The 57,671-nt window shown below is 62.5% G+C and carries 47 protein-coding genes and 1 pseudogene (1 of these 48 running past the window's edge); 21 read left to right on the forward strand and 27 right to left on the reverse strand.

The features are described from left to right. Window positions 1–114: 114 nt before the first annotated feature. The 6 genes from PQR40_RS33180 to purT form a co-directional block, all read right to left on the reverse strand. Window positions 115–1,602, reverse strand: a complete 1,488-nt coding sequence (locus PQR40_RS33180; RefSeq protein WP_408240032.1) for a DEAD/DEAH box helicase — start codon at window positions 1,600–1,602, stop codon at window positions 115–117. Between the two features lie 343 nt (window positions 1,603–1,945). Continuing rightward, on the reverse strand, window positions 1,946–3,382 hold the full coding sequence (locus PQR40_RS33185) for an aldehyde dehydrogenase family protein (RefSeq protein ID WP_408389999.1): 1,437 nt from the start codon (window positions 3,380–3,382) through the stop codon (window positions 1,946–1,948). Window positions 3,383–3,559: 177 nt separating this feature from the next. Beyond that, on the reverse strand, window positions 3,560–5,212 hold the full coding sequence (locus PQR40_RS33190) for an acetolactate synthase large subunit (protein WP_408240026.1): 1,653 nt from the start codon (window positions 5,210–5,212) through the stop codon (window positions 3,560–3,562). A gap of 277 nt (window positions 5,213–5,489) precedes the next feature. After that, window positions 5,490–5,858, reverse strand: coding sequence for an MliC family protein (locus PQR40_RS33195; protein WP_408240023.1), 369 nt, complete (start codon window positions 5,856–5,858; stop codon window positions 5,490–5,492). Window positions 5,859–6,006: 148 nt separating this feature from the next. Beyond that, window positions 6,007–6,219 carry a DUF6726 family protein gene (locus PQR40_RS33200; RefSeq protein ID WP_408240035.1) on the reverse strand — a complete coding sequence of 71 codons (213 nt, stop codon included), beginning with the start codon at window positions 6,217–6,219 and terminating at the stop codon, window positions 6,007–6,009. A 127-nt stretch (window positions 6,220–6,346) separates the two neighbouring features. Continuing rightward, complete coding sequence (purT, locus tag PQR40_RS33205) at window positions 6,347–7,561, reverse strand: formate-dependent phosphoribosylglycinamide formyltransferase (protein ID WP_408389997.1); 1,215 nt, start codon at window positions 7,559–7,561, stop codon at window positions 6,347–6,349. A gap of 182 nt (window positions 7,562–7,743) precedes the next feature. Here purT and PQR40_RS33210 point away from each other — a divergent pair, with 182 nt between their 5' ends. After that, entirely contained in the window at window positions 7,744–8,283 is a 540-nt protein-coding gene (locus PQR40_RS33210; RefSeq protein ID WP_408240017.1) for an META domain-containing protein, read from the forward strand. Between the two features lie 239 nt (window positions 8,284–8,522). Beyond that, window positions 8,523–12,398, forward strand: coding sequence for an FtsK/SpoIIIE family DNA translocase (locus PQR40_RS33215; protein ID WP_408510723.1), 3,876 nt, complete (start codon window positions 8,523–8,525; stop codon window positions 12,396–12,398). A gap of 258 nt (window positions 12,399–12,656) precedes the next feature. Here PQR40_RS33215 and PQR40_RS33220 read toward each other — a convergent pair whose 3' ends face one another. After that, window positions 12,657–13,952, reverse strand: a complete 1,296-nt coding sequence (locus PQR40_RS33220; protein WP_408510724.1) for a lactonase family protein — start codon at window positions 13,950–13,952, stop codon at window positions 12,657–12,659. Between the two features lie 236 nt (window positions 13,953–14,188). Here PQR40_RS33220 and PQR40_RS33225 point away from each other — a divergent pair, with 236 nt between their 5' ends. Then, window positions 14,189–14,341: a DUF3096 domain-containing protein gene (locus PQR40_RS33225; RefSeq protein WP_007175701.1), complete on the forward strand. Its 153-nt coding sequence runs from the start codon at window positions 14,189–14,191 to the stop codon at window positions 14,339–14,341. Between the two features lie 301 nt (window positions 14,342–14,642). Here PQR40_RS33225 and PQR40_RS33230 read toward each other — a convergent pair whose 3' ends face one another. Further along, window positions 14,643–14,888 (reverse strand): hypothetical protein, encoded by a 246-nt coding sequence (locus PQR40_RS33230; RefSeq protein WP_408240008.1) that lies wholly within the window; start codon window positions 14,886–14,888, stop codon window positions 14,643–14,645. A 231-nt stretch (window positions 14,889–15,119) separates the two neighbouring features. On the opposite strand from PQR40_RS33230, the gene PQR40_RS33235 reads away from it, so the two are divergent. Both PQR40_RS33235 and PQR40_RS33240 read left to right on the forward strand, forming a co-directional pair. Continuing rightward, window positions 15,120–17,000 carry a glycoside hydrolase family 15 protein gene (locus PQR40_RS33235; RefSeq protein WP_408510725.1) on the forward strand — a complete coding sequence of 627 codons (1,881 nt, stop codon included), beginning with the start codon at window positions 15,120–15,122 and terminating at the stop codon, window positions 16,998–17,000. 179 nt (window positions 17,001–17,179) lie between these two features. Beyond that, entirely contained in the window at window positions 17,180–18,457 is a 1,278-nt protein-coding gene (locus PQR40_RS33240) for a polyhydroxyalkanoate depolymerase (protein ID WP_408240003.1), read from the forward strand. A 108-nt stretch (window positions 18,458–18,565) separates the two neighbouring features. On the opposite strand, the gene PQR40_RS33245 is transcribed toward PQR40_RS33240, so the two are convergent. Further along, window positions 18,566–19,198, reverse strand: coding sequence for a TetR/AcrR family transcriptional regulator (locus tag PQR40_RS33245; protein WP_408240000.1), 633 nt, complete (start codon window positions 19,196–19,198; stop codon window positions 18,566–18,568). 230 nt (window positions 19,199–19,428) lie between these two features. Between PQR40_RS33245 and rsxB the strand changes: the two genes are divergently transcribed. The 3 genes from rsxB to PQR40_RS33260 all read left to right on the forward strand — a co-directional run bounded on the left by rsxB (window position 19,429) and on the right by PQR40_RS33260 (window position 21,552). Beyond that, window positions 19,429–20,253 carry an electron transport complex subunit RsxB gene (rsxB, locus tag PQR40_RS33250; protein ID WP_408239997.1) on the forward strand — a complete coding sequence of 275 codons (825 nt, stop codon included), beginning with the start codon at window positions 19,429–19,431 and terminating at the stop codon, window positions 20,251–20,253. 20 nt (window positions 20,254–20,273) lie between these two features. Further along, the gene (gene nth, locus PQR40_RS33255) at window positions 20,274–20,918 is read left to right on the forward strand and encodes an endonuclease III (RefSeq protein ID WP_408239994.1); all 645 of its coding nucleotides are present in this window, start codon (window positions 20,274–20,276) and stop codon (window positions 20,916–20,918) included. Window positions 20,919–21,117: 199 nt separating this feature from the next. Beyond that, window positions 21,118–21,552, forward strand: coding sequence for a DUF1841 family protein (locus PQR40_RS33260; protein WP_408213732.1), 435 nt, complete (start codon window positions 21,118–21,120; stop codon window positions 21,550–21,552). A 74-nt stretch (window positions 21,553–21,626) separates the two neighbouring features. Here PQR40_RS33260 and PQR40_RS33265 read toward each other — a convergent pair whose 3' ends face one another. Continuing rightward, the gene (locus PQR40_RS33265) at window positions 21,627–22,010 is read right to left on the reverse strand and encodes a c-type cytochrome (protein WP_408213735.1); all 384 of its coding nucleotides are present in this window, start codon (window positions 22,008–22,010) and stop codon (window positions 21,627–21,629) included. A 59-nt stretch (window positions 22,011–22,069) separates the two neighbouring features. Further along, entirely contained in the window at window positions 22,070–22,438 is a 369-nt protein-coding gene (locus PQR40_RS33270; protein WP_408213738.1) for a c-type cytochrome, read from the reverse strand. A 427-nt stretch (window positions 22,439–22,865) separates the two neighbouring features. On the opposite strand from PQR40_RS33270, the gene PQR40_RS33275 reads away from it, so the two are divergent. The 5 genes from PQR40_RS33275 to PQR40_RS33295 all read left to right on the forward strand — a co-directional run bounded on the left by PQR40_RS33275 (window position 22,866) and on the right by PQR40_RS33295 (window position 28,186). Continuing rightward, window positions 22,866–23,708: an AAA family ATPase gene (locus tag PQR40_RS33275; RefSeq protein ID WP_370710504.1), complete on the forward strand. Its 843-nt coding sequence runs from the start codon at window positions 22,866–22,868 to the stop codon at window positions 23,706–23,708. A gap of 72 nt (window positions 23,709–23,780) precedes the next feature. Further along, window positions 23,781–24,956, forward strand: a complete 1,176-nt coding sequence (locus PQR40_RS33280) for a vWA domain-containing protein (RefSeq protein WP_408239991.1) — start codon at window positions 23,781–23,783, stop codon at window positions 24,954–24,956. A 39-nt stretch (window positions 24,957–24,995) separates the two neighbouring features. Continuing rightward, window positions 24,996–26,216 (forward strand): benzoate/H(+) symporter BenE family transporter, encoded by a 1,221-nt coding sequence (locus PQR40_RS33285; RefSeq protein ID WP_408239988.1) that lies wholly within the window; start codon window positions 24,996–24,998, stop codon window positions 26,214–26,216. A 330-nt stretch (window positions 26,217–26,546) separates the two neighbouring features. After that, window positions 26,547–27,500 carry a transaldolase gene (gene tal, locus PQR40_RS33290; protein WP_408213746.1) on the forward strand — a complete coding sequence of 318 codons (954 nt, stop codon included), beginning with the start codon at window positions 26,547–26,549 and terminating at the stop codon, window positions 27,498–27,500. A 266-nt stretch (window positions 27,501–27,766) separates the two neighbouring features. Then, a complete protein-coding gene (locus tag PQR40_RS33295) occupies window positions 27,767–28,186 on the forward strand; it encodes a VOC family protein (protein WP_408239982.1) in 420 nt (139 codons plus the stop codon). A 142-nt stretch (window positions 28,187–28,328) separates the two neighbouring features. Here the strand turns inward: PQR40_RS33295 and PQR40_RS33300 are convergent, their stop codons facing one another. From PQR40_RS33300 to PQR40_RS33325, 6 genes are all read right to left on the reverse strand, one after another. Continuing rightward, window positions 28,329–29,453, reverse strand: a complete 1,125-nt coding sequence (locus tag PQR40_RS33300) for an FUSC family protein (protein WP_408239979.1) — start codon at window positions 29,451–29,453, stop codon at window positions 28,329–28,331. Window positions 29,454–29,577: 124 nt separating this feature from the next. Beyond that, window positions 29,578–31,128 (reverse strand): monocarboxylate uptake permease MctP, encoded by a 1,551-nt coding sequence (mctP, locus tag PQR40_RS33305; protein ID WP_408389985.1) that lies wholly within the window; start codon window positions 31,126–31,128, stop codon window positions 29,578–29,580. Continuing rightward, complete coding sequence (locus tag PQR40_RS33310) at window positions 31,128–31,367, reverse strand: DUF3311 domain-containing protein (RefSeq protein ID WP_408239973.1); 240 nt, start codon at window positions 31,365–31,367, stop codon at window positions 31,128–31,130. Before PQR40_RS33310 ends, mctP begins: the two co-directional genes overlap by 1 nt. Before the next feature lie 510 nt (window positions 31,368–31,877). After that, window positions 31,878–32,798: a class I SAM-dependent methyltransferase gene (locus PQR40_RS33315; protein WP_408510726.1), complete on the reverse strand. Its 921-nt coding sequence runs from the start codon at window positions 32,796–32,798 to the stop codon at window positions 31,878–31,880. Next, window positions 32,795–33,268 carry a DNA-deoxyinosine glycosylase gene (locus PQR40_RS33320; RefSeq protein ID WP_408510727.1) on the reverse strand — a complete coding sequence of 158 codons (474 nt, stop codon included), beginning with the start codon at window positions 33,266–33,268 and terminating at the stop codon, window positions 32,795–32,797. Before PQR40_RS33320 ends, PQR40_RS33315 begins: the two co-directional genes overlap by 4 nt. Beyond that, complete coding sequence (locus tag PQR40_RS33325; RefSeq protein ID WP_408510728.1) at window positions 33,268–34,026, reverse strand: chorismate--pyruvate lyase family protein; 759 nt, start codon at window positions 34,024–34,026, stop codon at window positions 33,268–33,270. Before PQR40_RS33325 ends, PQR40_RS33320 begins: the two co-directional genes overlap by 1 nt. A gap of 245 nt (window positions 34,027–34,271) precedes the next feature. Here PQR40_RS33325 and PQR40_RS33330 point away from each other — a divergent pair, with 245 nt between their 5' ends. After that, entirely contained in the window at window positions 34,272–34,778 is a 507-nt protein-coding gene (locus PQR40_RS33330; protein ID WP_408239961.1) for an OmpA family protein, read from the forward strand. A gap of 61 nt (window positions 34,779–34,839) precedes the next feature. Here the strand turns inward: PQR40_RS33330 and PQR40_RS33335 are convergent. The 3 genes and pseudogenes from PQR40_RS33335 to PQR40_RS33345 all read right to left on the reverse strand — a co-directional run. Beyond that, a pseudogene (locus tag PQR40_RS33335) lies at window positions 34,840–35,166 on the reverse strand (hypothetical protein); the annotation flags it as partial. Then, the gene (locus PQR40_RS33340; RefSeq protein ID WP_408239958.1) at window positions 35,166–35,594 is read right to left on the reverse strand and encodes a tetratricopeptide repeat protein; all 429 of its coding nucleotides are present in this window, start codon (window positions 35,592–35,594) and stop codon (window positions 35,166–35,168) included. The gene PQR40_RS33340 and the pseudogene PQR40_RS33335, both read right to left, overlap by 1 nt. Before the next feature lie 53 nt (window positions 35,595–35,647). Continuing rightward, entirely contained in the window at window positions 35,648–37,456 is a 1,809-nt protein-coding gene (locus PQR40_RS33345) for a hypothetical protein (protein WP_408510729.1), read from the reverse strand. Between the two features lie 270 nt (window positions 37,457–37,726). Between PQR40_RS33345 and PQR40_RS33350 the strand changes: the two genes are divergently transcribed. Beyond that, complete coding sequence (locus PQR40_RS33350) at window positions 37,727–38,002, forward strand: hypothetical protein (RefSeq protein ID WP_408239952.1); 276 nt, start codon at window positions 37,727–37,729, stop codon at window positions 38,000–38,002. Window positions 38,003–38,158: 156 nt separating this feature from the next. Here the strand turns inward: PQR40_RS33350 and htpG are convergent, their stop codons facing one another. Continuing rightward, window positions 38,159–40,057 (reverse strand): molecular chaperone HtpG, encoded by a 1,899-nt coding sequence (gene htpG, locus PQR40_RS33355; RefSeq protein ID WP_408239949.1) that lies wholly within the window; start codon window positions 40,055–40,057, stop codon window positions 38,159–38,161. A 77-nt stretch (window positions 40,058–40,134) separates the two neighbouring features. Continuing rightward, complete coding sequence (locus PQR40_RS33360) at window positions 40,135–41,589, reverse strand: aminotransferase-like domain-containing protein (protein WP_408239946.1); 1,455 nt, start codon at window positions 41,587–41,589, stop codon at window positions 40,135–40,137. A gap of 278 nt (window positions 41,590–41,867) precedes the next feature. On the opposite strand from PQR40_RS33360, the gene PQR40_RS33365 reads away from it, so the two are divergent. From PQR40_RS33365 to PQR40_RS33390, 6 genes are all read left to right on the forward strand, one after another. Further along, window positions 41,868–42,557 (forward strand): VOC family protein, encoded by a 690-nt coding sequence (locus tag PQR40_RS33365; RefSeq protein WP_408510730.1) that lies wholly within the window; start codon window positions 41,868–41,870, stop codon window positions 42,555–42,557. Window positions 42,558–42,631: 74 nt separating this feature from the next. Then, entirely contained in the window at window positions 42,632–43,828 is a 1,197-nt protein-coding gene (locus PQR40_RS33370) for an aminotransferase-like domain-containing protein (protein WP_408510731.1), read from the forward strand. Between the two features lie 54 nt (window positions 43,829–43,882). Next, on the forward strand, window positions 43,883–44,347 hold the full coding sequence (locus PQR40_RS33375) for a RidA family protein (protein ID WP_408510732.1): 465 nt from the start codon (window positions 43,883–43,885) through the stop codon (window positions 44,345–44,347). Window positions 44,348–44,528: 181 nt separating this feature from the next. Beyond that, complete coding sequence (locus PQR40_RS33380) at window positions 44,529–45,437, forward strand: PhzF family protein (protein WP_408389977.1); 909 nt, start codon at window positions 44,529–44,531, stop codon at window positions 45,435–45,437. Window positions 45,438–45,905: 468 nt separating this feature from the next. After that, on the forward strand, window positions 45,906–48,260 hold the full coding sequence (locus PQR40_RS33385; RefSeq protein ID WP_408239931.1) for a bifunctional diguanylate cyclase/phosphodiesterase: 2,355 nt from the start codon (window positions 45,906–45,908) through the stop codon (window positions 48,258–48,260). A gap of 218 nt (window positions 48,261–48,478) precedes the next feature. Beyond that, complete coding sequence (locus tag PQR40_RS33390; RefSeq protein ID WP_408239928.1) at window positions 48,479–49,687, forward strand: chromate transporter; 1,209 nt, start codon at window positions 48,479–48,481, stop codon at window positions 49,685–49,687. A gap of 101 nt (window positions 49,688–49,788) precedes the next feature. Here PQR40_RS33390 and PQR40_RS33395 read toward each other — a convergent pair whose 3' ends face one another. From PQR40_RS33395 to PQR40_RS33415, 5 genes are all read right to left on the reverse strand, one after another. Continuing rightward, a complete protein-coding gene (locus PQR40_RS33395; protein WP_120347719.1) occupies window positions 49,789–50,247 on the reverse strand; it encodes a CopD family protein in 459 nt (152 codons plus the stop codon). Window positions 50,248–50,535: 288 nt separating this feature from the next. Next, window positions 50,536–52,860, reverse strand: a complete 2,325-nt coding sequence (parC, locus tag PQR40_RS33400) for a DNA topoisomerase IV subunit A (protein WP_408389971.1) — start codon at window positions 52,858–52,860, stop codon at window positions 50,536–50,538. 62 nt (window positions 52,861–52,922) lie between these two features. Further along, window positions 52,923–54,908, reverse strand: coding sequence for a DNA topoisomerase IV subunit B (locus tag PQR40_RS33405; protein WP_408239923.1), 1,986 nt, complete (start codon window positions 54,906–54,908; stop codon window positions 52,923–52,925). Between the two features lie 416 nt (window positions 54,909–55,324). Continuing rightward, window positions 55,325–57,253 (reverse strand): ATP-binding cassette domain-containing protein, encoded by a 1,929-nt coding sequence (locus PQR40_RS33410; RefSeq protein WP_408239920.1) that lies wholly within the window; start codon window positions 57,251–57,253, stop codon window positions 55,325–55,327. A gap of 173 nt (window positions 57,254–57,426) precedes the next feature. Then, on the reverse strand, window positions 57,427–57,671 hold the 3' portion of the coding sequence (locus PQR40_RS33415; RefSeq protein WP_408239917.1) for a DUF4399 domain-containing protein. The gene runs 157 nt beyond the window's last position; 245 of the gene's 402 nt are visible here — the last part of the coding sequence; its start codon lies beyond the right edge, outside the window; the stop codon is at window positions 57,427–57,429.

The raw sequence follows: 57,671 nt of genomic DNA on the forward strand, positions 1-57,671 counted from the left end.
AGTAGGTGCTGCCCCGCACAGGGGCAAACGCTAATAAACCACTAAGAAATCAAGAAAAGGCCAACGCGACAGGCGTACAACCCAAAAACCAAAAACTGAAAACCCAAACAACAATCAGGAAGACGAAGGCAACTTCCTGGGCATCCCAAACCCACCCAGCAGCGCAGCTAAAGGCTGCTTGGAAGCCGACTTCTGCGGAGCAGCAGCAGACGAGGCAGCCGCCTCCTCACCCTTCCGAACAGAAGCCGCCGACGGCTCATAAGGCTTGAGGAAGAAATCATCCACAGGCTGCGCGCGATGATGATGCGGCCGATCGAACGAACCCGAAGACGAAGCCCCCGGACGCCGGCGACCGCCCCGCTCGTCACGGCCCTCTGCACGGCCATCAACGCGCTCACGCCGCGGCGGACGCTCTTCGTGATGATGCCGCACCGGCGTATCCACGGTCAGGTGTTGCACTTCCAAAGGCCGCTTGATCAGTTTCTCGATATCGGCAAGCTGCTTACGCTCATTCGGGCTGCACAGCGACAACGCATCGCCCGACGCGCCAGCGCGCCCAGTGCGCCCGATCCGGTGCACATAGTCTTCCGCATTGAACGGCAGATCGAAATTGATCACAGCGGGCAGTTCGACGATATCCAGACCACGCGCAGCGACGTCAGTCGCCACCAAAGCCTCGATCTCGCCACGTTTGAACGCATCCAGAGCCTGCATCCGTTCATTCTGCGTCCGGTCGCCGTGAATCGCGGTGGCGATCACGCCGTCGCGTTCCAGGCTGCGCGCCAGCCGGCTCGCGCCGATCTTGCTGTTACAGAACACGATCACCTGCTTAAGGCCGCGATCGCGAATCAATTTAACAACAGCGCCGGTCTTGTCGCCCTCGGCAACCTCATAAACGATCTGCGTCACATTGGTCGCAGTCGAATTGCTGCGCGCGACTTCGATCGTCTGCGGGTCGCGCAGATACGTGGCGGCAAGTTTCTTGATTTCGCCCGAGAACGTCGCTGAAAACAGCAGCGTCTGACGTTCCTTCGGCAGCAGGTTCAGGATGCGCTGCAAATCCGGCAGGAAGCCCATGTCGAGCATCCGGTCGGCTTCGTCGAGCACGAGGATCTGCACCTGGCCGAGATTGGCGGTTTTCTGTTGCACGTGATCGAGCAGACGGCCCGGCGTGGCGATCAGAATTTCGACGCCGCGGCGCAACTGCTCAGACTGCGGATTCATATCGACGCCGCCGAACACCACGGCGCTGCGCAGCGCCGTGTGCTTCGCGTACGACTGCACGTTCGCGGCCACCTGGTCGGCCAGTTCGCGGGTCGGCGTAAGGATCAGCGCGCGCACCGGATGACGGGCGGGCGATGCGCTCGTGCTGGCCTGCGGCAGCAAGCGCTGGATGATCGGCAGCGAAAAGCTCGCGGTCTTGCCGGTGCCGGTTTGCGCGGCGCCCATCATGTCCCGGCCGGCCAGCACGACGGGAATCGCCTGCTCCTGGATCGGCGTAGGGATGGTGTAGCCCGATTCTTTGACGGCTTTCAGGATGTCGGGCGCGAGACCGAATTGATCAAAAGTCGCAGTACTGGGCGTGACGGCTGTGTCGGACATGGTGGCTTTCGCTAAAAATGCGCTTGGCGCGGGTGCGCGCGGCAGCGGTCGGAACCGCAGAGGGCATCAGGATGAAGGCGGAGCCACGGCGTTCCGCACGGGACCCGTCAGTATCACGGGAAAAATGCGGCCGGCTCCGGCCGGCGGAAACACCCGCCGGAAAGGCCGGTATTGTAGCACTTCAGCAAAAACACTCATGGCGCATCCGCCGGCTTTCTGCTTACGCAGGCGAAAGCCGGCTGACGGGCGTGCCGCCAAACTTCGGCAAATGGCTGCGAAGCCGCCCAGCGCCTCGCTGGCGAGCGTAGTTCGTTGACACGACAGTTGCGTGACAGCCGGTGCCCTACCACGTCTCGCGCATCACCATCAGGCGCATTTCGGTCATGTCCTCGATCGCGTAGCGCACGCCCTCGCGCCCAAGCCCCGAGTCCTTCACGCCGCCATAAGGCATGTTGTCGACCCGGAACGACGGCACGTCGTTGATCACCACGCCGCCCACTTCGAGCACATCCCATGCACGGTGCGCATGGGCGAGCGAATCGGTGAACACGCCGGCTTGCAGGCCGAAGTCGCTGTCGTTGACGGTTGCCAGAGCGGCTTCGAAATCGTCGAAACGCTCCAGAATCGCCACGGGTCCGAAGGCTTCTTTTCGATACAGATCGGTGTCGCGCTTGACGCCTTCGAGCAGCGTGGCCTCGAACATCGCGCCTTCGACCTTGCCGCCCGCAACAATCTTCGCACCCGTCTGCACGGCGCTTTCCATCCAGCCGGCAAGACGTTTGGACTCGGATTCGGAGATCATCGGCCCGACAAAGGTCTTTTCGTCCTTCGGATCGCCCATGATCAGCGACTTCGTCTTGGCAATCAGCTTCTCACGCAACGCATCATAGACCTTCGCATGCACCAGAATCCGCTGTACGCCAATACAACTCTGCCCCGACTGATAGAACGCGCCGAACGCCAGCCGGTCGACCACGTAATCGAGCTTCTCGCCCTGATCGCCGTCGACGATCGCCGCCGCGTTGCCGCCCAGTTCCAGAATCACCTTCTTTTTGCCAGCCTTTTTCTTCAGTTCCCAGCCCACCGCGGGCGAGCCGGTGAACGAAAGCAGCTTGAAACGCTCGTCGGTGGTGAACAGATCGGCGCCGTCGCGATGCGCGGGAAGGATCGAGAATGCGCCCTTCGGCAAGTCGGTTTCCGCCAGAATTTCGCCCATGATCAAAGCGCCGACCGGCGTGCGGCTGGCCGGTTTCAACACGAACGGCACGCCCGCCGCGATCGCCGGCGCGACCTTGTGCGCGGTCAGGTTCAGCGGAAAATTGAACGGCGAGATAAAGGAGCACGGACCAATCGGCACGCGCTTTACATAGCCGTGATAACCCTTCGCCCGCGGCGAAATCTCCAGATTGATGATCTCGCCGTCAATGCGCACCGACTCCTCAGCCGCCACCTTGAACGTATCGATCAGGCGCGTGACCTCGCCTTTCGAGTCGTTGATCGGCTTGCCGGCTTCGATACACAGCGCGAGCGCCAACTCGTCGTAACGCTCGCGAAAGCGCTTCACGCAATGTTCGAGCACGGCCTGGCGCTTGAACGGCGGGAAGGCGCGCAATGCGGGCATCGCGTCGACGGCATAGCCGATCGCCTTGTCGATCGCCGCCGCGTCTGCCATCGCCACACGGGTCGCCACTTCGCCGCTGAATTTATCCGTGACTTCGAGATCGGTGTTGGCGGCCACCGCAACGTTGGCGAGGTAGTACGGGTAAGTCTTGTTCAACATGACGCGTTCTCCTTGATCCAGTGCCTCATCAGCAGCATGCAACCAGCAAGGGCTGTGCCCCGGCGCGCCGCCTCAGCGGTTTCACCGCCGCTCGCTATCAGCGCGACATCCATGCCTGGTCGGCGCGAATGCGGCCAGCTTCCTGCCCGGCTGTTTCTCGTTGGCGCCCGCCGCCATTCATAGTTGCGCGGAGAGCCGCTTGATCTCGCGATTCAGCACGCGCTCGTTGTCCGAATAGTCGATCGGCAGATCGATCACATGCACGCCCGGCGTCACGAAACATTCGCGCAGCAGCGGCGCGAACTCCGCGGCCGATTCAATGCGATGCCCCTTCGCGCCGTAGCTCTCTGCATACGCGACAAAATCCGGGTTGCTCAGCGTCATGCCGTAGTCCGGGAAGTTCATGTTCTCCTGCTTCCAGCGGATCATGCCAAACGCGTCGTCGCGCAAAATCAGGATCACCAGATCGAGCTTCAGCCGCACCGCCGTCTCCAGCTCCTGAGAATTCATCATGAAACCGCCGTCGCCGCATACAGCCATGACCTTGCGATCCGGGTGCACGATCTTGGTCGCGATCGCCGACGGCAAGCCGGCGCCCATCGACGCCAATGCGTTATCGAGCAGCAGCGAATTCGGTTCGTGCGCGCGGTAGTAGCGCGCGAACCAGATCTTGTACATGCCGTTGTCCAGACACACGATGCCATCCACCGGCGTGGTCTCGTAGACGTCGTTGACGATCCGCACCGGGTACATCGGGAAACGGTCGTCGTGCTGACCTTTGACCAGATGCGCTTCGAAGTGCTGCTTGATCTCCTTGAAGCGCGTGAAGTCCCAGTGTTCCTTCCGCTCCTTGAGACTTTCCTTGAGCTGCCACACCGCGTTGGCGATGTCGCCGACCACTTCGATCTGCGGGAAGTACACCGTATCGACCTCCGCACCGAGAAAGTTGACGTGAATCACCGTCTTCTCGCCCGTGTCACCGCTGCGCATGAAGAACGGCGGCTTCTCAATCACGTCGTGCCCGACATTGATGATGCAATCCGCGTGGTCGATCGCACGATGTACGAAATCGCCGTCGGACAAGGTGGCGTTGCCTAGCCACATCGGGTGCGATTCATCGATCACACCCTTACCCATCTGCGTCGTAAAGAACGGAATGCCGATCTGGTCGACGAATTCGCGCAACATCTTGGTGGTGGTCTTGCGGTTGCCGCCCGCGCCGATCATCAGCAAGGGATGCTTCGCCTTCGTGATCGCCTCGACCGCGCGCGCCACGGCTTTTTCCTCGGCGACAGGACGGCGGCTGAAGCTCTTCGGAATCGGCTTGCCGTCGCCCTCTTCATCCGCAACGTCTTCGGGCAATTCAAGGTGGACGGCGCCGGGACGCTCTTCTTCCGCCTGGCGGACCGCCTCGCGCACTGCGGCCGGGATGTTGGCGATCGATACGATCTGCCGCGTGTACTTGGTGAGCGGCTCCATCATCCGCACCACGTCGACGATCTGGAAATGGCCCTGCTTGCTTGACTTGATCGGCTTTTGCCCGGTCACCATCAGCATCGGCATGCCGCCCAACTGCGCGTATGCGGCAGCGGTCACGAAGTTGGTCGCGCCCGGCCCGAGGGTGGCCAGACACACGCCGGTGCGCCCGGTGAGACGCCCATACGTGGCGGCCATGAAACCGGCCGCCTGCTCGTGACGCGTAAGAATCAGGCGAATTTTCGAGCGGCGCAACGATTCGAGCAGATCGAGATTCTCTTCACCGGGGATGCCGAACACGTACTCGACACCTTCGGCTTCCAGCGATTTGACGAACAGGTCCGATGCTTTCATGGAGGGTCTCGCTTGATGAAACGGACGCGGGCAGCTAGCCCGCCCGTTGAGGTCCGAAAACGTACGATCGAAGACGACGACAGCCACGCGAACCGTGCGCGGGCCGACATAACGGTCACAGCGGGGACAGCAGTAAAAGCGGACACAGCGGATGCCATGCCGGACAGCTTACTACTCGAACGGAAAGGATGTGCGCAGGCGGGCAGCGCCGCACAGCAGAGATAACGGTCAGGTAAGACAGGCGGCGGGGTGTTTGAAGAAAGCCGCCGCATCATGCTCAGCGATTGATGGTGACGCAGTCGGACAGCATCGGCGGGGCGTTCTCGCCATCCGTCGCATCGTACAGGTCGGCGCGTGGACCTTTCGTCCACCAGGTGTAGCTGCCGGCCTGATACTTCGCACCGGAGGCCGATATCGTGTTGACGAACAGCAGTTGCTGGCCCTTTACAGGCACGAGCGCGAAGCTCTGGCCGTTTGCCGTGTTCCAGTAGGTCACTTGCAGAATCTTGCCGGTCGCGCAGGTGTATTTGTGCGTCTGGCGATTCTTCGCCTGAATCTCGGCGAGGTGCAAAGGCGCGGCCCACGCATTGCCGTACAGCGCAGCAAGACCCACCGCCGCAGTGACTGCAACAAGCCATTTCTTCATGAGATGCCTCGATCGTTGTTGCACATCAAGCATGGGGGTGCGCCTTGCGCTGCGACTAGGTTAAACCGCCGGAGTTGCGGCTGGGGCTGCAGTATTGTGCGCATCCGGAACGCTTATGGCCGCACCGTGAGCCCGCGCGGATTGACGCTTATGGATCGATCACGTTGGCGCACGCGTCGGTCGGCGCGGCAGCCACGTGCCCAACCAGCGGCACGATCTTCAAGCCGGCCGAAGCAACCCGGCAAGGCGCGGCGGCGAGGCCGCACCCTGTCATCCCGGCACACAGCGCGAGCAGCACGCCAAGTGCGCCAAAATGGCCCAGCCTTCCAAGCCGCATGTTCTTGCGGGAACCCAGGGTCATACGCACCTCTACTTCAACGAACTTCAATGAGCCGGGTTTCGCGCCCGGCGAGCTTGCGAGGCAAGCGACTGTTTCATTGCGCATCACCGCGCTGCAGGACGACCGGGCGCTCTCTGATACGCGTTACTTACTTCGTGGAAACCGGCCGCACCGCCACCGCGGCCTGCTTCGCGCGCGAGCGGGCCTCCTCGATGGTCTCGCCGGTGGCGAGCGCCACGCCCATGCGGCGTTTGGCAAAGCTCTCCGGCTTGCCGAAGAGCCGCAGATCCGCATTCGGCACAGCCAACGCCGCCGCGACGCCTTCGAAAGCGATACCCGTTTCGTCCAGACCGCCGTAAATCACCGCCGACGCACCCGGCGCCCGCAGCGACGTATCCACCGGCAAGCCGAGAATCGCGCGCGCATGCAGGTCGAACTCCGAGAAGCGTTGCGAGCACAGCGTGACGAGACCCGTATCATGCGGACGCGGACTCACCTCCGAGAACCATACGTCATCGCCGCGCACGAAAAGTTCCACGCCGAAGAGGCCCCTGCCACCCAATGCCGCAGTGACCTTATGCGCCACTTCGCGCGACCGTTCGAGCGCGAGCGGGCTCATCGGCTGCGGCTGCCACGATTCGACGTAGTCGCCCGCCACCTGCACATGGCCGATCGGGTCGCAGAAATACGTGCTGACTTCGCCGCTCGCCGGATCGATTGCGCGCACCGTCAGCTGGGTGATTTCGTATTCGAAGTCGATAAAACCTTCGACGATCACGCGGCCGTGATTCACGCGCCCGCCCGCCATCGCGTGTTGCCAGGCGGGTTCGACATCCGCGTCGCTCTTCAGCACCGACTGCCCCTTGCCCGACGACGACATCACCGGTTTCACCACGCACGGATAGCCGACCTTGGCGATGCCCGCGCGCAGTTCGTCGAGCGAATCGGCGAATGCGTATGGCGAGGTCGGCAGGCCGAGCTCTTCAGCGGCCAGACGGCGGATGCCTTCGCGGTTCATCGTGAGTTGCGTGGCCCGCGCGGTCGGGATCACTTCGGCGAGGCCGTCGGTTTCGATCGCGGCGAGCGCGTCGGTTGCGATGGCTTCGATCTCGGGGACGATCAGATGCGGGCGCTCCTGTTCGACCAGCGCGCGCAAGGCGGCGCGGTCGGTCATGTCGATCACGTGCGAGCGATGCGCGACCTGATGGCCCGGCGCGTTCGGATAACGGTCGACGGCAATCACTTCGACGCCCAGCCGTTGCAGCGCGATGATCACTTCCTTGCCGAGCTCGCCGGCGCCGAGCAGCATGACGCGCGTGGCGGATTCAGAAAGGGGCGTGCCGATCCGTTGGCCGATCTGCATGGGGTCTCCAGAAAAAGTCGGATGAGGGTGGGATTGGGGAGAACACGATGTTAACATGCGCACCCCGATGCGCACCCGATGCGACGCACGTGTTTAAGTCCGCTCTCACGCCGTAGCGCTCGCGTGCGGCGAGCTTAGTGCGTTACCCTTACGCCTTCGCCAGTTTGAAGAGGAACGACGTCATGCTCCAAAGCTCCTCCGCGCGACGTGTTGCGCGCTTCATCCCTTATGCGCGCACGGTCATTGCCGCGTTGAGCGTCGCCGCGCTTTGCAGCGCGTGCGCCATGCCGAAACATCCCGACTCGGAAGCCGCACCGCCCGACCCGTTCAACCCGGCCGCCACCCAGTTGCTCGACGACACCAGCTGGGTGCTCAGCGGCTGGAAACAGGCCGACGGCACGGTGCGAGCGATTCCGTCCGCGGATCAGGGCGCGCCGATCACGCTCGTGCTCTCCACCGACAAAGGCCAGCGCCACGCCAGCGGCTTTTCCGGCTGTAACCGCTACATGGGCTCGTATGCGCTGAAAGACGGCAAGCTGAGCTTCGGCACGCTGGGCGGCACGCGCATGGCATGCATGACGCCGGGCGGACAGATCGAAGGGGCGTATCTCAACGCGCTGACGCACATCGACCGCACCGGCGTGCAGATGCGCGCGCCGCAGCAGATGCAACTGGTGCTCGACAACGGCGATACGCTGACGTTCGACAGCAGCGCGAAGTGACACATAGGCGGCTCGATCCGCGGGCAGACAAGCGGATGGCCCGCAGCAGCCAATGCTGTCCGCATGGCGCGCACGGGCTATCGTAGCAGCCGTTGTTTTTCACCGACGGCAGGCCGCGCACCGGCCTGCTTTCCCATCTGGACGCAAGCATACTTGCGTCTGCCTTCGAAGCATCGGGCTTCCCCGGTTAAACTCGACGGATTGCGTTCTTGCGCGTCCGTCATTCGTTGATGTCTAGCATGCACACGGTAGTTTTCGGCTGGTTCGGCGGGTCAGCCGTCTGGTTCATTCCTCTTTTGTGGCGCCTCGTGAAGTCGGTGCTGCCAGGCGGCGCAGGTTTGCGCGGCCCCGGCACGATCCGCCTTTGGCTCGGCTTCGTCTGCGTGATGGTGGCGAGCTGTACCCTGGAGGCGTCGCTGATCGGCGCGGCTGGCGTGAATGGCGTCGGCCATGCGCTGGCGGCGGGATTCGGTCATCTGCTCGGGCATATCGGCACGCCACTCGCGGCGCTCGCCCTCCTCGTGATCAGCCTGCCCTGGCTGATCGACTTCCGCTGGAGCGACGTCGCCGTGTGGGCCGACGGTGCATTCGGCCTCGGCCTGTCGCGCGGCCTCGCCAAACGCGACGAGGAAGCGCGCCGCCATCGCAGCGTCGACGACGGTTTGCCGTCGCACGTTTCACCGTCCACCAATACGATGGCGCCTAAAAGCAATGGGCGTTACGCGCGCCCGACCGTCTGGCGGCCGCCGGCGAGCGGTCGCGGCGCGGCTGCGGCTGGCGGTGCGGCCGGTGCTACTACGCCCAGGGACGCAGCGGCGCGTGGCGCCGGGGCGAGCTGGCGCGCAGGCGTGGTAAAGACGCGCAGCCAGGCCGCACAAGCGGAGTCGGTGCTGCACACGTCAGCCGGGACGCCACCGCGCCAGGCGCCGCGGCAAGTGCCAACGCAGGCACAGACGCCGACGCACTCGCTGAACGCGGACAAGGCTGCATGGATGCCGGCCGAACCGGTTGCGCCGGCCGGATGGTTGCGTGAACCGGCAACGGCGCCGCGCGCGACCACCTCTGCTGCCGGTTTGGCGGCGGGATCGGCAACAATAGCGACGTCGGCTCGCGATGGTGCGTCACAGGTTGGCCGACGCTCTGCCGGCGAGCAACGTCCGCTGGGATCGTTGGCGACCGGCTCGGGCATCGCGAGTGTGGCGGGTGTCGCGGGTGCCGTCGCCGCTTCGGCCGCGGCGGCACAAGCGGCGCCCGTCACGGCGGCAGCGCGGCCGGTGTCAGGCTTGGCCACCGGTCCGGCGACACCTGCCTCGGCTGGCGCGGGCCGTCCGTCGACGACGCAAAGTTCAGCCGCTGGAGGATTTCAAGGAAGTCGTTCTACGACGGCCCAGCAACCGTTCTCGCCCGCTTCGCGCGTGAACGCCAACGTCACGCCGGCGCAGCCAGCGCGGCGTCCGACTTCGTTCAACTCACCGGCACCCAGTTATACCCGGCCCATGGCCACCGCGCAGAAAGTCACGCCGCCGGCCAGCGTCCAGGAGACGCTTCGCAGCATCGCGGAAAACGCCGCACGCTGGACCGACATTGCCGGCGTCAGCCTCGCGCGCAGCAGCGGCGCGGAAAACACGATGGTCACGACTCCGTTGAGCACCGAGCCGCCGGTCGGGGCTGGGCAGTCGGGCATGGCTCCGTCGCGTGCAAGCGACCTTGAAATGGCCGCGGTGCCGGACGTAAGCACGCCTTTGCATGATGTTGCCGAGGCCGCGCTGGAACATAGGCCGGCGCAGTCGCCAGTCGAAACGCCACGAATCGAAGCCGCGTTCGAGGTGCCGGTCGAGGCGCAAATCGAGGAAGGCGCCGAGCCCGTCGTGCAATGGCCGATTGAGCCACCGATCATTCAAACACCGTTGGTCGCGGCATCGGCATCGGCACCAGCAGACGCACCGGCGGAGGCGTTGGCGCAACCTGAAGCAGAAGCATGGGCGAAGGCGTCAGCAGAAGCTGAGACACCAGCCCCAGCCCCAGCCCCAGCCACGCAGTATGCGACACCGGTGCCCACGCCCACGCCGTTTCAAATCTTCGCGACCCAGTTGCAGGCGAGTGGCGCGCAAACGGACTTGCCACCATTCGTCGAAGACGAACCGACGCAATTCGCGAATCAGAGCAGCAATAGCAATGCAAACGCATCGGCTGAGCGCGTGCAGCCGATCGCTCAGGCTGCTGCGGTGTCTGATGCTGCCAGCATCGCCGCTCCCGCAGAAACGGCGCGCGCCGAAACTTTGCGCAACGAGCAAGCGCAGCCGTTCGCTCAGCCTGCGGTGTCTTCGCAAGTTGTAGCGTCGCACATGACTTCTACTGCTGATACGGCGGACGTAACGCACGGAGTCAGCATCATCGCTCCGGGCGAAGCCGTGCCGATGCAGCGTGCCACGCCGCCATGGCACGTCGCGAGCGCGAGCGAAGCTACCGCTCAAGCCGTACCATCCGCAGCCCGCGTCGCAATCGAACCGCCCGAGCCGTCGGAGCCGCCCGAGCCTGCGGAACCCACAGAACCTGCAGAAGCCATCGTCCAGCACGCGCCGCTGCGCGGCCACAGCCCAGCCAACGGCTTCGAATTCCGCGCGCCCGCGGCATCGATGGTCGAATTGCCGACCCTCGACCTGCTCGCGCTCGCCGACACCGACGTCGAACCCGTTTCAGAAGAAAAGCTCATCGAAACCGGTCTGCTGATCGAGCAGCGTCTGCAGGAATTCAAGGTGCCGGTGACTGTGGTCGGTCATTCGGCCGGTCCGGTCATCACGCGCTTCGAAGTCGAGCCGGCACTCGGCGTGCGCGGCAGTCAGATCGTCGGCCTGATGAAGGACTTGTCGCGCGGCCTCGGTCTCACGTCGATTCGCGTGGTCGAGACGATTCCCGGCAAAACCTGCATGGGTCTCGAATTGCCGAATGCCAAGCGGCAAACGATCCGCCTGTCCGAAATTATCGAAGCAAGCGTCTATCAGAACTCACATTCGCAGTTGACGCTGGCGATGGGCAAGGACATCACCGGACATCCGGTGGTCGCCGATCTGGCGAAGGCACCGCACATGCTGGTGGCAGGCACGACGGGGTCGGGCAAGTCGGTGGCGATCAATGCCATGATCTGTTCGCTGCTCTTCAAGGCGACGCCTGAAGAAGTGCGGCTCATCATGATCGACCCGAAGATGCTGGAGCTGTCGGTATACGAAGGCATTCCGCATCTGCTCGCGCCGGTCGTCACCGATATGAAGCTGGCCGCCAACGCGCTGAACTGGTGCGTCGGCGAAATGGAAAAGCGCTATCGGCTCATGTCCGCGGTCGGCGTGCGCAACCTGGCCGGCTTCAACCAGAAGATTCGCGATACGGAAGCCAAGGGCAAGAAGCTCGGCAACCCATTCTCGCTGACGCCGGAAGCACCCGAACCGCTCGCGCCGCTGCCGCTGATCGTGGTGGTGATCGACGAGTTGGCCGACCTGATGATGGTCGCCGGCAAGAAAATCGAAGAGCTGATCGCGCGTCTCGCGCAGAAGGCACGCGCCGCCGGCATCCACCTGATTCTGGCGACGCAGCGTCCGTCCGTGGACGTGATCACCGGCCTCATCAAGGCGAACATTCCGACGCGCGTGGCATTCCAGGTGTCGTCGAAAATCGACTCGCGCACGATTCTCGATCAGATGGGCGCCGAATCGCTGCTCGGCCAGGGCGATATGCTGTTCCTGCCGCCGGGCACGGGTTACCCGCAGCGCGTGCACGGTGCCTTCGTCGCCGACGAGGAAGTGCATCGGATCGTCGAGTACCTGAAGCAGTTCGGCGAACCGCAATACGAAGAAGGCATTCTCGACGGTCCGGCCACCGAAGGTGCGTCGCCCGACCTGTTCGGCGACACACCGGATGCCGAAGCCGATCCGCTTTACGACGAAGCCGTTGCCTTCGTGGTGCGCACGCGGCGCGCGTCGATCTCGTCGGTGCAGCGGCAATTGCGTATCGGATATAACCGCGCGGCACGCCTTGTCGAGCAGATGGAAACAGCGGGCCTGGTGTCGGCAATGGGCATCAACGGCAGCCGTGAAGTGCTCGCGCCGGGACCGGCGGAATAAACACGACGGGCCTACAAAAGCCTGCGGAAACCAAACGGGCTGGGTCCTGTGATGTACAGGACTCAGCCCCTCACGGCCCTAGTCGCAAATTGTCCAATTTTTGCGGTGTAGTTCAGAAGCGGCCCGTTTTTTATGCGGCGCGCGCCTTCAGATCACGGCCGGCCAATGAATGCTTACACGCATTCGCCTCACAGTACTCGTATTCATATCGAGCGCTGAACGCGGCCTCAACCATGTCCATGTGGCGCGCGCCCTGCCTCACGACGGCGACACCAGTTTGAAGTCCACCGGCGAATCGATCTCGATACGCTTCGGATTCGCGTCAAGCAATCCACTCTGCTGATCGCGCTTGAACACATACACTGTGCCGCTGTTCTGATTGCCGACGATCAGCCAATTGCCGGTCGGGTCGATCGCGAATTCACGGGGCGATTTGCCGAGACTCGACTGGTGCCCAATCTTCTTCAGATGACCATTGGTGGGATCGACCGAGAAGATCACGATATCGTTCGCATCGCCGCGATTCGACGCGTAGACGAAGCGCCCGTCCGGCGACAGGTGAATCGCCGAGCCGCCCACGGCACCCTTGAAACCAGGCTCCGTCAACGAAAGCGTCTGCACCTGCGTGAGCTTGCCGTCGGCGTAGTTGAAGGTAGTGACCGTGCCGGCCAACTCACTCGTCAGGTACGCATGCTTGCCGTCCGCGCCGAACACCAGGTGACGCGGGCCCGTGCCCGCTTTCTCCTGGGTGTAACGCCAGTCGGTCGGGCCGAACAGGCCGCGGCTGCCGTCCGGCGTGTAGCGGTACGAGTACAGCTTGTCGGCACCCAGGTCTTGCGCGAACAGATAGTGGCCGTCCGGCGAGAACACGGTGGAGTGAACGTGCGAGTTGTCCTGACGTCCCTTCACCGGACCGCCGCCTTCATGATGCACCGTGAGCACCGACGCGCCCACCTGGCCATCCGCCTGCAACGGGAACACCGCAAAGCTGCCGCCCGGATCGGCAGCCACCGAGTAGTTGGCGGTCAGCAGATATTTGCCGTCCGGCGACAAACTCAAATAGCACGGGTCATTGCCGTCCGACGAGACCTTGTTGAGAAAGGTCAGCTGGCCACTCGCGGCGTCGAAGCGAAACGCGCTGATACCGCCGCGCTGCGTCGCCGGACCGTTATCGCCGGGCAATTCGTTGACCGCATAGACGAAGCGCCGGTCACGGCTCACCACCAGGTACGACGGGTTGACCGTCGGCGCGACCGACACGCGGGTCGCTTCGCCCGTCTTCGTGTCGAAACGGTAGACGTACACGCCCTCGCTCTTGCCGCCGGTATAAGTGCCGACCAGCATGTCATAGACGCCGTCGGCGGGAACCGGGCCGGAATCTTGCGCAAACGCATGCGAAGCAACAATCGAGACCATGAGCACGAAACCTTTTATTATCGAGCGAGCGGAGCGCAGAGGAGTTGGCCGCGCGCCGCGCCATGAGGTGGATTGAGCAGTAGAAGGTAAAGGAGAGCTTGAAATGGCGTGCACTGCAGCCCGTTGACTACGAAGCATATGACCTCCTCTTCATCGGTTATTCGGTTGATTCGGTTGTAATGGTGTCTCTGGTCTGCCGCGCAGTCGGTCGAATTGTTTTATCGAGGCAAGTATAGAAGCGTTGCGTCGGATCATGCAGCGAATCCGGCTACAGGGATTCAGTCGAGCCGCGTCAGCTGCATGCGTAGCAATTGTCCCGCCTGGCGGGGTGTTTTTTCAACCGCGTCTCACCCATCTCACACTACGGAGTCTTCATGAACGTCACACTCAGCCTGGGCCCGCTCGTTTCGCTGATCGCCGGCATTCTGATTCTCGTCATGCCACGCCTGTTGAACTACATCGTCGCGCTCTATCTGATCATCATCGGCATCATTGGGATCTTCGGCGTGGGGTCGTCGCATTTCTAGGCGGCGGTAGCCGTCAGCCATAGAAAAGCAGCACGGGGACGTACGACCGGGTGCAGTATCGGCCCGGCGCCGTCTCGTACGAACACGCGGACCGCCATTACGAGCGACGGCAGGAGTATCGACCGCGGCTGCGGCGATGCAACAGGTAACACAGCGAAGCAGCGAAATTGAACGGCGAAGCGAAGCGGCGCAACGAAGCAGCGCAGCAGCGCAGCAAAACGGAGGCGCGCGACACATGCGTGTCAGACACAAGGTAGCTGCACTGCAGAACGCTCGCGACGCAAGCCCGCACAACAGGCAGTCAGCCGTTCGAAAGCTGATCCAGCCGTAAACGCCCCTGCAACGACAATCCGCCGACGGCATAATGGCCGTCACCTCCCTGATGACGCCGGAAGCAGGCCCGTTCGATCAGAAAGGCCAGCGCGGTCTGCATGCCGTTGCGGCTCAGGCCCAGCCGGCCATGATCGAGCGGCAACATTGAATCGTCGGCCAGTTCGCTGGCGGCCGAGAGAATCGTGATGCAATCGGATTTCGACGGGTTCAGCATAGCTTGGATCCTCGAAAAACTGCGTGTGCATGCGCCATAGGCCAGGCCGGTGCATGATTCGGAGGGCTTCGCGCATCGGCATGAAAACCGATTGTAGGCAGTGATTTGACAATTACCAACTCGCGTTTTGCCGCATTGCGTGCTGAACCAAAGCGCATCGCGCGAGTCGGGTAATAACAACGACCCGACGCGCGGCGGTCTTCGCCTCGCGTAACACTGACACGCTCCTCCATGCCCGCACTCATCGAAGACTATGCGCTCATCGGCGACGGCCACACGGCCGCGCTCATCTCCCGAGACGGTTCCGTCGACTGGCTCTGCTGGCCGCGCTTCGACTCCGGCGCCTGCTTTGCCGCCCTGCTCGGCACGCCCGACAACGGCCGCTGGCTGATCTCGCCGGTCTCGGATACGCCACCCAAAATTACGCGCCGTTATCGTGGCGAGACGCTGATCCTGGAGACCGACTTCGAAACGCCAGAAGGCGCGGTCACGCTGATCGACTTCATGCCGCCGGGCAACGGCTGGTCGGAGATGGTGCGGCTCGTGGTCGGCAAACGCGGCACGGTGCGCATGCAGATGGAGCTCGTGCTGCGCTTCGACTATGGTTTTTCGATTCCGTGGGTCGATCGCCTGAAGCACGACAGCGGTATCAAGGCGATCGTCGGCCCAGACACCGCGGTGCTGCGCACGCCGGTCGACTTGCGCGGCGAGAACATGAAAACCGTCGCGGAATTCACCGTGAGCGAAGGCGAGCGCGTGCCGTTTTCGCTGGCTTATGCGGCCTCGCATCTGCGTATTCCGCCAGGACGCGATCCGCATACGTCGCTCGCACGCACCGAGAACCATTGGCTCGAATGGTCCGCGCGCAGCACCGTCGAAGGCAAATGGGCCGCGCAAATCCGCCGCTCGCTGATTACGCTGAAGGCGCTCGCCTACGAGCCGACCGGCGGCATCGTCGCCGCGCCCACCACGTCATTGCCGGAACAACTGGGCGGCACACGCAACTGGGACTACCGCTACTGCTGGCTGCGCGACGCCACCATCACGCTGCTCGCGATGATGCGCGGCGGCTATTACGACGAAGCACGCGCGTGGCGCACCTGGCTCGGCCGGGTGATGGCCGGCGCACCGGATCAGTTGCAGATCATGTATGGGATCGCTGGCGAGCGGCGCCTGCCCGAGTTCGAAATCGACTGGCTGCCAGGCTATCAGGACGCCAAACCCGTGCGAATCGGCAACAACGCGGTCGGACAGCGCCAGCTCGACGTCTATGGCGAAGTGATGAACGCGCTGCATCTCGCGCGCGTCGGCGGCCTGCAGGCGGACGACACCGCGTGGAACGTGCAGCGCGCGTTGCTCGGCCACCTCGACACGATCTGGGAGGAGCCGGACGAAGGCATTTGGGAAACACGCGGCGGCCGCCAGCACTTCACTTTTTCGAAGGTGATGGCGTGGGTGGCCTACGACCGCGCCATTCAGTCAGCCGAAATGTTCAAGCTTGAGGGCCCACTTGATGAATGGCGCGCAACCCGCGCGAAAATCCATGCGGAAGTCTGCGCGAAGGCATGGAATCCGGCGCTCAACGCGTTCTCCCAGTTCTACGGCAGCGATCAGCTCGACGCGAGCGTGCTGCTGCTGCCATTGGTCGGATTCCTGCCACCGGACGATCCGCGCGTCAAAGGCACGGTGGCGGCGATCGAAAAGGACTTGATGCACGGCGGCTTCGTGATGCGCTACCGCACTACCGAATACGACGACGGCCTGCCCCCCGGCGAAGGCACCTTCCTCGCCTGTTCGTTCTGGATGGTGGACAACCTCGCGTTGCAAGGCCGCATGGATGAAGCCATCGCCATGTACGAACGGCTGCTCGGCCTCTGCAACGACGTCGGTCTGCTCGCGGAAGAGTACGATCCGGCTGCAAAGCGCCTGGTTGGCAACTTCCCGCAAGCGTTTTCGCATGTGGCGCTGGTGCACACCGGCCTGAACCTGATGAAGCACGAACAGGCAATGGCCCAGGCGACCGGGCAGCCGCCGCATAACGGCACCATGGCAGAAGAACTTGAGGCTGCGGCAACCCCCGATAGCGGCGCGGCAGCATCGTCAGTACCATGATTCAATGACAGTTTGCGCGCAGCCCGCGCGCAAATTGCTGCATTGCACAAGTACGCTTTGTTCAGTATCATCGATCAGATTGTTGGCCGAAAATCAATGCGCCCACAACCAATACGGCCTGCCGCAACGCCACACGCGTGTTTGCCAAGCCCCATGCGAACCGCCTAAACGGAGCACCCATGCTCTACCAATTGCACGAATTCCAGCGGGCGATGTTGAGCCCTCTTACCGCCTGGGCCCAGGCCGCGTCGAAATCATTCGCGAATCCGGCAAGCCCCTTGGCCTACGTGCCCGGTGCCACACGCCTTTCAGCCGGTTACGAACTGCTCTACCGGCTCGGCAAAGATTACGAAAAGCCCGAGTTCAACCTCCATCAGATTGTCAAAGACGGTCATAACATTCCGATCATCGAACAAACGATCATCGAAAAACCGTTTTGCCGCCTGATGCGCTTCAAGCGCTTCGCAGACGACAGCGACGCTGTCACCCAATTGAAAGATGAGCCGGTCGTGCTGGTGTGCGCGCCGTTGTCGGGCCACCACGCCACGCTGCTGCGCGATACCGTGCGTACGTTGCTGCAAGACCACAAGGTCTACCTGACCGACTGGATCGACGCACGCATGGTGCCGCTCGAAGAAGGCGAGTTTCATCTCGACGATTACGTCGCCTACATTCAGGAATTCATCCGCCACATCGGCGCGAAGAATCTGCACGTGATCTCGGTGTGTCAGCCCACCGTACCGGTGCTCGCCGCCATTTCGCTGATGGCAAGCCGCGGCGAAGACACGCCGCGCACCATGACGATGATGGGTGGCCCGATTGACGCACGCAAGAGCCCGACCTCGGTCAACTCGCTGGCCACCCAGCACTCGTATGAATGGTTCGAAAACAACGTGATCTTCACGGTGCCGCCGAACTATCCGGGTGTGGGCCGTAAGGTTTACCCGGGCTTCCTGCAACACACGGGTTTCGTCGCGATGAACCCGGAACGTCACGCGGCTTCGCACTGGGATTTCTATCAGAGCCTCCTGCGCGGCGACGAAGACGACGCGGAAGCACATCGCCGCTTCTACGACGAGTACAACGCCGTACTCGACATGGACGCGGACTATTACCTCGACACGATTCGCGTGGTGTTCCAGGAGTTCAGTCTCGCCGACGGCACGTGGGACGTCGCGGGCGAACGGGTGCGTCCGCAGGACATCAAGAAGACCGCGCTCTTCACGATCGAAGGCGAGCTGGACGATATCTCCGGTGACGGTCAGACGTTCGCGGCACATGATCTGTGCACCGGCATTCCGGAGAAGGACAAGCGTCACTTCACCGCGGAAAAATGCGGCCACTATGGCATTTTCTCGGGCCGCCGCTGGCGCACCATCATCTATCCGCAACTGCGCGACTTCATCCTCGAGCACAACAAGGCGCCCAAGGTAACGAAGGAAAAAGTCGAAGCCTGAGCACCGCGCGCGCAGATATGAACAACGGCCTCTTCTTCAGAGGCCGTTGTCGTTTCTGACGCTGCTTGTGACGCTTCTTTTGCCCTTTATGCGCAGCCGTGCAGCGGCTTACTTCCGCAACAGATACGCAAGCAGCAACTCAGTGTTCATCTGGACAACTTCACTTCGTTCGCTCGCAGTGCTGAAATCGCGACCAAGTGTCGCTTCGAGCGTGAAACGGTTCGACACGATGTAATAGCCCATGCCGGACAGCGTCACGTAAAAGCGCAACGGATCGACGTTGGTGCGAAACAGCCCCGCGCGTTGGCCACGTTCGAGAATGCCGCCGAGCGTGGCGACGATCGGCGAGATCATTTCCCGGATGCGCGTCGACTTCTGCATGTAGCGTGCCTCATGCAGATTCTCGTTGTTAACGAGACGCAGTAACTCGGGATGATCGCGGTAGTAATCCCAAACAAAATGCGCAAGGCGCGTAACAGCCTCGACCGGCGCGACACCATTCAGTTCGAGCGTTCGTTCCGCTTCATTGAGCGCGCTGAATGCGTGCTCGAGTACCGCAGTGAAAAGTTGCTCCTTGCTACCGAAGTAGTAATAGAGCATGCGTTCATTAGTTTCCGCGCGGCGGGCGATCTGATCGACGCGTGCGCCGAATAACCCTCCATTTGCAAACTCTTCGGCCGCCGCAAGCAGAATGCGGCGCCGCGTGCCTTCAGGATCTCTTTTGATTTTCGGCTGATTCATGGTGGCATCGTCTTCGTGAGCCGCGTTATCCGGATCGCGCCGCCGGCCTCTCCTCGGGCCTTGCACCGACAGCACTGAACGGGCTGGTTGGGGGAACACCCTTATGCGGTCTTTCGAAAAAGCGCTTCGATTATGGCACATGGATTGCGGATGGCAATTGGGGAAATCGGCGATAATGTGCTATTTAGTTCAAGCTACGCGGCCGCAAGGCAAGCCCTAACGTTGTGACCGTGATCGACTCCAAAACACTCGCAGACCTCATCGAGGATCTGCTGCCCCAAACGCAATGCACAAAGTGCGGCTATCCGGCGTGCCGTCCCTATGCCGAAGCCGTCGCCAATGGCGAAGCTGACTACAACCAGTGCCCGCCGGGTGGCGTCGAAGGCATCGCGCGCCTCGCCGCACTGCTCGGCAAACCGGTGATTCCGCTCAATTCCGCCAACGGCGTCGAAAGACCGCGTCCGTTGGCGGTTATCGACGAACAGGTTTGCATCGGCTGCACGCTGTGCATGCAGGCCTGTCCGGTCGATGCAATAGTTGGCGCACCGAAACAGATGCACACGGTGATTACCGAGCTCTGCACCGGTTGCGACCTGTGCGTGCCCCCCTGCCCGGTCGACTGCATTGCAATGCCGCCGGTCACGGGTGAGGCAACCGGCTGGGACGCGTGGAGCCAAAGCCAGGCCGACGCCGCGCGCGAGCGCCACAACCGGCGTGAGGCCCGTCTCGCACGCGAACGCGAAGCGGCCGAGGCGCGTGCTGCAGCGCGGCGAGCGGTCAGCAGCACGCCCGCTCAAACAATGGAAACCAGTGCCGAGGCAACACCCGCGGAGCCCGCAGCAGACGACGCCGAAGCGAAAAAACGCGCGATCATCCAGGCCGCGCTCGAGCGTGCACGTCAGAAGAAAGAAGAGTTGGCCGCCAAGGGCCAAGGGCCCCAGAATACGGAACGCGTCAGCGCCGACGTGCAGGCGCAGATCGACGCCGCCGAAGCACGCCGCCGCCGTCTCGGACTCGCCGCGGGCAACACCGATACTCCGCCAACGAAGCGCTAACCTTTAACTCTACGCTGCGCATGAACGCGAACAAACGCCGCGCCATCTACGAGACGCTTCAGAGTCTCAACCCACATCCCACGACCGAACTCGAGTACACCACACCGTTCGAACTGCTGATTGCCGTGCTGCTGTCGGCGCAGGCCACCGACGTGTCGGTGAACAAGGCGATGCGCAAGATGTTCCCCATTGCGAACACGCCGCAGAAGGTCTTCGATCTCGGCGAAGAAGGGGTTACCGGCTATATCAGGACGATTGGCCTGTATCGGACCAAGGCGAAGAATGTGATCGCAACCTGCCGCATTCTGCTCGACCAGTACGGCGGTGAAGTGCCGGAGGATCGTGAAGCGCTCGAGAGCTTGCCAGGAGTCGGCCGTAAAACGGCGAACGTGATCCTGAACACGGCGTTCGGTCATCCGACTATCGCGGTCGATACACACATCTTTCGGGTTGCGAATCGAACTGGGCTCGCGCCTGGCAAAGACGTGCGCGCGGTCGAAGCGGCGCTGGAGAAATTCACGCCCGCCGAGTTCAAGCAGGACGCCCACCACTGGCTGATTCTGCACGGCCGTTATGTGTGCAAGGCGCGCCGGCCGGAATGCTGGCATTGCGTGATCGAGCCACTGTGCGAATTTCGGCCCAAGACGCCGCCGCCAGATCTTTGAGGGCGGCAGGGTTTGGCGCGTGCGCGAGAGGACTCGGCATCGCCGTGGCGTCTTCGTGCATCGCCTACGCCGCATCCACCAGCTGCGCCCACGCCCTCCGAACCCTTCGGTCCATTGACGCGGCGCCAGCAAGCCGCCCTGCCCCGGCGTAAAATCACACCCTTCAAACCCGCCCCACACTAACCGTACCGCTCCCACGATGTTCAATCCCAGCCGCGACGAAGTCCGCCAATTTTTCACCGACACCTGGCGCAAGCAGCGTCAAGGCGAGATTCTGACGCCGCTCGAAGCGATCGCAGCCGACTGGATCGTCGAGCATCCGGAATATCACGCCGATCTAACCAACCCGGAAGCCGCTCAGACGCAGGACTACTCGCCCGAACGCGGCCAGACCAACCCGTTCCTGCATCTGTCGATGCATCTGGCGATCACCGAACAGTTGTCGATCGACCAGCCGCCGGGCATCCGCGCGGCGCACGAGCGGCTCGCAGCCCGGCTTGGCTCGACCCACGAGGCGCAGCACGCGATCATGGACTGCCTCGGCGAAACCATCTGGGAAGCACAGCGCACCGGCACCCCGCCGGACACCGACGCCTATTTGCAGCGTATCGAGCGGCGCGCCACGCGCGACTGACCCCAAAAGCACAACACCCCGCCGAAGCGGGGTGTCGTTCAATTCGAAAACAACGCAAAAACAGCGCGACGCTGTTACTTCTTTTGCACCAGATCGCCGTTCAGCGATTCGACATAGGCCGCGAGGTCCTTCATGTCGCTCGGCGACAGGCTTTGCACCTGCGCCTGCATGATCGCGTTGTTGCGACCGAGGTGCGGGTTGCCGTTGCCCATCTGGTACTGGCGCAGCGCCCAGTAGACGTAGTCAGCATGCTGACCCGCGAGCTTCGGATATTCCGGGCTCACCGGCTTGTTCAGGTTGACGCCGTGGCAAGCCGCGCAGTTGTGGCTGTCTGCCAGCACCTTGCCGTTGCCGGCGTCAGCGGCGTACGCGCCGTTCGCTGCAACCAGACCGATCAGTGCCGCCGACGCGCATGCAGCCTTGAACACCGTGTGGAGTGCCTGTTGGGGCTTATTCATGAATTCTCCTATCCCGCGAATATAAGTAACCGAGTGACTGGATGGATGATCGCAGCCGATCACTTGTCGGGATTGCTCTTCGAAGAGGAATTTTGCGCTGCGTAGTAGGCAGCGATGTCGGCGATGTCCTGATCCGACAGCGACGCGGTGATCGCGTGCATCGTTTCGAAGTGGCGGTCGCCCTTCTTGTAGCCATGCATGGCGTTCTCGAGGTACGCCTGATTCTGGCCGCCGAGCATCGGCACGCGGTAGACCTCAGGGTAAGCCGTGCGGTATTCAGGGATGCCGTGGCAGCCAATACACATCGCGACCTTGCCTTGACCCACCTTCGGGTTGCCGACGACATCCGCTGCCTGCGCACTGGCCGCATAGCCCGCGAGCACCGACAGCGCTGCGATCACGACGTGTTTGCCGACGAATTTATTCATAGCATGTAACCTGGCTTGAGGGGAACGGGCGCCCAAAAAAGGCAACGACCCGCGCCGTTCTTCTTATAGGGTAGCCACGCAGGCCAAAAAAATCGGGCTAATTGTACCGCGACGCCGCGCCGAACGTCCACAGCGCGGGGCCGCGGCGCATCCGAGCGCCGCAAAGCCACGACTAGCGCCGCTTTTGCTCCGCCGCGCCGGTTCCGCATGGCTTTGTGCCGCCCGTTGCGCTTCGCCCGTCTTGCCCGCGACGCCTGGCGCGCCCGCCCACCGGGCACGCCAGGCGAGCGTACGGGGCACTCGCACGTGCCGGATGCGCGCTCATCTCGTCGTCCGACACCGCGGGTCACACCTTACGCGAGCCCGTTTCAGCGCAACAGGCCTTCTGACTTATACTGGGTTTTTTCCCAAAAAAGAGCATCTCGCCATGCGTTTTGAAGGCTCATCGCAGTACGTCGCCACCGACGACCTCAAGCTCGCGGTCAACGCCGCGATGACGCTGAAGCGCCCGCTGCTCATCAAGGGCGAACCCGGCACGGGCAAAACCATGCTCGCCGAAGAGGTCGCCGCCGCGCTCGGCATGCCGCTGTTGCAATGGCATATCAAGTCCACCACCAAGGCCCAGCAAGGCCTGTACGAATACGACGCGGTGTCGCGCCTGCGCGATTCGCAACTCGGCGACGAGCGCGTCAAGGACATCCGCAACTACATCGTGAAGGGCGTGTTGTGGCAGGCGTTCGAGTCGGACGAGCAAACGGTGCTCCTGATCGACGAGATCGACAAGGCCGACATCGAATTCCCGAACGACCTGCTGCGCGAACTCGACCGCATGGAGTTCTACGTGTACGAGACCCACGAGCTGATCCGCGCGAAACAGCGCCCGCTCGTGATCATCACGTCGAACAACGAGAAGGAACTGCCCGACGCGTTCCTGCGCCGCTGCTTTTTCCACTACATCAAATTCCCCGAGCCGGTGACGATGCAGCAGATCGTCGAGGTGCACTACCCCGGCATCAAGAAGGAACTGCTCGCCGCTGCCATGCAGAGCTTCTTCGAGTTGCGCAACGTCGCAGGTCTGAAAAAGAAGCCGTCCACCTCGGAACTGCTCGACTGGCTGAAGCTGCTGCTCGCCGAAGACATTCCGCCCGAAGCGCTGCGCTCGTCCGACCAGAAGCAGATCATCCCGCCGCTGCACGGCGCGCTCCTGAAGAACGAACAGGACGTGAGCCTGTTCGAACGGCTGATCTTCATGAACCGCAATAACCGCTGAAACACCGTTGAAACGCGTTGATACCCGGCTGATGCGCGCCCCGCGCCGCCCCTCAGCCGCGAAGGACACAGCATGCTGATCGACTTCTTCTACTCGCTGCGCGCCGCCAAACTGCCGGTGTCGGTGAAGGAATACCTGACGCTGCTCGAGGCGCTGAAAGCCAATGTGATCGCGCCGTCGCTCGACGAGTTCTACTATCTCGCGCGCATCACGCTGGTCAAAGACGAACAGTATTTCGACAAGTTCGACCAGGCGTTCGGCGCGTATTTCAATGGCATCGCACAAGCCTCGGAGCTCGCCTTCGACGTCCCGCTCGACTGGCTGAAGAAGAAGCTGCAACGCGATCTCTCGCCCGAAGAAAAAGCGCAGATCGAAGCGATGGGCGGGCTCGACAAGCTGATGGAACGCCTGAAGGAACTGTTCGATGAGCAGAAGGAGCGCCACGAAGGCGGCAACAAATGGATTGGCACGGGCGGCACCTCGCCGTTCGGCAACGGTGGCTATAACCCTGAGGGTGTGCGCATCGGCGGCGACGCGGCGGGCAATCGCACCGCGGTGAAGGTGTGGGAGGCGCGCGCCTATCGCGATTACGACGATCAGGTAGAAATCGGCACACGGAACATCAAGATCGCGCTGCGCCGCTTGCGCCGTTTCGCTCGCGAAGGCGCGGCCGAAGAACTCGATCTGCCGGACACGATCCGCAGCACCGCCGCAAACGCCGGCTGGCTCGACCTGAAGATGGTGCCGGAGCGGCACAACAAGGTGAAAGTGCTGATGCTGCTCGACGTCGGCGGCTCGATGGACGATCACATCAAGCGCACCGAAGAGCTCTTTTCCGCCGCCAAGGCCGAATTCAAGCATCTCGAGTTCTATTACTTCCACAACTGCGTGTACGACTTCCTGTGGAAGAACAATCGCCGCCGTCACGCCGAACGCATGCCAACGTGGGACGTGTTGCACAAGTTCACGCCCGACTACAAGCTGATCTTCGTTGGCGATGCGACCATGAGTCCGTATGAGGTGCTGCAACCGGGCGGCTCGGTTGAATACAACAACGCCGAAGCCGGCGCCGTGTGGCTGCGCCGGCTTGCCGATCATTTCCCGCATCATGCGTGGCTGAATCCGGAACCGGAAGGTTTGTGGGCATACCGGCAATCGGTCAGCGCGATCCGGGAAGTACTCGGTCACCGCATGTATCCGCTGACGCTCGCCGGACTCGAAACGGCGATGCGCACGCTGAGCAAATAACAGATCACGTTTTCACCCCAACTATAAGAAAGCATCTGCATGAGCCCCTCTTCATCGCCCGATTTGTCCCCTGCCGGCGCGCACGCCGGGCGCCTCAACCCATTCACCGACACCTCGCTGTCCACCATCGTCGCCGGTTTCGTCGCGATGATGACGGGTTACACCAGCTCGCTGGTGCTGATGTTCCAGGCGGGTCAGGCCGCGCATCTCACTGACGCACAGATTTCCTCGTGGATCTGGGCGCTGTCGATCGGCATGGCCGTCTGCACGATCGGCCTCTCGCTGCGCTTTCGCGCGCCCATCGTGATTGCCTGGTCAACGCCGGGCGCGGCGCTGCTGGTGTCTTCGCTGCCGCATGTGGCCTACCCTGAGGCCATCGGCGCGTTCATCGTCTGCGCGGTGTTGCTGACGGTGGTCGGCCTGACCGGCTGGTTCGATACGCTGATGAAGAAAATTCCGGCGGGCATCGCCTCGGCTTTGCTGGCGGGCATTCTGTTCGAGATCGGCATCGAGATTTTCCGCGCCGCGCAGTTCCAGACCGCGCTCGTGCTGACCATGTTCTTCACCTACCTGATCGTCAAACGCCTCGCGCCGCGCTACGCGATCGTGACGACGCTGATCGTCGGCACGGCCGCGGCCGGCGGCCTCGGTCTGCTCGACTTCAGCCACTTTCACGTCGCGCTCGCGCACCCGGTGTTCACGATGCCGGCGTTTTCGGTCGCGGCGAGCATCAGCATCGGTATTCCGCTGTTCGTCGTGGCGATGGCGTCGCAAAACGTACCGGGCATCGCCGTGCTGCGCGCGGACGGCTACACCACGCCGTCCGCGCCGCTGATTTCGACGACGGGTATCGCCTCGCTGCTGCTCGCGCCGTTCGGCTCGCACGGCATCAATCTTGCGGCGATTACGGCGGCGATCTGCACCGGCCCCGAGGCGCACGAAAACCGCGACAAGCGTTACACCGCGGCGGTCTGGTGCGGTATTTTCTATCTGATCGCCGGGATTTTCGGTGCGACCATCGCAGCGCTGTTCTCCGCCCTGCCGAAGGCACTGGTGGTCTCCGTCGCGGCGTTGGCACTGTTCGGCTCGATCATGAGCGGCCTTGCCAACTCAATGCAGGACGTGAAGCAGCGCGAGGCGGCGCTGGTGACGTTCATGGTGACGGCCTCGGGCCTTACCCTGCTGTCGATCGGCTCGGCGTTCTGGGGGCTGGTGGCGGGCGTGCTGACGCAACTGGTGCTGAACGCCCGGCGCGCCTGATTCGTCGGAGAAAATTTGCAGGCGAAAATTCGCCGATGGCAAACCGGTGCCGGAAGTCGGGGCCAGAAGCCCGCGCCGGAAATCGACACCGGAAATCGGCCACCCGAAATCCGTTTGAACGGATCGCCGGGACCAAGTGTCAATACTGCATCAGGCGATCCGCCATAGAATAGAAGCATCCGGCAGCGCTTTCCGTCAAAATTCCCCGGCAACATGGCGGGCAGACGCTGCAGCGTGACCCGCGGCCGCCGGAACGGTTTTGCCTGTTCCGTCCGGCGGCGATCTCATTTCTCCTGAACCACGGCGCACGCGCGCCATGAAGGCTCGAACATGACAACCGCACTCGACCAACTCAAGCAATACACCACCGTCGTGGCCGATACCGGCGACTTCCAGCAGCTTGCCCAGTACAAGCCGCAGGACGCGACCACCAATCCGTCGCTGATTCTGAAGGCTGTCCAGAAAGACGACTACAAACCGCTGCTCGAAAAGACCGTGAAAGCGCACGCGTCGAAACCGGTCGGCGCGGTCATCGACCAGTTGCTGATCGCGTTCGGCACCGAAATCCTCAAGATCATCCCGGGTCGTGTGTCGACCGAAGTGGACGCGCGCCTGTCGTTCGACACCGAAGCGTCGATCGCCAAGGGCCGTGAGTTGATCGCCCTGTACAAAGACCACGGCATCGGCCGTGAACGCGTGCTGATCAAGCTGGCCTCCACATGGGAAGGCGTCCGGGCGGCTGAAGTGCTGCAGAAGGAAGGCATCCACTGCAACATGACGCTGCTGTTTTCGCTCGCACAGGCCGCCGCCTGTGCCGAAGCGGGCGCGCAACTGATTTCGCCGTTCGTCGGCCGCATCTACGACTGGTACAAGAAGAACGCCGGTAGCGCGTGGGACGAAGCGAAAGACGGCGGCGCCAATGATCCGGGCGTCAAATCGGTGCGCCGCATTTACGCGTACTACAAGAAATTCGGCTACAAGACCGAGGTGATGGGCGCGAGCTTCCGCACCCCGGGCCAGGTTCTGGAACTGGCCGGCTGCGATCTGCTGACCATCAGTCCGGATCTGCTGCAAAAGCTTCAGGAGAGCACGGAGAAGGTCGAGCGCAAGCTGTCGCCTGAATTGGGCAAGGATGCGGACATCGAACGCGTGCCGGTCGACGAATCGTCGTTCCGTTTCCTCGTCAACGACGAAGCCATGGCGACCGAAAAGCTTGCTGAAGGCATCCGCGCGTTCGCCGCAGACGCCGTCAAGCTGGAAAAGCTGATCGAAGCGCTGCGTTAAAGCCCGCGGCCGTATAGCTTAAACACGCGGTCAAGCATGCGGCCCTGAACCTTTCCGGTTCAGGGCCGCATGCCGTTTACCCCGGCGAGTTGGAGGCGCCCTGCGCCGCAGCGCCCGTCGCCCGTCGCCCGTCGCCCGTCGCCCGTCGCCGACACAATGTCACAATCGCTGCTCCAACAGACGACTACAATCGTCTGCACGCCCGCTCCCTCGCCGCCATTTGCCGAAGGAGCGCGGCGCCGCTGACCCTATTCCGGGAGACGATCATGTACGTTCAGCCTTATGTATTTTTCAACGGCCGCTGTGAAGAAGCGCTCAAGTACTACACCGAGAAGCTTGGCGCCGAGGTGTTGCTCCTGATGCGCTACAAGGACGCGCCGCCCAACCCCGACCCGGAGAACCAGCCGCGGCCCGGTCTGGAAGAAAAGATCATGCACGCCACGATCAAGCTCGGCTCGACTAACTGGATGGCTTCCGACGGCCACTGCGATCCCCAGGCTACCTTCAGCGGCTTCAGCCTCTCCCTGACGGCAGACAACGCCGAATTGGGCGAAAAATATTTCAACGCGCTGGCCGACGGCGGTTCGGTAACGATGCCGTGGCAAGCCACCTTCTGGAGCAAGGGCTTCGGGATGGTGGTAGACCGCTTCGGTCTCGCGTGGATGGTGACGCTGCCGGATGCCTGAGCGCGTCATGCACGGCGGCGGCGTCGGTTGCGGCCGCGGTGGTTTGCCGACACGGCCGCCATCACCATGCAGCAGCCGTGCAGTATGTAGCCACGGCCTGTCTCAGCCCGCCACGCCGGGCGACTCGACCAACGCGTGAAAGCTAAGCCTTCAGCAAAGTACGCGAATGCCGCTCGATGTTCCAGTTCGACTCGGTCTCCAGCAGCAACGTGCGCAGCCGGTCCACCTGTTCAGCAAGCCGCTGCCCGAGCCAATACGGCCCTTGCAAGTCGGGCGGCAATTCAAGCGCCGCGCCGGTACGCGCCGGTGCGAGCGGCGACGCGGCCGGAATGCCAAAATGCGTCGCGCGGCCAAAGCGCAGGCCGCGCGCCATCGCCAGCAGAATGCCGCGCACGGCGTGCACCTCGACGCCGCACTCCCGTGCATACGCCGCGCGCGCCGCGGCATCGGCGCGCATCAGCGGGCCGGTCGCCAGCAATTCCAGCGAACTGAGGACCGAGCGATGCAACCGCTGGATCTCTTCGAGCTTGGCCTGCGGCACGTCGATCTCTTTCGCCACCGAAGGCATTAGCGAGCGCAACTGAACCAGCCGCTGGTTGATCCCGAGGAAGCGTTTGACCTGTTCGTCCTCGCTGATCGCCTCCCCGTCCAGCAAACGGGTGTAGATCTGCGCGCAGGCGCGCAGATTGGCGGCGAGCCCGTAACGCCACGAATAAGTTGCGTGCAGCGGCAACGCGAACGAAAAAGCCAGCGCGATCACAATGCCGATCAGCACGTTCAGCGTGCGCCATAGACCGACGTCGATCAGATTGTCGCCATGACCCGCGACGATGCACATCGTGATCGCCGTCAGCAGACCGATATACCCCGACGATCCGATAGCGAACCACGCACAGATCGCCGCGACGATCGACATCAACACATAGGTGAGCGGTAGCGATCCGGTCAGATTCTGCGTCAGGATGAGCAGCAGTCCGATCGCCGCGCCGAGCAGTGTCCCTGCCGCCCGGTCCGCGGCCTTCTTGCGGATATTGCCGTGATGCTGCAAGCCGCCGATCACCACCAGCAAGGTCACCGACGACCAGATACCGTGAGGAATGTTGATACCGGTGGTCGCGAGAATCGACACCAGCATCGCGACGCCCACGCGCAGGCTATGCAGCACCTTCGCGTGGCGATAGCGGTAGTACGGCGACGTGATCGTGCGCACCATGCGGCTAATGGCCGAGCGGCGGGCAATCACAGTGTGGGAATCGGCGGGTGCCATGGCTGCTCGACGGACGCTCTGAAGGACAGTTCCGCTATCGTGCCCTGGAGTACCCCAGAAAGACAAACGCCCGCAAATTTTTGTCTGCGGGCGTTGCTTTTTCAGGCGAGATGGAACGGCTGACTTAGCCTTCGACCACATCCAGATAGTCTTCCGGACGGGTGCGGTCCTCGGCGCGCTGCATGCCGAACATCCGCACCAGCAGGCTGACTACCACCGACACCACCAGGTTGACGATCAGCGACCACACCGCCGCATAGCCCGGAATGGCCATGCCAAACAGATGGATGGTGAAAATCGAACCCGCCAGCTTCAGCGAAATCGCCATCCATGTGCCGGTTGCGATGCCGACCGCCCAGCCGATCAGCAGGCCGCGGTAATCGAGCACACGCGTGTACAGACCCAGCACGATGGCCGGCAGTGTCTGGATGATCCAGATGCCGCCCAGCAGTTGCAACTGGATCGCATACGTCAACGGCAAACCGAGAATGAACGCGACCGCGCCGACCTTGACGATCAGCGACACCAGCTTCGCGACATTGGTCTCCTGCTCGTTCGTCATGTTGCGATTGACGAACTCCTTGTGGATGTTGCGCGTGTACAGGTTCGCTGCCGCAATCGACATGATCGCCGCCGGCACCAGCGCGCCGATGCCGATCGCCGCGAACGCCACGCCGACGAACCACGACGGGAAGAAGTGCAGGAACAGCGCCGGCACCGCGAAGTTCGGGCCGAACGCCTTGAAGTACGGCGCGAATTCCGGCATGTCCTTCACGCCCGAAGCCAGTGCCATGAAGCCCAGCAGCGCGAGCAGGCCGAGCACCAGCGAGTAAGCCGGCAGCATCGCCATGTTGCGGCGGATCGTGTTACCCGACTTCGACGACAGCACCGCGGTGATCGAGTGCGGGTACAGGAACAGCGCGAGCGCCGAGCCGACCGCAAGCGTCGCGTACGCGCTGTAGCCGTTCAGGCTCGACACGTCCGGCGCCTTCAGCAACAGCTTGGCAGGCGGCACCACGCTGAAGATATGGCCGAAGCCGCCCAATTGCGGCGGGATCACGATGATCGCGGCAAAGATCACGATATAGATCAGCACGTCCTTGACGACCGCGATCATGGCCGGCGCGCGCAGGCCCGACGTGTACGTGTAAGCCGCGAGGATCGCAAACGCGATGATCAGCGGCAGATCGCCGACGAAGCCCTTGGTGTCGAAACCCAGCGCGCCGATCACCACTTCGATACCGACCAGTTGCAGCGCGATGTACGGCATCGTCGCGACAATGCCGGTCACGGCGATCGCCAGTGCCAGCATGCGGCTGCCGTAGCGTGCGGAGACGAAGTCAGCCGATGTCACGTAGCCCTGACGTTTGGCGATGCTCCACAGTTTCGGGAACACGACGAACGCGAACGGATAGATCAGGATCGTGTAAGGCAGCGCGAAGAAACCCGTTGCGCCCGCACCGAACACCAGCGCCGGTACGGCGATGAAGGTGTAGGCGGTGTACAGGTCGCCGCCCAGCAGGAACCACGTGACGACGGTGCCGAAGCGACGGCCGCCGAGGCCCCACTCTTCCAGATGGGCCAGATCGCCTTTGCGCCAGTGGGCCGCGATAAAGCCGAGAATGGTGACGCCGATGAAAAACAGGACGAAGACGAAAGTTGCGGTGGCGTTCATTATTGTGCGCCCCCTTGCGAGCTGCCCGTCGAGCGGGTCTTGGTCTTGAAGTACACGAGCGCCGTGATGATCGCGCTAATCAGCACCCACAGGAGCTGATACCAGTAGAAGAACGGGAAATCGAACAACTGAGGCTCGACTTTGTTATATGACGGCACCCAGATCATTGCGATCCAGGGCAACAGCAGCAACCAGAGCCAGTGCTTACTGGTTTTGTTCGCGTTGGCGTCGTGAGCCATGGCGTCTCCTCTTCCCTATTATTGAAATGTTGGCCCGTGTGTGGACGAGTGGTGGATGCCCCGTCGCAGGTAGGCCACGGGCACCCCGAAAGCTTCGAAAGAGTATAGGACCCGAGAACGTCCGGTCAAGCAGGGACGACCCGAGGCGCAAATGTGCTGCTGGGGCGCGCGGGGCGGCGGTTTAGCAGAGATGAGGATGAACGCGGAGGGCTGGGTCGCCGATGGGTGACATGCGTGCTGGGTATCAAGGGAATCGAACCCGCAGCGCAATGTACTGGGGAACCGTCGCATGAGCGCAACGGGAAATGCGAAGCCTTGGAGAGCGTGGGGCAAGAGGAGCCCCAGTTGCATACACATATATATGTGCTCCGGCTGCTTTGGTCCGGCCGGTTCGGCAGCCCGGCTGCTTCGCGTCGCCCGGGTTCAGGGCGGACCGGCCAGAGGCAAGCCGGACCTGCCCGGGTTGAACCTGAGCCGAACCAGCCTCAACCGGCCCGACCCATTCTCACATCAGACCGAGAAGGCGCTGCCGTTCTGCCCGGTCGATTCCTGCAGCCCCTTGATCCACTTGCGCGCCGGCAAACCGAGTTCCGCTTCGATCAGCTTCGCACGCGCTTGCAGCGTCGTGAACGGCACGTCGAGCGCCGGGCCCGAGAAGGCGATCGCGATGCGGTTGCCATCATGCACTTCCGGCAGCGCGACCACGCGGCCGTCGAAGGCTTCGTTAAGACGCTTCATGTTGCGCACGAAGCTCGGATGATCGCCGAACAGGTTCACCGTCACCACGCCCGCGTCGGTCAGACACGCGCGCACCGCACGATAGAAGCCGACGCTGTCGAGCACCGGACCACGCGCGGTGGCGTCGTAGACGTCGATCTGCAACGCGCCGATCGTGCCGTGGTTGGCGCGCTCGTTGACGAAATCCCATGCGTCCATTTCGTGCACGGTCAGACGTGCGTCATCGTGCGGCAGTTCGAACATCGTGCGCGCAGCCACCACGACCGCCGGGTTCAACTCGACCGCTTCGACTTTTGCGCGCGTCAGAAAGCGGTATGCAAACTTGGTCAATGCTGCTGCGCCGAGACCGAGCTGGACGATACGCTTGGGCGTTTCGAGGAACAGCAGCCAGGCCATCATCTGCTGCGCGTATTCGAGTTCGATGTGATCCGGCTTGCGCAGACGCATCGCACCTTGCACCCATTCCGTGCCGAAGTGCAGGAAGCGCACGCCGCCCTCTTCCGAGAACGTGACCGGTGCGAAACGCGGCTTGCGCGGCGTTTCGATTTGCGGTGCGTCGTGCAGGTCGTCGTGCAGTGCGCGCTTTTTGTTGCGCATTACTTTGTTCTTGTTCAGCGTGCTGTCGCCCGCGTCGGCGTCTTTGTTGCGGAACGCACGTGCTTCAGCCGAGGCGCGCTTGATCAATTTCGTCATGTAAGGATGTCGCGCCAGAGACGCAATTTTTGGTCGAACGTGAGCATAGCATTCGCCGGACTCGACGAAGGCAATACGAGGGTGACGTAGCCGGCTTCGCCGATCACCGGCGCAAAGCGGCCCGCCGTCTTGCCGTTGAAGCAGACTTTGGCAAGCTTCGGCGCGTGGGCGCGCAGCGAAGCAAAATCGTTGGGGCTGGCGTTGCGGATCGCGGCGTCGAGACTGCCCTCGCGCTCGCATGCGGCGAGCACGTCCCACACGCCGATGCCGTGCGATAGCAAATGCCTGAGCCGCTCTTCGTAGCCAAGTTCGGCAAGCGGTTCGTCGAGCACAGTGCCGAGCAAGCGCCAGAACTGATTACGCGGATGCGCGTAATACTGCGTGGCCGCAAGCGAGGCTTCGCCGGGAAAGCTGCCGAGGATCAGCGTATGCGTATCCGCCGCGACGACGGGAGGAAAGCCGCGCAGCATCAGCGCTTCACCTTGTTGTCGGATGCCGGCGCGTGCCCGGATTCATGCGTGCCCCGCTCGCGTTCGGAAAGATGTTCCTGCTCCGCACGCGGCATGCCATGGGCGCGCGACGCCGTATGCTCGAGCGGCCGGCCATGTTCCCGCATATGAGTACGTTGCGGCGCGTGCGCGGCCGTCGCGTGTGCAGACGGTGCGCACGCCGAAGACGCCAGATGTGCCCACAGTGCGGGCAACATGCATTCGGTCACCATCAACGGCGCACCGTGGCGCTCGAACACCGAGCGGCGTGCGACCAGCGCATGCGGCCGCAGCTCGTCTATCTCGCGCGCGGCCAGCCGGTACAACGGATGACGTGCCGTCAACCTGCGGCTCACCAACGAAGAACGTGCGACGCTGCTATCACTGTAGAGCAGCTCGGCGAGCGGCCGCGTGCGCAGCCGGCGCGTGGCTTGCCATACACCGGTGCTCGCCGCGAGTGGCGCGATGCTGTGCGCCGCGACGAACGGGACGCCGTCCACCGATAACACCACTTCCCGAACCCACACCGGCGCGCGTGGCGCAAGGCCGAGCGCGGCGTGCTCGTCGGCCCACGGCAGCGCAACGGCTTCGCACGTCACACGCACCACGACCTCGCCGAGCGTGCGCAGATGCGCGGTCAGCGATCCTCCGCGGGTCAACCAGTCTTTCTGGGCGGCGCTGAAGCCGGGTAAGGGCGCGACGCGCCAGTGGGCGTCGGCGGCATCGAAACGGATAGGCATGGTGTCGGATTATAACGGCGACGCCGTCAGACGCTTGCCAGCGCCTCACCCCTCCCTCCGTCAGGAAGTTCGGTTAGCAATCACCCAGATGCTGGACCACCTTAAACACATGACCGATTTCGGATAGATCCGATTCTCCTCGGCCTATGACGCGCGATACAACCTTCGTGCTTGACGAAGTCGGCGGTCCGCCCACGATTGAAGGGCGCGCCATGTGATCGGATATTGAAGGAGAAAGAAGAAACATGAGAACTTTCCTGGGCGCAACTGCTTGCACGGTGTCTGTCCTGCTGATGGCTGGTTGCACAGCCCCGCTGAACCGCGATACTGAAACATCGCTAAACAAGGCAGTCGGCATTGAGGTGACGCCGGTCGCCAACGGAGTTTCAGTCAGGCTGCCCGAATCCGCGTTGTTCGAATTCGGCAAATCCGAAGTGCGCGGCGACGCGGTCGCAGTGATCAACCGTTCCGCTGTGCTGCTCAATCGCAGCAAGAAGCCCGTATTGGTCGAGGGATATACGGACAACATCGGCACGCTCGACTATAACCAGCAGCTTTCGGAAGCGCGCGCCACTGCAGTGGGTTACGCGCTGGTGGCGCGCGGGGTAGCGTTGAACCGCATCCGCACGAAGGGCTATGCGTACAACAATCCCGTGGCGAGCAACGATACACCCGAAGGGCGCACGCTCAACCGCCGCACCGAGATCGTCGTGCGTGGTGAGACGATGGATACGTTGATGGGACGGAAGTAGGCGTTGGCCGCTGCAGATCTTTCCTAGACGGGAATTCGGGGGCGCTTTCGGCGCGCCCGATTCAGGCAGCCACGTATTCTCGCAGTGCATTCGCCACGTCATCCAGCACCGCTTCCCATCGACCAAGCTCCCGCTGCCTGAATAGCCGCGCGGACGGATACCACGGGCTATCGTGGCGCTCGCTCATCCAGCGCCAATCCGTGCAGGTGGGCAACAGGACCCAGACCGGTGCGGCACACGCCCCGGCTAGGTGCGCAACCGCGGTGTCGACCGTAATCACCAGATCGAGCGTTTGGACAATCGCCAAAGTATCGGAAAAACTGTTGATTTCCGGTCCGAGCACGTGCATGTCGATATCCGTGGACAACGCTGCCGCTCCATTTTGCGCTAGTGAGTCCGCGCTTCGGCGAGGCGGCCGGAGAGCTTCAGACAATCGGCCAGATTCCGATGCAAGCTCGCGGTGCTGCCAGCCAGCGTAAGCGCGCGATAATAAAACGCTTCAGCGGCGGTCCGGTCGCCCTGCATCGCGGCAAGCAAGCCTCGGTGCTCCCAGATGTCCGTGCGCTCGGGGGCGGCGGTCAGCGCCTGATCCAGATAATGTCGGGCACGTTCGGGTTGATCCACGCGAAAGCAGGCTAGCCCCATCCGATGAAGCGCGTGAGCGTTTTGCGGTTGTTGGTCCAGCAGCCGCTGATACTCGAGCATCGCTTCGTGTGTTTGCCCTGCTGCGAAGTAGACATCGGCCCGAGCGGACAGCGTATCGAGGTTTGCCATGTCGGTCGACAGGTGGTCAAGTGAGCGGTTTGGGTCGTGCATTGATCTTGATGGGCAACTACTTACGTTCGAAAGGACGTTTTTTTCAACTGGATCTACGCGGGAAAAGGTGCCATCGCCTTCAGGCGGTTCACCACGCGCTCAATCACCGGCGTCCACTCGCCCGGGGCCGGCTGCCTAAACAACTCAAGGGAGTCATACCAGGGCTGCGCCTCCTCATTGCCCCATGACCAGTGCGACACATGATCCAGCATTGCCAGCACCGGGCGCCCCAATGCGCCGGCTAAATGCAATGGCGCGCTGTCGATGGTCAGCAGTGCGTCGAGCGCCGTGAGGTGCGCGGCAACGTCGTCGAAACCGGACTCGTAATGTCCCGTCAGATCGTGAACGCGATAGCCGTGCTCCGTCAACGCCGCTACGTCCGCACTACGGCCTGGCGTCAGCGGATGGAATACAACGCCGGGTAGCGTCAGCACCGGAGCCAACGCCGCAAGGGGAATCGACCGTTTCGCGTCGCGCCGATGAGTCGGACTGCCGGACCACACGAGCCCGATATGCAGCGCTGCATTCTCCGCACATGCGCTCACCCGCTCACGCCATGCCGCCACGTTGTCTGCATCCGCCTGCAGATACGGCGTGCCACTTACCTGATCGGGCAACAGTCCCAGCTTATGCGGCATGGTCATCATCGGCAAAACGAAGTCTGCCTTGCAGCCAATGCCGTCTTCGATCGCGACACAGTCGGCGTAAAAACGTCTCAACAAGCCCAGTAACGGACGACGCACTGCCAGCACCAGGCGGCCACCTTCATCGCGCACGCGCGCCGCCAGCGCCGGGACGAATCGAACCATGTGGATGTCATCGCCGTTGCCCTGTTCGCTGTGCACGACCAGCGTCTTGCCGGCAAGCGGCTCACCTTGCCAGCGCGGTCCCAACATCCCCATGACAGTCACGACGTTATTCGGCTCGCGATCGTCACGTGTAAGCCGCGCCTCGAAGTGCGGCCATGCGCTCGACCAGTCGCCGCGTCGCAACTCGAGGTCAGCTAGGTCGACGGCCGCCTGTGCTGCTGAAGGATCGATAACAAGCGCTGCATGTAGCGCTGCTTCGCTGTCGTCAAAACGTGCCTGTTCGGCGAGATACATGCCAATCGCAGCCAGCACCGCTGCATGACCCGGTGCGGCGAGATCGACAGCACGCATGGTGGCCTCTGCCGCAGCCGCGTCGTTGCGCTGCCATTGCGCATGGCTCAGTTGCCAGGCCATCTCGGCATCAACCGGATTACGTGCGAGCATCTCGCGACAAACGCGTTCGACCGTGGACCAATCACGGATCTCCCGGAACGCCAGCGTGAGTTGCAATGGCAACGCGGGATGAATCGCCGGATCAAGTGCGTGGGCCCGCAACAATGCCGCGCGACGCTCAGCTCGCGCGTCCGCATCCGCGTCCGGCAGCGAGCCTAGCGAAAGCGCCAGCCACCACGGCGCGCGCGCATCGTGCGGCGCGTGCCGTTCATAGGCGCGCAACATGTGCACCGCCGCCGAATGGGCGCCGCAGCGGTCAATCAGCCAGACAATCCATTCGACCGTCGCAGCCGAGGGCTGCGCGATTACCGCCAACTCGCTGTTGCGCTGCGCGAGCTCGACGCGGCCGAGCGCGTCGGCGAAGAGCGCCACCTGGGCATGACGCACTCCGTTCATAACAGCTTGCGCTTGCGATGCACTGTGATACGCCTCCGCGAAGCGCCCCACGCTCGCACACAAGTCTGCATGCAGCTGCGGCGTGACACCCTCCGCAATGAGTTCGCGGGCTCGTCGCTCGGCGGCGTCGAAGCCTTGCTCGCGCAAAATCGACCACAGCAGACACACAGGATCGGCAGGTTTCACCAAGGTGGAATCGGACATAAGAATACAGAGAGGTTGTCGCGCGCAGGAACGCGCAATCGCAGAAATAAGACTCGGTGAATAAATGGCTTAAAGATTGCAAATAATCCTTTGAGCATCCGAATTTCGATCGCGCGAGCATAAGATAAATGCACGCTTTCATATCCTATAAATCAATCTCAATTTAGTTTTGTTGAGTATATTTGATTAGTTAACCATAATTATTTTCCGGTCGATATATAGCGACACGCCAGATCGTCCGGATCAACAACAAACGAAAAGGAGTAGCGATTGAATACTACAAACTCGAAAGAAACTTCTGATCGCGTCGCACATCTGGCCGCAGTCGTTTTGCGGCGCCCAGGCGCCTTGTATCAGGAAAAGGAATTAGCCGGTTCTGCGCTCGCGCAACACCACACGTCTAAACAAACCAGCACAGCGATCGGCAGTCTCGCGGCGAAAGTACTGGCCGACCATCATTCCTGCATCGAGGCTAAGGAACTAGCCGGCTCCGTGCTTTCTCAAGTGCGTCATTTGCACGGGCAAGCGTCCGCATCCGCACACTAAAACCTTACCGCGGCTCATCCAGGTCTCTGCGCAAAACCTTCACCGTGCAGTCGGAAAATAAGGCGCAGGGCAAAAAAAATGCGCTGCCGAAGCAGCGCATTTTTCAACCACAAGCGTCAAAGCGACGCCGATCCAGGCTCAACTTAAACCCGAAACTCAACCCGCACGCGCCAACAACAGCGCGTTGGTGCGTTTCACGAAACTAGCCGGATCCTCCAGCGCACCACCTTCAGCGAGCAACGCCTGATCGAACAGCAGATGGCACCAGTCGTCGAAATTCGCAGCGTCCGCATGCAAGCCCTTCACCAGCGCATGTTCCGGATTCACTTCGAGAATCGGATGGAACGACGGCGCTTCCTGACCCGCGGCCTTCAGCATACGTTGCAGATAGCCGCTCATTTCGCCATCGTCCGCCACGAGGCAGGACGGCGAGTCGGTCAGGCGGAACGTCAAGCGCACGTCCTTGGCCTTGTCCTTCAGCGCTTCTTTCATCTTGTCGACGAGCGGCTTGAACTCTTCACCGACCTTCTCCTGCGCCTGCTTTTCTTCGTCATTCAGCGCACCCAGATCGAGATCGCCGCGCGCGACGCTTTGCAGCGGCTTGCCGTCGAATTCGTTCAGGAACGACAGCATCCATTCATCGACGCGATCGGTCAGCAGCAGCACTTCCACGCCCTTCTTGCGAAACACTTCAAGATGCGGGCTGTGGGTCGCGGCCTGCCAGGTGTCGGCGGTCACGTAGTAGATCTTCGTTTGCTCGGGCTTCATCCGCGAGACATAGTCGGCGAGCGACACGGTCTGCTCGGGCGATTCCGTATGCGTGGACGCAAAGCGCACCAGCTTCGCGATGCGCTCGCGATTGGCGAAGTCTTCGCCGATGCCTTCCTTCAGCACCTGACCGAATTCCTTCCAGAAGCCGGCATACTTTTCCTTATCGGCATCGTTCTCCGAATTCGCCAATTCTTCGAGCATCGACAGCGAACGCTTGGTCACGCCTTCGCGGATCGCCTTCACATCGCGGCTTTCCTGCAGGATTTCGCGCGACACGTTCAACGGCAAATCAGCCGAATCGACCACCCCCTTCACGAACCGCAAATACGCCGGCAGCAGTTGTTCGGCGTCGTCCATGATGAACACGCGCTTCACGTACAGCTTCAGGCCGCCGCGATGATCGCGGTTGAACATGTCGAACGGCGCATGCGTGGGCACGTACAGCAGTTGCGTGTATTCGCTGCGGCCTTCGACGCGGTTATGCGTCCACGTCAGCGGATCCTGATGATCGTGCGAGAGGTGCTGGTAGAACTGCTTGTACTGCTCTTCGGTGATGTCGTTCTTCGAACGGGTCCACAGCGCGCTCGCCTGGTTGACGGTCTCGTCCTCGTCCTTCGTGACCATCTCGCTCTTTTCCGCGTCCCACTCTTCCTTCGCCATCAGGATCGGCAGCGCGACGTGGTCCGAGTACTTCTGAATGATCGATTTCAGACGATGCGACGACAGCAGCTCGTCTTCATCGGCACGCAGATGCAATGTGATGGTCGTGCCGCGCGCGGCGCGTTCGATCTGCTCCACCGCGAAATCGCCCTCGCCCGCGCTTTCCCAGCGGACGCCTTCCGAGGCCGGCAAACCGGCACGGCGCGTTTCGACCGAGATCTTGTCCGCGACGATGAAGCCCGAATAGAAGCCCACGCCGAACTGCCCGATCAGCGCCGCGTCTTTCTGCTGGTCGCCGGAGAGCTTGCCGAAGAATTCCTTGGTGCCCGAGCGCGCGATCGTGCCGAGATTGGCGATCGCTTCGTCACGGCTCATGCCGATGCCGTTGTCGTCGAGCGTGATGGTGCGCGCGGCCTTGTCGTACGACACGCGAATCCGTAGATTCGGATCGTTTTCGTACAACGCGCTGTTTTCGATCGCTTCGAAGCGCAGCTTGTCGGCCGCGTCGGACGCGTTCGAAATCAGCTCGCGCAGGAAGATTTCCTTGTTGCTGTACAGCGAATGGATCATCAGGTGCAGAAGTTGTTTAACTTCTGCCTGAAAGCTCATGGTTTCTTGTGCCATGGTCGGACTTCCTCTCTGTTACGAATACGAATGGGGTTAAACATTGCCCGCGTAATTGGGGACGCGCCCGCACAGTTTCAAGAGGCGCGCCGCGCAACGCTGTCCAGATAGCGGCACAGGAACGTCGACAGTTCGGGATCGCCGCAGTTGGCGATATTGAAGCGCATCCACGTGGTCGGCGACTGTAACGGGGAAAACAGACTCCCGGGCGTCAGCAGGAAGCCGTCTTCGTGGCCGGCGGCCGCGAGCGCGCTCGCATCGACGCCCGTGTCGGCCCACAGGAACATGCCCGCCGTAGGCGTCAGAAACAGCTTCATGCCGGTCTTCTCGAGCATCCGCACGGACTTTTCGCGCACGCCGTCGAGCCGCGCGCGCACCCGCTCGACGTGCCGGCGGTAATGGCCCTCAGTGAGAATCTTGTAGAGCACGCGCTCGTTCAATTCGGGGCTCGTCATGCCGACCAGCATTTTCTGATCGCTGACGGCCGTGGCCACTTCCGGCGCGCAGGCGATAAAACCCACGCGCAGATTCGGCGCGAGCGTCTTCGAAAAACTGCCCAGGTAGATCACGCGCTTCAACTGGTCGAGGCTCGCGAGCCGCGTGCCCGGATAGCTCGGCGGGCACAGGTCGCCGTAAATATCGTCTTCGACGAGAATGAAATCGTAGGCCTCGGCGAGACGCAGAATGCGGAACGCCTGGGCGGCCGTAAGCGAGGTGCCGGTAGGATTCTGCAGCACCGAATTGATCACCAGCATTTTCGGCCGCCAGGTCTCCACGAGCGATTCGAGCGCGTCGAGGTCCGGCCCATCCGGCGTGTACGGCATACCGACCAGCCGCGCACCCTGCGACGCGAAACGCCCGAACATCTGAAACCAGGCCGGATCGCCGACGATCACCGCATCGCCCGGCTTCACGTAAATCCGCGAAATCAGGTCGATCGCCTGGGTGACACCGGAAACCATCACGATCTGATCCGGCGAGGCGCCGATTTCCAGCTCTTCGAGCCGCGTCTGCAACTGCTGGCGCAACGGCAAAAAACCCTGTGGCGTGCCGATGCCAAGCATCTGCGCCCCGCTTTGCCGGCCCAGCGTGCGCAGCGCGTTGGTGATCAGATCGCCGTCGAGCCAGCGCCCCGGCAGGTAGCCCAAGCCCGGGCTGCGCTCGGGGCGCGCGCCCGTATGCAGCATATTGCGCAGCAGCCAGACGACGTCGATTGTGGCGGGCGCGGGCGCCGCCGCGGCGATCGTACGGATCTCAGCCGTAGGCGCACCGCCCAAGCGTTCACGCACATAGAAGCCGGAACCGCGCCGCGACTCCAGATAGCCCTGCGCCACCAGTCGCTCGTACGCCTCGACCACGGTGAAGCGCGACACGCCCTTGTCGAGCGCGAGCTTACGGATCGACGGCATCCGCATGCCGGGACGGAACACGCGCTCCTCGATGCGGCGGCGCGCCCACTGGACGAGCTGCTCAACCAGCGTCAGCGACGTCGTATCGTGCGGGGTGGGAATCTGCGCAAGCGGGACTGACATAACGGGCTCCAACTGTACCGAACGGTATCGAATCGATTGTACCGTTACTGTGCCGGTCACCGCCGTTACATTTAAGGCTGCATTTAAGATAAGCAACGGATGACAAAGCGGCGCGGGCGCCGTGCGCTGCATACGCGCGGCCCCGGGCAAGACCCGCCCGAACGCCATCCGCGTGGCCCGCCGACCCGGCAAACGGTTATGCTTACGACCCCGGCAACGCTGCTGCCGCACCCGGCACGCGTTCCGGCTTACCGCAGAAACCGTTTTCCTGATCCGCCATGACCGCCCATTCGCTCCGTCTCGATCACCTCGTGATTTCAGCCCGTACCCTCGACGAGGGCACGCAGTACGTCGCCGACACGCTCGGCGTCGCACCGGCGGGCGGCGGCGCGCATCCGCTGATGCGCACGCACAATCGCCTGCTGAACCTGTGGGGCGGTGTGTATCTGGAGGTGATCGCGATCGACCCGCAGGCCGCGGAACCCGCGGAAGCTGCCGCGCCCCATGCCCGCCTGTTCGCGCTCGACGACCCGGCGACGCAGGCGCGGCTCGAAAAAGGGCCGTATCTATCGCATTGGGTCGCCCGAGTCGACCGCCCGAAGCGGCTTGCGGCATGGCAAACGCAGTATCCGCAGCGCATCGCGCCGATCGTGCCGATGACGCGCGGCGATTTCACGTGGGGCCTGTCGGTATCTGACGACGGTGCGTTCCCAACGTGGCAAGGCGCCGGCGACGGCGTGCTGCCGTCGCTGATCCAGTGGGACACGCCGCGACATCCGTCGGCGGCCCTGCCGGAAACGGACATCGTGCTGAAAGCTTTGAAAGCAGCACATCCGCAAACCGACCCGATCGCAGCGCAATTGCACTGGCTGGGCGCGGCACACCTGATCGCACTCGAGCCCACGGAAGGCGCGGCAGTGCTTGTCGCCGAGTTTGAAACACCCGATGGTCTACGGACCCTTAAATAAGCAGCGCGCCGGGTCGCCGACTCGCGCGATAATTGAAGTTTTGACCGGTTCCAGAGATACCAGCAGAGGAGACCATGGACCAAAGCGACTTGAAAGCCCCCACGTGGCAACTGTCCGAACGCGCACGCAAGCTCACGAGCTCGGCGATTCGCGAGATCCTGAAGGTCACGGAACGGCCCGAAGTCATTTCGTTCGCGGGCGGCCTGCCCTCGCCGGCGACCTTCCCGGCCGAACGCATGCGCGAAGCATCCGACCGCATTCTGCGCGACGCGCCCGCGGCGGCTTTGCAGTACAGCGCGACGGAAGGCTACCTGCCGCTGCGCGAATGGATCGCCCAACGCTACTCGGTGAACGGCGCGCAGATTCGCCCTTCGCAGGTACTGATCACCACCGGCTCGCAGCAAGCGCTCGACCTGCTCGGTAAAGTGCTGGTGTGCCCCGACAGCCCCGTGCTGGTTGAAACGCCGACCTATCTCGGCGCGCTGCAATCGTTCTCAATGTACGAACCGAGCTACGTGCAGGTGCCGACCGACGAGCACGGCCTGATTCCCGAGGCGCTCACGCCCAAGCTGACGGCCGGCGCGCGCCTCCTGTACGCGCAACCGAATTTCCAGAATCCGACGGGCCGCCGCTTGCCGATCGAACGCCGCCGTGCACTGGCCGCGTTTGCGAAGACCGCACCGTTCCCGGTAATCGAAGACGACCCCTACGGTGCGCTCGACTACGCCGGTGAGCCGCTGCCGACCATGCTGTCGATGGCGCCGGATCACATCGTCCATCTCGGTTCGTTCTCGAAAGTGCTGGCGCCGGGCCTGCGGGTCGGCTACATCATTGCGCCCGAAGAGTTGATCTTCAAGCTCGTGCAGGCCAAACAAGCCACCGATCTGCACACGCCGAGCTTCACGCAACGCATCGTGTACGAAGTGATCAAGGACGGCTTCCTCGATACGCACGTGCCGACCATTCGCGAACTGTACCGCGATCAATGCGCAGCGATGCTCGCCTCGCTCGAACGCTACATGCCGGAAGGCGTAAGCTGGAACCGTCCGGAAGGCGGCATGTTCGTGTGGGTGACGCTGCCTGCACAGATCGACAGCATGAAGCTGCTCGAAGAAGCCGTCGCGCAGAATGTCGCGTTCGTGCCGGGCGCTCCGTTCTTCGCGAGCGAAGCCCAGCACAACACGCTGCGTCTGTCGTTCGTCACGGTGCCGCCGGCCAAGATCGACGAAGGCGTGTCGCGTCTCGCGGCGCTGATCCGCGCGAAGGTCTAATCTACCTCGACCCCACCCGCGCCACCGAATTCCACTACTGACCAAGGACACACCATGGCTCAAACGAATGTGTATGACAAGCTTAAGGAACTGGGCATCGAACTGCCGAGCGCAGGCGCGCCCGCAGCCGCCTATGTGATGAGCGCGCAAAGCGGCAATACGGTGTACCTGTCCGGTCACATCGCGAAGAAAGACGGCAAGGTGTGGGTCGGCAAGCTCGGCGCCACGCTCACCACTGAAGAAGGCAAGGTCGCCGCGCGCTCCATCGCAATCGACCTGCTCGCCACGCTGCACGCACATGTGGGCGACCTGAACCGCGTCACGCGCATCGTCAAGCTGATGAGCCTTGTCAACTCGACGTTCGAGTTCACCGAGCAGCACCTGGTGACCAACGGCGCGTCCGAACTGGTCGCTGACGTGTTCGGTGAGCGCGGCAAGCATGCGCGTTCGGCGTTCGGCGTGGCGCAGATTCCGCTCGGCGCATGCGTCGAAATCGAGATGATCGCCGAAGTCGAATAACGCGCGCCGGCAGATTCGGCGGCCGTTCGCCGAAGCCTGTCGTCCCAAGCGTACTGAACGCGTCGCGAGGTGTCTGCCACCTGCGGCGCGTTTTGCATTTGTGGCGAGGTGGATCGTTCCTTTGTCACCAGATAGAATCCGCGAATCCCACCCATCTGCCTGATTCGCCGGACCTTGCCCGATGCTTCCCAACACCGTTCGTTTTAAACAAGTCGACGTATTCACGTCCGTGCCGTTCAAAGGCAATCCGCTTGCTGTCGTGTTCGACGCCGACACACTCGATGCGGATCAGATGCAGGCCATCGCGCACTGGACCAATCTGTCCGAAACGACCTTCCTGCTGAAACCGACTGACCCAGCCGCCGACTATCGCGTGCGTATCTTCACGACGCATGGCGAATTACCGTTCGCCGGCCATCCGACACTCGGCACCGCGCATGCGTTGCTCGAAAGCGGGTACCACCCTAAGCAGGCCGGTAAGCTGCTGCAACAATGCGGCGTGGGTCTCATTGAATTGCAAGCGCTGACTGAATCTGGATCGACCCACAAGGTGCACAGCGGATGGGCTTTCGCCGCGCCGCCCGCGCGCATCACGCCGCTTCCCCAAGATCAGTACGCAGCACTGGCTACGGCTTTGCGTAGCGACGCGATCGATTTCGGCGCAGCGCCCTGCGCGGTCGACAATGGTGCGCCATGGCTCGTGGTGCGCATCAATTCAGCGCGCGACTGCCTCGCGCTCGAACCCGATGCCGTTGCGCTCGCCGACATCGTGCATTCGGTGGATACCCATGGTCTCGCTGTCTACGGCCCGCACGATGCTGACGGTCCGGCCACCTTCGAGGTGCGCTGCCTGATGGCGGGCGGCCGCTTCGGCGTCGGCGAAGACCCGGTAACGGGCAGCGCGAACGCCGCGCTCGCGGGTCTCCTGAGCGCCCAGCAGTTGCGCCCCGGCTCACACTACACGGCTCGCCAGGGCACTGTGCTGGGCCGTGCCGGCGATGTTTCGGTGCATTACGACGACGCAGCCGGCAAGACGTGGATCGGAGGACCATCAGTGACGGTCGTCGACGGCACGTTCCGGCTGCCATGAATGGCGCGGCTTCGATTGCCGGCCAGCGACCGCCGACTGGCAGCGAAATGCCGCCCTTATCTCGCCGCTTCCGGCCACTCTTGACCACAAAACGCCGCGTCGTTTGCACGATTAATGCGCCATGCATGACACGAGGCCTGGCACACCTGAATTCCGGATCCCGATGAAATACTCGAATACGACTGCCAGGCCACGGCCCCACGGCTGGCCGCGCCGGCTGCGAATTCAGACAGCGGGGACGGCCTGTCGCGCCCGCGTATACCCGATGCGAGGACGCTTCCTTAATCCAGTGGCATTAAGTAATATCGAAACGTACCCGATGACCTCCGGATGGTCAGGCACGACGCCACACTCCCGCCCCCTGCGCAGCAGTTCCGGCACCTTGGTCACCATGCAGCCACCCATGAAATTAGCGCAGTCAATGCTCGCGCAGTTGCAACTGGCCGGCACCAGGGAACGGGCTACCCGATGAGCCAGTTCCGCTTCTCCGACCAGCGCGAAGCCAAACCCCGCCGCGATCCCGCCGTGTCGCGCCGCCGTGCCTTGCTCGTCATCCCGGCGCTCGGCGTGCTGGTGCTGATCCTGCTTTGGACCGTGATCTTCGCGCGTCTGTCGGTTGAGAAAGAAGCTACGAATCGTGAAGCCATGGCGTCTGCCGCGATTCTCTCCGCGGCGCTGGAGCAGCACACGGTCAAGGCGATTCACCAGGTCGACCAGATCACCCGCTTCGTCAAATACGAATTCGAGAAAACGCCGAATCATTTCGATCTCGCCAGCACGGTGGAAAAAGGCGTAGTGCAAAGCGATACGCTGGTGCAGGTGTCGCTGATCGACGAACACGGCAAGCTGATCGCGAACACGGCCGAGCTCAATCCCAAACACATCGACCTGTCGGACCGCGAACACTTTAAGGTTCACGAACACGAAAACGACGACCAGTTGTATATCAGCAAGCCGGTGCTCGGCCGAATATCCGGCCACTGGACCTTGCAGATGACCCGGCGTCTGAATCATCCCGACGGCTCGTTCGCAGGCGTCGTGGTGGTCTCCGAAGACCCGAGCTATTTCACCAGTGACTTCTACAACAACGCGGCCATTGGCCGTGAAGGCGTGATCGCAGTGATTTCGGACAACGGCACCGTGTTGGCACGCCGCACCGGCAGCGCTGACAGCGCCAACGGCTCATTCTCGGCGAGCGGCTCGTATCCGACTTCGGAACATGTGTCGGGCACCTACGTCGATTCGATCGACAACGTTACGCGCATCGTCTCGTACCGGCATATCGACGGCTATCCGCTCGGCGTACTGGTCGGCCTGTCGCAAGCCGAAGAATTCGCCGACTACAACCACACGCGCAACGTCTATCTGCTGATGGCGGGCTTCATCTCGCTCGCGATGCTAAGCTTCTTCGCAGTGGCCACCGGTTTGATCGGCAAACTGCTCGGACGCGAGCGCGAAATGACGCATCTGGTCGAGTACGATCTGCTGACCGGATTGCGCAATCGCTACGCGACGCTGCAAACACTGCGGCATGACGTGGCACAGCCTGCCAATCTCGGGCGCCTTGCAATTCTCTTCATCGACCTCGACAATTTCAAGACCGTCAACGACACGCTAGGCCACAACGCCGGCGACATCGTGCTGCAAATGACGGCTTCCCGCCTCGCCACCGCGGTCGGCGACGGTGGCGCGTTGAGCCGCATCGGCGGCGACGAGTTCGTCGTGGTAATCAAGGGCGAAGACGTCGAGAAGCGTGCCGTCACACTCGCCGAAGCGGCGGCCGAAGCCTTCGCCAAGCCTTTCGAAGTGCGCGGCAGTTCGTTCGTGCTGCATGCGAGCATCGGCATCGCGCTGTACTCGGTCGCCAACGAGAGCGAGATCGACCTGCTGAAGAAAGCCGACCTCGCCATGTACAGCGCGAAGGACGCAGGCAAGAACTGCTACCAGTTCTATTCGCCGCAGTTGTCGCACCGCGCGGATCATTTGATGAAGTGGGAACAGCAACTGCGCGTCGCGCTTGCCGAAGGCCAACTGTTTCTCGCCTATCAGCCGAAGATCGATCTGACGCGCCGCTGCATCACCGGATTCGAGGCGCTGGTGCGCTGGAACCATCCGCAGCACGGCTTGATTCCGGCGAACGAATTCATTCCGGTCGCCGAGTCGACCGGCCTGATCGTGCCCATCGGTGACTTCGTGATCGAAACCGCGTGCCGCCAACTGGCGTTGTGGCAGCAACAGGGCTACGACACGCTGTCGCTCGCGGTGAACATCTCCGCAGTGCAGTTCTGGCGCGGGGATCTGTACGAAACCATCTCGCATGCCATCGAGGAAAGTGGCATCTCCGCGCGCCGCCTCGAACTGGAAATCACCGAGACGGCGATGATGGAATACCCCGAACTCGTCTCGGAGAAGATCTTCGCGCTGAAGCGCCTGGGCGTGCGCATTGCGCTCGACGACTTCGGCACGGGCTATTCGTCGCTCTCGTACCTGAACCGCTTCTCGGTCGACACGCTGAAGGTCGACCGTTCGTTCATCCAGGCGATTCCTGGCGACCGCAGCGTCTGCGTGATGGTCACCGCGATCGTCAATCTGGCGCGTTCGCTCGGGCTCACGGTGGTGGTCGAAGGCACCGAGACTGAAGAACAGATTGCATGGCTTGCGGCGCTCGGCCATATCGAGGCGCAGGGTTTCCTGTTTTCGCGTCCGGTGCCGGTCGACGCGATTCCGGCACTGCTCGAACGCTTCGGCGTATGCGGCATGAAGGGTCACCGCCCCGTGCAGGAAACCGACAGCACCAGCAGCGTGTCCAGCACCAATAGCTGAACACGGTCCGACGGTGGCGCGCTTGTGCGCTACAAGCGCGCCGCATACAGTCTCCGGGCGTATCGGCGACGCTTCGCGCTTATCCAACCGCAGCACTGCAAAACCGGCTACATTCACGCTGTACTGCGTCACAGCGCGATGCCGGCTGCCGGCCACGCAACACCACACAACGATGATCCCAAAGGGCGGGCCGCCGGTGCACCGGGGTCCGCGGCGCCATGCAGACGATCACGAGCCAGGATGCCGCCAGACGAGGCGAGCGAGAACCGCTATGGACCCTGTTCCGGGTCGTGTTCGGCCTGTCGGCACTGTCGTGGGGCGGCCTCGCGCTGATGGCGCAACTTGAAAACCACTATGTAGAACGCGAGGGACGGCTCTCGCGCGTCGCATTTTCAGATCTGATTGCGCTTGCCTGGATGGTGCCCGGACCGGTGGGCTGCAATGTCGCCGTGCAACTCGGACATGCGCTGCGCGGACGCGCCGGTGCCTGGGTCGCGGGCATCGCAAGCGTGCTGCCCTTTTTCACGCTGATGACGCTGTTCGCGATCTTCTATCGTACGCCGCTCGTGCGCGCCGCCGCTTCCCAGACCCTGCTCAATCACTTCAGCGTAGTGCTGGCTACGCTGATCGCGATCACCTGGTACAAACAGACGCGCGCGCTGGTGCGCGGCAAGCTCGAATGGATCGCGGCGATACTGGGTTGCGTGGCGCTCTTCTATGCACGCAGCCCCGCGGCCTACGTAGTGATGCTCGGCTCGGCTTTCGGCGCAGGCTGGCTGGTCAGCCCGGTTCGCAATACGCGGGTCGTTGTGTCGATCGGTCGCGGCGACTGGCAATTGCTGGGCGGCCTGTGCGTGTTACTGGTGTTGTTTGCGCTGCCGCTGCCGCATCGTTACGAACTGGCGCTGCTGTGGCCGCGGCTGGCCGGCGCGGGCATGACTTTGTTCGGCGGTGGCTTCTCGGCGTTACCCGTGCTCAAGACGCTGTTCGTGACACCGGCGATCGGCATATCGGATAACGACTTCACCTTGGCGTTTTCGCTGTCACCGCTGTCGCCCGGGCCGCTCTTGAACGTGGTGCCGTTCTTCGGCTATCTGGTGGATGGCTGGGCCGGCGCGCTGATTGCTACGCTCGCGCTTTTTGTACCGTCGGGTTGCCTGGTGGTGCTGGCGCAGCGGCATCTGCATCAGTTGAAGGCCAATCCGCGTTTCGAGCACGGTATGCGGATTTTGCGCGCAGTCACCACCGCATTTCTGGCGGTGGCCGTGCTGCGTATTGCCGGGCATGTGCCACTCAAACCCGTGTACCTGGTGACCGCGCTGTTCTCCGGCATGTGCTTCGCCAAGCTCAAGACGCCGGTGTATGTGGTGTACGGAACGGTGGCGATCGTGTGTGGGCTGTGGCTCGCCTACGGCGCCGTGCCATAGGCGGTATCGTGGCCCGCGCTTGATGGCCGGGCTTCATACGCATTTCACACGCACTTCATACCTTCAGAGCCGCCATTCACGGCCCGCTGTAGAACCGGGCGTCAGAACCCGCGCGACAGCACCGCTACGCCGATCGTCACCACGCCAAGCACGATATTGATCAGCACCAGGCGCCGGATCGTGCCGACTGCCTGCGCGCCATCCGGCCATTTCTGCGCCTGGACAGCACGGCGAATGCGCGGGAACACGGCGAAACGAATGTGCCCGAAGATCAGCATCATCACGATGCCGAGGCCCGCCATGGCATGCAAGGGCCACGTGGCATGACCGCCGCCGAATTGCATCAGCAAAAATCCGCCGGTCAGGAGAATCACCAGCACTGCAGCAGCGACCCAATTGAAGAAGCGCCCGAACACCGATTCCCACAAGGGCAGGCGCAGTTGCGGCGAAAGATCGGCAATTGCCGGCCGCAGACAGAAATGCGCGAATATCATCCCACCAACCCACACCGCGACCGCGAGCAGATGTAGAAACAGCGCGAGTTCGATAGCTTTGTTCATTTTGTTTTCCTCTCCCGACGACGCCACACCGCTTATTACGAATGATATTAGCAGCGGCTATTGAGCGCATTCGACCGCGCGCTATGCGTGCAGTTCCATGTACTAACGTCGTCTTAACATTCTTTGTAGTTATTATTGCAGCGCACCCCATGTCGCAACGCAGCTGCACCCCGTTTTTTGTGACGCACGACGCGCGCTTCATCTGCGAATGACGCGCGCGCCGTGTTGCTACGCTTTCCTGCTTCAAACTGATTCCGACAGCGTTCTTATGGCGTTCTTATGGCCTTTTTAAGCCGCCAACACCGGACGCATACTGTCGAGCTTCATCTTGCTCTCAGGCGCACGCCCCTTGCGCGCCCGCTTGCCGACGTGCGGCGTGAGCGTGGCGCCACTCAGTTTCTCTTCGTCGATACGGCCACCACGCCGCGTGCCGATCAACACCACGCCCGCTTTGTTGATGGACAGCGCCTGCACCAGCGTTTCGTTGTCGTCGAGCGCCATCAGCGTGACGCCACGACCGCCGCCCGAGAGCGTCTTCATCTCGTCGAGGCCGAATACCAGCAGGCGCCCACCCGAGGACAGACACGCGATATGCGTCGCATCCGGCAACATCGGCATCGGCGCTAACGGCGTGGCACCTGCGTCGATCGTCATGAACGACTTACCGGCTTTCACTCGGCTCACCATGTCGCCGACCTTGGCGATAAAGCCAAAGCCATTGCTCGATGCGAGCAGCAATGCCTGATCCGCGGAGGCCGCGTAGTAATGCATCAGATGGCTGCCCGATTCGAGTTCGATCAGCGACGTGACCGGCACACCGTCACCTCGCCCGCCCGGCAGCAACGCAACCGCCACCGAATAGACGCGGCCATTGCTGCCCCACGCGACCAGCGTGTCCGGCGTGCGGCACTGGAACGCTGCGTAGAGTCCGTCGCCCGCCTTGAACGTGAAGCCGGCCGCATCCAGACCGTGGCCCTTCAGCGCGCGCACCCAGCCCTTCTGCGACACCACAACCGTGACCGGTTCGTCGACCACGCGCGCTTCGAACGTTGCGCGCTTTTCCTGCTGGATCAGCGTGCGGCGCTCGTCGCCGTACTGCTTCGCGTCGCCTTCGATTTCCTTGATGAGCAGACGCTTCATCGCCGATTCGCTGCCGAGCAACTCCTCGAGCTTGGACTTCTCGCCGCGCAGTTCGGACAGTTCCTTCTCGATCTTGATCTTCTCGAGCCGCGCCAACTGACGCAAGCGGATCTCGAGAATGTCTTCGGCTTGACGATCGGATAAGCCGAACGCGGCCATCAACGCGACCTTCGGTTCGTCCGATTCGCGGATGATGCGGATGACTTCGTCGATATTCAAGAAGACGATCATCCGGCCTTCGAGAATATGAATCCGGTCGTCGACCTTGGTCAACCGATGACGCGTGCGACGCGTGACCGTTGCGAAGCGGAATGTGACCCACTCGTGGAGGATTTCGCTCAGGCCCTTCTGACGCGGCCGGCCATCGCCGCCCACCATCACCAGATTCAGCGACGCGTTCGATTCGAGACTCGTATGCGCGAGCAACGTGTTGACGAAATCGGTTTGATCGATGCGGCTCGACTTCGGCTCGAACACCAGACGCACCGGCGCGTCCCGGCCCGATTCGTCACGCACTGCATCGAGCAGCGCGAGCATGGTCTGCTTGGTCTGCAGTTGTTCAGGCGTAAGCGTCTTCTTGCCGAGCTTGATTTTCGGGTTGGTCTGCTCTTCGATCTCTTCGAGCACCTTCTGCGTTGCCGTGTTCGGCGGCAGTTCGGTGATCACGAGTTGCCACTGACCGCGTGCGAGTTCTTCGATCTTCCAGCGGGCACGCACTTTCAGGCTGCCGCGGCCGCTTTCGTAGGCCGCGGAAATCTCGGCGTCGCTGGAAATAATCTGGCCGCCGCCCGGGAAGTCCGGTCCGGCGATGTATTGCATCAACTCGGCGTGCTCGATCTTCGGATTGCGGATCATCGCGACTGCCGCTGCGGCCACTTCGCGCAGATTGTGCGACGGGATTTCTGTTGCCAGCCCCACCGCAATACCGGATGCGCCGTTCAGCAGCACGAACGGCAAACGCCCGGGCAGTTGCCTCGGCTCATCTTCCTTGCCGTCGTAGTTCTTCATGAAGTCGACCGTGCCCTGGTCGATTTCGTCGAGCAGCAGCTTCGCGATAGGCGTGAGACGCGCTTCGGTGTAGCGCATTGCCGCTGCACCGTCGCCGTCGCGCGAACCGAAGTTACCCTGGCCGTCGATCAGCGGATAGCGCATCGAGAAGTCTTGCGCGAGGCGCACCAATGCGTCATACGCCGACTGGTCGCCGTGCGGGTGATACTTACCGAGCACGTCACCGACCACGCGTGCCGACTTGACCGGCTGCGCGTTGTCGCCCAGGCCCATCTCGTTCATCGCGAACAGGATGCGGCGTTGCACCGGCTTCTGGCCGTCGCACACGTCAGGCAGCGCGCGCCCCTTGACCACGCTCACCGCGTAGTCGAGGTACTGGCGTTCCGCATAATTGCCGAGCGTCAGGAAGTCGCCTTCGGGCGGCGGCGGCTCGGTGAAAAGGTCGAGAGTGTTATCGTCGTCCATCTAGATTCCGTATCCGTGTTTGGCGTGAAGTGTGTTTGTGAACTGAGGCGCTACGAGCGCGCTCAGATATCCGCTTCCACTTCGTTGCCTTTTTCTTCCAGCCAGCTGCGCCGCGACGCCGCTTCGCCCTTGCCCATCAGCATCGTCATACGCGCCACCGTGGCGTCGTAGTCGAGATCGCCGAGCGCCACCGGCGTCAGGCGCCGCGTGTCCGGGTTCATCGTCGTGTCCCACAGTTGCTCCGCGCTCATTTCACCGAGGCCTTTGAAGCGGCTGATGGACCATTGCGTCTCGCGTACGCCGTCCTTACGCAGCTTGTCGAGGATCGCTTCGAGTTCGCCTTCATCGAGTGCATAGAGCTTCTGTGCCGGCTTCTTGCCGCGCGCGGGGGCATCGACACGGAACAGCGGCGGACGCGCCACGCACACATGCCCACGCTCGATCAGCTGCGGGAAATGCTTGAAGAACAGCGTGAGCAGCAACACCTGGATGTGCGAACCGTCGACGTCAGCGTCCGACAGAATGCAGATCTTGCCGTAGCGCAGATTCGACAGATCGACCTTGTCGTCCGGGCTATGCGGATCGACGCCGATCGCCACCGAAATGTCGTGCACTTCGTTGTTGGCAAACAGCCGGTCGCGCTCGGTTTCCCACGTATTCAGCACCTTGCCGCGCAGCGGCAGGATGGCCTGGTATTCCTTGTCGCGGCCCATCTTCGCCGAGCCGCCGGCCGAGTCGCCCTCGACGAGAAACAGCTCGTTACGGCCGATTTCCGTCGATTCGCAATCGGTCAGCTTGCCCGGCAGAACGGCCACGCCCGAGCTCTTGCGCTTCTCGACCTTCTGGCCAGCACGCGTACGCGCCTGGGCCTGCTTGATGACGAGGTCCGCGAGTTTCTTGCCAAGCTCGACGTGCTGATTCAGCCACAACTCCAAAGCCGGCCGCGAGAACGACGACACCAGCTTCACCGCATCTCGGCTATTCAGGCGCTCCTTGATCTGCCCCTGGAATTGCGGATCGAGCACCTTTGCCGACAACACGAACGACACGCGCGCGAACACGTCTTCCGCCAGCAGCTTCACGCCCTTCGGTTGAAGGTTATGCAACTCGACAAAGCTCTTCACCGCCTGGAACAGACCGTCGCGCAAACCGGATTCATGCGTGCCGCCCGCAGGCGTCGGAATCAGATTGACGTACGACTCGCGCATGAGCGTGCCTTCCTCGCTCCACGCGACGACCCACGTGGCGCCCTCACCTTCAGCAAACGTCTCTTCGCTGACGCGTGAGTTTTCGACATAACGCTCACCTTCGAACAGCGGAATCAGCAGATCACTGCCGTTCATGCCTTCGAGCAGATAGCCGCGCAAACCGTCTTCGTATTTCCAGGTTTGCGTTTCGCCGGTTTTCTCGTTGATCAGCGTCACTTCGACGCCCGGCAACAGCACCGCTTTCGAGCGCAGCAAGCGCTGCAGTTCGCCGAGCGGCAGGTTCGGCGAATCGAAGTATTTCGGATTGGCCCACGCCGTGACACGCGTACCGGACTTTTTGTCGCCACGCGCGGCGGGCCGCACTTCGAGTTCTTTAGCGACGTCGCCGTTGGCAAAACTCAACTCGGCGATTTTGCCCTCGCGCCACACGGTGACGTCGAGGCGGGTGGACAGCGCGTTGGTGACCGACACGCCGACGCCATGCAGGCCGCCCGAGAACGTGTAGGCGCCGCCGGCGGCTTTATCGAACTTGCCGCCTGCGTGCAGGCGCGTGAAAACGATCTCGACGACCGGCACGCCTTCTTCCGGATGCAGGCCGAACGGAATGCCACGGCCGTCGTCTTCGACCGAGACCGAATGGTCAGCGTGCAGCGTGACGGTGATTTGCCGGCCGTAGCCGCCGAGGGCCTCGTCTGACGCGTTGTCGATAACTTCCTGAATGATGTGCAGCGGATTTTCGGTGCGGGTGTACATCCCGGGCCGTTGCTTGACCGGCTCCAGGCCCTTCAACACCTTGATCGACGCTTCGCTATACGCGGCGTTTGGCTTTTTCGTAGACATGGCTGACTCGGGTGCGTCGGTTCATCGTTGTCCACAGGTCCTGTGGACAGGTCCGTGGACAATGCGTTGAGTTTTCAAAAAAAGCGAAACGAAACAACGGGGTTAGGTAGAGTGCCCGCAGTACGGGCACTCTGTTTTATCGCCTGGCTTCCCTTGGGCGTGCTCGACAGCGGCTCGATGCGGACTCCACAGCCCGGCAACGGCCAGCCGGTGCGAACGCCGGGGAAGCCTGTTCGCGGGGTATTTTACTGATTTCGATACAGGCGGCAATTCACGCCGTGCGGGATTGGCCGTTTGGATAAGGGGCAGCGTCTGGGTGCGGCCTATTACAAGACCGCGATGAGACCGTGGCGCAACTCCGGCCCCTGATCGGAACGTGGCATCGGCGCAATCTCGGATCACGCCGCCCCCGCGCGTCATTTGCGCTTGTTTTCCAGCTCGTCCCAGCGTTCCAGCGCGATCAGCAGTTCCTCATCGATCGCGGCGTAGCGCTCGGTCAGACGCTTGCCTTCCTGAGCGTCTTTCGCGAAGACCGAACCGTCTTCGAGTTGAGCGCCAATGGTTTTCTGCTCGGCTTCGAGCGCGGCAATTTTCGCCGGCAACGCCTCTAGTTCGCGCTGATCCTTGAACGACAGCTTGGCGGCGCGCTGCGTATTGCGGCCTGCTGCTGCGCCACTGTCCTTCGACGCCACCTCTTTGGCCGCTTCTTTCTGCGCTTCCTGCGCCATCTGCTGCGAGCGGTCGCGCTGAATCTGCCAGTCGGTAAAGCCACCGACGTACTCGCGCCACTTGCCGCCGCCTTCCGAGGCGATCACCGAGGTCGCGACGTTATCCAGAAACGCGCGATCGTGGCTGACCAGCAGCACGGTGCCATCGTACTCAGTGAGCAGTTCTTCGAGCAGTTCGAGCGTCGGGATATCAAGGTCATTGGTCGGTTCGTCGAGCACCAGCACGTTGGCCGGCCGCGCGAACAGACGCGCCAGCAGCAGGCGATTGCGCTCGCCGCCCGACAGCGACTTGACGGGCGAACGCGCGCGTTCCGGCGCGAACAGGAAGTCGCCGAGATAGCTCATGACGTGCTTCTTCTGGCCGTTGACTTCGACCCATTCGCTACCCGGGCTGATCGTATCGGCGAGACTCTTGTCCAGATCGAGTTGCGCGCGCATCTGGTCGAAGTACGCGACCTGCAGATTGGTGCCGACGCGCACGGCGCCCTCGTCCGGCGGCAATTCGCCGAGAATCATCTTCAGCAGCGTGGTCTTGCCTGCACCGTTCGGACCGACAAAGCCGATCTTGTCGCCGCGCATCACCGTGGCGGTGAAGTTGTCGACCACTGTGCGCGAACCGTAGCGCTTGGTCACGTCAGTCAGTTCGGCGACGATCTTGCCGGACTTCTCACCCTGGCCCACGTCGAGTTTCACGTTGCCCAGCACGTTGCGGCGTTCGGCGCGTTCGTTGCGCATCTCCACGAGCCGGGCGATCCGGCCGACACTACGCGTACGGCGCGCTTCCACGCCCTTGCGAATCCACACTTCTTCCTGCGCCAGCAGCTTGTCGAACTTGGCCGCTTCGACCTGCTCGACTTCAAGCTGCTGAGCCTTCCTGGTCTGGTAGGCGCTGAAATTGCCCGGATACGACAGCAGGCGCCCGCGATCCAGTTCGACGATGCGCGTGGCAACGCGGTCGAGAAACGCGCGGTCGTGGGTAATGAAGAGCAGGCCGGCGCGCAGCGAGACCAGCAGTTCTTCGAGCCAGCGGATGCCGTCGAAGTCCAGGTGGTTGGTCGGTTCGTCGAGCAGCAGCACGTCCGGCTGCACGACCAGCGCACGCGCCAGCGCGACGCGCTTTTGCATCCCGCCCGACAGCGAACCGACCCGCGCCTCGCCATTCAGACCGATCTGCTGCAGCGTGGTGGCTACGCGCGTGCTCCAGTTCCAGGCGTCAGAATGGTCAAGCGCCGATTGCAGCGTGTTCATGCGCGACATCAGCGCGTCGTGCTCCGGGCCTTCCGGCTCGTCGGCGAGCTGGTTGGCGACCGCGTCGTATTGATCCAGCAGCTCGCGAGCGTGGGTCAGACCGGCGGCGACCGCTTCGAACACCGAGTCGTCCGTATCGAACTCCGGCTCTTGCGGCACGTAGACCGAAGTCAGACCCTGTTGGCGCGTGACGAGGCCGTCGTCAGGCTTGGTCAGATCGGCGACGATCTTCAGCAGCGACGACTTACCCGCGCCGTTACGGCCGATCAGCCCAACGCGCTCGCCCGCTTCGAGAGAGAAATCCGCGTGATCGAGCAACGCGACGTGACCGAACGCCAGTTGGGCCCCGGTAATGGTGTAAAGCGACATGGAGAATTGGAGAAGACAGCGATGAGTCGGAACTGCTCATTGTACCGGGCGCGCGGGCGGGTGCCTGTATGCCGGAAGAGATAGGCCGAATGGCCGGCTTGCAAAACGGATACTAACCGGGAAAACACGGCCGGGCGGCGCTCGCGCACGCCCGGCCTGCTCGCGTGTGCAGGTTACTTCACATGCACCGTGATCGTCTTGCTCATGTCCGGACCATACGAACGATGCGCGCCGTCGCCGAATTGCAGCGTCAGTGTATGGTCGCCCGGCGGCAGCGTCAGATCGGTTTCGGTCTGGCCCTTACCGAAGTGGAGCGATTTGTCGTTGGCTGGAATCACTTCGCCCTTGGGAAGCGGCTTGCCGTCGATCAGCAGATGATGATGACCCGTGCCTTCCGTCATCGTGCCCGCCGGCGCGA

The organism is Paraburkholderia sediminicola (assembly GCF_046026855.1).
Taxonomy (GTDB): domain Bacteria; phylum Pseudomonadota; class Gammaproteobacteria; order Burkholderiales; family Burkholderiaceae; genus Paraburkholderia; species Paraburkholderia sediminicola_A.

Coding starts and splice junctions, on each gene's coding strand:
- PQR40_RS33180 (WP_408240032.1), bottom strand. CDS start 1,602: ATGTCCGACACAGCCGTCACGCCCAGTACTGCGACTTTTGATCAATTC.
- PQR40_RS33185 (WP_408389999.1), bottom strand. CDS start 3,382: ATGTTGAACAAGACTTACCCGTACTACCTCGCCAACGTTGCGGTGGCC.
- PQR40_RS33190 (WP_408240026.1), bottom strand. CDS start 5,212: ATGAAAGCATCGGACCTGTTCGTCAAATCGCTGGAAGCCGAAGGTGTC.
- PQR40_RS33195 (WP_408240023.1), bottom strand. CDS start 5,858: ATGAAGAAATGGCTTGTTGCAGTCACTGCGGCGGTGGGTCTTGCTGCG.
- PQR40_RS33200 (WP_408240035.1), bottom strand. CDS start 6,219: ATGACCCTGGGTTCCCGCAAGAACATGCGGCTTGGAAGGCTGGGCCAT.
- purT (WP_408389997.1), bottom strand. CDS start 7,561: ATGCAGATCGGCCAACGGATCGGCACGCCCCTTTCTGAATCCGCCACG.
- PQR40_RS33210 (WP_408240017.1), top strand. CDS start 7,744: ATGCTCCAAAGCTCCTCCGCGCGACGTGTTGCGCGCTTCATCCCTTAT.
- PQR40_RS33215 (WP_408510723.1), top strand. CDS start 8,523: ATGCACACGGTAGTTTTCGGCTGGTTCGGCGGGTCAGCCGTCTGGTTC.
- PQR40_RS33220 (WP_408510724.1), bottom strand. CDS start 13,952: ATGCTTCGTAGTCAACGGGCTGCAGTGCACGCCATTTCAAGCTCTCCT.
- PQR40_RS33225 (WP_007175701.1), top strand. CDS start 14,189: ATGAACGTCACACTCAGCCTGGGCCCGCTCGTTTCGCTGATCGCCGGC.
- PQR40_RS33230 (WP_408240008.1), bottom strand. CDS start 14,888: ATGCTGAACCCGTCGAAATCCGATTGCATCACGATTCTCTCGGCCGCC.
- PQR40_RS33235 (WP_408510725.1), top strand. CDS start 15,120: ATGCCCGCACTCATCGAAGACTATGCGCTCATCGGCGACGGCCACACG.
- PQR40_RS33240 (WP_408240003.1), top strand. CDS start 17,180: ATGCTCTACCAATTGCACGAATTCCAGCGGGCGATGTTGAGCCCTCTT.
- PQR40_RS33245 (WP_408240000.1), bottom strand. CDS start 19,198: ATGAATCAGCCGAAAATCAAAAGAGATCCTGAAGGCACGCGGCGCCGC.
- nth (WP_408239994.1), top strand. CDS start 20,274: ATGAACGCGAACAAACGCCGCGCCATCTACGAGACGCTTCAGAGTCTC.
- PQR40_RS33260 (WP_408213732.1), top strand. CDS start 21,118: ATGTTCAATCCCAGCCGCGACGAAGTCCGCCAATTTTTCACCGACACC.
- PQR40_RS33265 (WP_408213735.1), bottom strand. CDS start 22,010: ATGAATAAGCCCCAACAGGCACTCCACACGGTGTTCAAGGCTGCATGC.
- PQR40_RS33270 (WP_408213738.1), bottom strand. CDS start 22,438: ATGAATAAATTCGTCGGCAAACACGTCGTGATCGCAGCGCTGTCGGTG.
- PQR40_RS33275 (WP_370710504.1), top strand. CDS start 22,866: ATGCGTTTTGAAGGCTCATCGCAGTACGTCGCCACCGACGACCTCAAG.
- PQR40_RS33280 (WP_408239991.1), top strand. CDS start 23,781: ATGCTGATCGACTTCTTCTACTCGCTGCGCGCCGCCAAACTGCCGGTG.
- PQR40_RS33285 (WP_408239988.1), top strand. CDS start 24,996: ATGAGCCCCTCTTCATCGCCCGATTTGTCCCCTGCCGGCGCGCACGCC.
- tal (WP_408213746.1), top strand. CDS start 26,547: ATGACAACCGCACTCGACCAACTCAAGCAATACACCACCGTCGTGGCC.
- PQR40_RS33295 (WP_408239982.1), top strand. CDS start 27,767: ATGTACGTTCAGCCTTATGTATTTTTCAACGGCCGCTGTGAAGAAGCG.
- PQR40_RS33300 (WP_408239979.1), bottom strand. CDS start 29,453: ATGGCACCCGCCGATTCCCACACTGTGATTGCCCGCCGCTCGGCCATT.
- mctP (WP_408389985.1), bottom strand. CDS start 31,128: ATGAACGCCACCGCAACTTTCGTCTTCGTCCTGTTTTTCATCGGCGTC.
- PQR40_RS33310 (WP_408239973.1), bottom strand. CDS start 31,367: ATGGCTCACGACGCCAACGCGAACAAAACCAGTAAGCACTGGCTCTGG.
- PQR40_RS33315 (WP_408510726.1), bottom strand. CDS start 32,798: ATGACGAAATTGATCAAGCGCGCCTCGGCTGAAGCACGTGCGTTCCGC.
- PQR40_RS33320 (WP_408510727.1), bottom strand. CDS start 33,268: ATGCTGCGCGGCTTTCCTCCCGTCGTCGCGGCGGATACGCATACGCTG.
- PQR40_RS33325 (WP_408510728.1), bottom strand. CDS start 34,026: ATGCCTATCCGTTTCGATGCCGCCGACGCCCACTGGCGCGTCGCGCCC.
- PQR40_RS33330 (WP_408239961.1), top strand. CDS start 34,272: ATGAGAACTTTCCTGGGCGCAACTGCTTGCACGGTGTCTGTCCTGCTG.
- PQR40_RS33340 (WP_408239958.1), bottom strand. CDS start 35,594: ATGCACGACCCAAACCGCTCACTTGACCACCTGTCGACCGACATGGCA.
- PQR40_RS33345 (WP_408510729.1), bottom strand. CDS start 37,456: ATGTCCGATTCCACCTTGGTGAAACCTGCCGATCCTGTGTGTCTGCTG.
- htpG (WP_408239949.1), bottom strand. CDS start 40,057: ATGGCACAAGAAACCATGAGCTTTCAGGCAGAAGTTAAACAACTTCTG.
- PQR40_RS33360 (WP_408239946.1), bottom strand. CDS start 41,589: ATGTCAGTCCCGCTTGCGCAGATTCCCACCCCGCACGATACGACGTCG.
- PQR40_RS33365 (WP_408510730.1), top strand. CDS start 41,868: ATGACCGCCCATTCGCTCCGTCTCGATCACCTCGTGATTTCAGCCCGT.
- PQR40_RS33370 (WP_408510731.1), top strand. CDS start 42,632: ATGGACCAAAGCGACTTGAAAGCCCCCACGTGGCAACTGTCCGAACGC.
- PQR40_RS33375 (WP_408510732.1), top strand. CDS start 43,883: ATGGCTCAAACGAATGTGTATGACAAGCTTAAGGAACTGGGCATCGAA.
- PQR40_RS33380 (WP_408389977.1), top strand. CDS start 44,529: ATGCTTCCCAACACCGTTCGTTTTAAACAAGTCGACGTATTCACGTCC.
- PQR40_RS33385 (WP_408239931.1), top strand. CDS start 45,906: ATGAGCCAGTTCCGCTTCTCCGACCAGCGCGAAGCCAAACCCCGCCGC.
- PQR40_RS33390 (WP_408239928.1), top strand. CDS start 48,479: ATGCAGACGATCACGAGCCAGGATGCCGCCAGACGAGGCGAGCGAGAA.
- PQR40_RS33395 (WP_120347719.1), bottom strand. CDS start 50,247: ATGAACAAAGCTATCGAACTCGCGCTGTTTCTACATCTGCTCGCGGTC.
- parC (WP_408389971.1), bottom strand. CDS start 52,860: ATGGACGACGATAACACTCTCGACCTTTTCACCGAGCCGCCGCCGCCC.
- PQR40_RS33405 (WP_408239923.1), bottom strand. CDS start 54,908: ATGTCTACGAAAAAGCCAAACGCCGCGTATAGCGAAGCGTCGATCAAG.
- PQR40_RS33410 (WP_408239920.1), bottom strand. CDS start 57,253: ATGTCGCTTTACACCATTACCGGGGCCCAACTGGCGTTCGGTCACGTC.